The 49,206-nt window shown below is 58.8% G+C and carries 55 protein-coding genes; 17 read left to right on the forward strand and 38 right to left on the reverse strand.

Annotated features, from left to right (window positions below; all coding sequences use genetic code 11):
- Positions 1-115: 115 nt before the first annotated feature.
- Entirely contained in the window at positions 116-1,495 is a 1,380-nt protein-coding gene (gene ffh / locus PG887_RS12255) for a signal recognition particle protein (RefSeq protein WP_104455239.1), read from the reverse strand.
- 285 nt (positions 1,496-1,780) lie between these two features.
- Here ffh and PG887_RS12260 point away from each other — a divergent pair, with 285 nt between their 5' ends.
- Entirely contained in the window at positions 1,781-2,572 is a 792-nt protein-coding gene (locus PG887_RS12260; RefSeq protein ID WP_104456054.1) for a cytochrome C assembly family protein, read from the forward strand.
- A gap of 39 nt (positions 2,573-2,611) precedes the next feature.
- On the forward strand, positions 2,612-3,892 hold the full coding sequence (locus PG887_RS12265; RefSeq protein ID WP_010673081.1) for an HlyC/CorC family transporter: 1,281 nt from the start codon (positions 2,612-2,614) through the stop codon (positions 3,890-3,892).
- A gap of 30 nt (positions 3,893-3,922) precedes the next feature.
- On the opposite strand, the gene PG887_RS12270 is transcribed toward PG887_RS12265, so the two are convergent.
- Positions 3,923-4,390 (reverse strand): Rrf2 family transcriptional regulator, encoded by a 468-nt coding sequence (locus tag PG887_RS12270; RefSeq protein WP_039039978.1) that lies wholly within the window; start codon positions 4,388-4,390, stop codon positions 3,923-3,925.
- 111 nt (positions 4,391-4,501) lie between these two features.
- Here PG887_RS12270 and hmpA point away from each other — a divergent pair, with 111 nt between their 5' ends.
- On the forward strand, positions 4,502-5,695 hold the full coding sequence (hmpA, locus tag PG887_RS12275) for an NO-inducible flavohemoprotein (RefSeq protein ID WP_270821819.1): 1,194 nt from the start codon (positions 4,502-4,504) through the stop codon (positions 5,693-5,695).
- A gap of 82 nt (positions 5,696-5,777) precedes the next feature.
- On the opposite strand, the gene PG887_RS12280 is transcribed toward hmpA, so the two are convergent.
- The 6 genes from PG887_RS12280 to PG887_RS12305 all read right to left on the reverse strand — a co-directional run bounded on the left by PG887_RS12280 (position 5,778) and on the right by PG887_RS12305 (position 10,764).
- Positions 5,778-6,368 (reverse strand): tetratricopeptide repeat protein, encoded by a 591-nt coding sequence (locus PG887_RS12280; RefSeq protein WP_041215826.1) that lies wholly within the window; start codon positions 6,366-6,368, stop codon positions 5,778-5,780.
- A 396-nt stretch (positions 6,369-6,764) separates the two neighbouring features.
- Entirely contained in the window at positions 6,765-7,700 is a 936-nt protein-coding gene (gene mdh, locus PG887_RS12285) for a malate dehydrogenase (protein ID WP_010673076.1), read from the reverse strand.
- A gap of 242 nt (positions 7,701-7,942) precedes the next feature.
- Positions 7,943-8,605, reverse strand: a complete 663-nt coding sequence (gene artM, locus PG887_RS12290; protein WP_270821821.1) for an arginine ABC transporter permease ArtM — start codon at positions 8,603-8,605, stop codon at positions 7,943-7,945.
- Between the two features lie 2 nt (positions 8,606-8,607).
- The gene (gene artQ / locus PG887_RS12295; RefSeq protein WP_270821823.1) at positions 8,608-9,258 is read right to left on the reverse strand and encodes an arginine ABC transporter permease ArtQ; all 651 of its coding nucleotides are present in this window, start codon (positions 9,256-9,258) and stop codon (positions 8,608-8,610) included.
- 3 nt (positions 9,259-9,261) lie between these two features.
- A complete protein-coding gene (locus PG887_RS12300) occupies positions 9,262-9,999 on the reverse strand; it encodes an arginine ABC transporter substrate-binding protein (protein WP_042882134.1) in 738 nt (245 codons plus the stop codon).
- A gap of 24 nt (positions 10,000-10,023) precedes the next feature.
- Positions 10,024-10,764 (reverse strand): ATP-binding cassette domain-containing protein, encoded by a 741-nt coding sequence (locus PG887_RS12305; protein ID WP_041214472.1) that lies wholly within the window; start codon positions 10,762-10,764, stop codon positions 10,024-10,026.
- Between the two features lie 200 nt (positions 10,765-10,964).
- Between PG887_RS12305 and argR the strand changes: the two genes are divergently transcribed.
- A complete protein-coding gene (argR, locus tag PG887_RS12310) occupies positions 10,965-11,435 on the forward strand; it encodes a transcriptional regulator ArgR (protein WP_005308670.1) in 471 nt (156 codons plus the stop codon).
- A 79-nt stretch (positions 11,436-11,514) separates the two neighbouring features.
- Here the strand turns inward: argR and PG887_RS12315 are convergent, their stop codons facing one another.
- The 5 genes from PG887_RS12315 to glnK form a co-directional block, all read right to left on the reverse strand.
- A complete protein-coding gene (locus PG887_RS12315) occupies positions 11,515-12,420 on the reverse strand; it encodes a Dyp-type peroxidase (protein WP_042864452.1) in 906 nt (301 codons plus the stop codon).
- Between the two features lie 89 nt (positions 12,421-12,509).
- Positions 12,510-13,544, reverse strand: coding sequence for an ABC transporter ATP-binding protein (locus tag PG887_RS12320; RefSeq protein WP_041214470.1), 1,035 nt, complete (start codon positions 13,542-13,544; stop codon positions 12,510-12,512).
- A 40-nt stretch (positions 13,545-13,584) separates the two neighbouring features.
- Positions 13,585-15,210 (reverse strand): ABC transporter permease, encoded by a 1,626-nt coding sequence (locus PG887_RS12325; RefSeq protein WP_203764139.1) that lies wholly within the window; start codon positions 15,208-15,210, stop codon positions 13,585-13,587.
- Positions 15,211-15,249: 39 nt separating this feature from the next.
- Complete coding sequence (locus tag PG887_RS12330) at positions 15,250-16,257, reverse strand: Fe(3+) ABC transporter substrate-binding protein (protein ID WP_270821826.1); 1,008 nt, start codon at positions 16,255-16,257, stop codon at positions 15,250-15,252.
- 228 nt (positions 16,258-16,485) lie between these two features.
- Positions 16,486-16,824, reverse strand: a complete 339-nt coding sequence (gene glnK / locus PG887_RS12335; protein ID WP_005332325.1) for a P-II family nitrogen regulator — start codon at positions 16,822-16,824, stop codon at positions 16,486-16,488.
- 201 nt (positions 16,825-17,025) lie between these two features.
- Between glnK and arfB the strand changes: the two genes are divergently transcribed.
- The gene (gene arfB / locus PG887_RS12340) at positions 17,026-17,442 is read left to right on the forward strand and encodes an alternative ribosome rescue aminoacyl-tRNA hydrolase ArfB (protein ID WP_010673067.1); all 417 of its coding nucleotides are present in this window, start codon (positions 17,026-17,028) and stop codon (positions 17,440-17,442) included.
- Positions 17,443-17,468: 26 nt separating this feature from the next.
- Positions 17,469-17,963: a methylated-DNA--[protein]-cysteine S-methyltransferase gene (locus tag PG887_RS12345; RefSeq protein WP_103857996.1), complete on the forward strand. Its 495-nt coding sequence runs from the start codon at positions 17,469-17,471 to the stop codon at positions 17,961-17,963.
- Between the two features lie 599 nt (positions 17,964-18,562).
- Here the strand turns inward: PG887_RS12345 and PG887_RS12350 are convergent.
- From PG887_RS12350 to PG887_RS12380, 7 genes are all read right to left on the reverse strand, one after another.
- Positions 18,563-19,759 carry a NupC/NupG family nucleoside CNT transporter gene (locus tag PG887_RS12350; protein ID WP_103857975.1) on the reverse strand — a complete coding sequence of 399 codons (1,197 nt, stop codon included), beginning with the start codon at positions 19,757-19,759 and terminating at the stop codon, positions 18,563-18,565.
- 182 nt (positions 19,760-19,941) lie between these two features.
- Entirely contained in the window at positions 19,942-20,877 is a 936-nt protein-coding gene (locus PG887_RS12355; protein WP_010673064.1) for a LysR family transcriptional regulator, read from the reverse strand.
- A gap of 82 nt (positions 20,878-20,959) precedes the next feature.
- Positions 20,960-21,496, reverse strand: a complete 537-nt coding sequence (locus PG887_RS12360) for a glutathione peroxidase (protein WP_103857976.1) — start codon at positions 21,494-21,496, stop codon at positions 20,960-20,962.
- Positions 21,497-21,555: 59 nt separating this feature from the next.
- Positions 21,556-22,119, reverse strand: coding sequence for an NnrU family protein (locus PG887_RS12365; RefSeq protein WP_270821827.1), 564 nt, complete (start codon positions 22,117-22,119; stop codon positions 21,556-21,558).
- Between the two features lie 261 nt (positions 22,120-22,380).
- Positions 22,381-23,514 (reverse strand): glycerate kinase, encoded by a 1,134-nt coding sequence (locus tag PG887_RS12370; protein WP_270821828.1) that lies wholly within the window; start codon positions 23,512-23,514, stop codon positions 22,381-22,383.
- A gap of 9 nt (positions 23,515-23,523) precedes the next feature.
- Entirely contained in the window at positions 23,524-24,786 is a 1,263-nt protein-coding gene (locus PG887_RS12375) for a GntP family permease (protein ID WP_104455231.1), read from the reverse strand.
- A 119-nt stretch (positions 24,787-24,905) separates the two neighbouring features.
- On the reverse strand, positions 24,906-26,021 hold the full coding sequence (locus PG887_RS12380) for a sugar diacid recognition domain-containing protein (protein WP_039039965.1): 1,116 nt from the start codon (positions 26,019-26,021) through the stop codon (positions 24,906-24,908).
- Positions 26,022-26,227: 206 nt separating this feature from the next.
- Between PG887_RS12380 and PG887_RS12385 the strand changes: the two genes are divergently transcribed.
- The 3 genes from PG887_RS12385 (at position 26,228) to PG887_RS12395 (ending at position 27,934) form a co-directional block, all read left to right on the forward strand.
- Positions 26,228-26,602 (forward strand): YacL family protein, encoded by a 375-nt coding sequence (locus tag PG887_RS12385; protein ID WP_039039964.1) that lies wholly within the window; start codon positions 26,228-26,230, stop codon positions 26,600-26,602.
- A gap of 49 nt (positions 26,603-26,651) precedes the next feature.
- A complete protein-coding gene (locus PG887_RS12390; RefSeq protein ID WP_039039963.1) occupies positions 26,652-26,942 on the forward strand; it encodes a hypothetical protein in 291 nt (96 codons plus the stop codon).
- 161 nt (positions 26,943-27,103) lie between these two features.
- Positions 27,104-27,934 (forward strand): CPBP family intramembrane glutamic endopeptidase, encoded by an 831-nt coding sequence (locus PG887_RS12395; RefSeq protein ID WP_270821829.1) that lies wholly within the window; start codon positions 27,104-27,106, stop codon positions 27,932-27,934.
- A gap of 75 nt (positions 27,935-28,009) precedes the next feature.
- Here PG887_RS12395 and PG887_RS12400 read toward each other — a convergent pair whose 3' ends face one another.
- The 5 genes from PG887_RS12400 to PG887_RS12420 all read right to left on the reverse strand — a co-directional run bounded on the left by PG887_RS12400 (position 28,010) and on the right by PG887_RS12420 (position 30,971).
- On the reverse strand, positions 28,010-28,429 hold the full coding sequence (locus tag PG887_RS12400) for a DUF4426 domain-containing protein (RefSeq protein ID WP_202043103.1): 420 nt from the start codon (positions 28,427-28,429) through the stop codon (positions 28,010-28,012).
- An 18-nt stretch (positions 28,430-28,447) separates the two neighbouring features.
- Complete coding sequence (gene yggU, locus PG887_RS12405) at positions 28,448-28,747, reverse strand: DUF167 family protein YggU (protein ID WP_010673054.1); 300 nt, start codon at positions 28,745-28,747, stop codon at positions 28,448-28,450.
- Positions 28,747-29,298: a YggT family protein gene (locus PG887_RS12410; protein ID WP_042014922.1), complete on the reverse strand. Its 552-nt coding sequence runs from the start codon at positions 29,296-29,298 to the stop codon at positions 28,747-28,749. The genes yggU and PG887_RS12410 overlap by 1 nt, the downstream gene beginning before the upstream one ends.
- A gap of 23 nt (positions 29,299-29,321) precedes the next feature.
- Positions 29,322-30,146, reverse strand: a complete 825-nt coding sequence (proC, locus tag PG887_RS12415; RefSeq protein ID WP_202043101.1) for a pyrroline-5-carboxylate reductase — start codon at positions 30,144-30,146, stop codon at positions 29,322-29,324.
- A 123-nt stretch (positions 30,147-30,269) separates the two neighbouring features.
- Positions 30,270-30,971: a YggS family pyridoxal phosphate-dependent enzyme gene (locus PG887_RS12420; RefSeq protein ID WP_042014924.1), complete on the reverse strand. Its 702-nt coding sequence runs from the start codon at positions 30,969-30,971 to the stop codon at positions 30,270-30,272.
- Positions 30,972-31,010: 39 nt separating this feature from the next.
- Between PG887_RS12420 and tapT the strand changes: the two genes are divergently transcribed.
- From tapT to yaaA, 3 genes are read left to right on the forward strand one after another with little or no spacing between them, the layout of a single operon-like run.
- Entirely contained in the window at positions 31,011-32,045 is a 1,035-nt protein-coding gene (gene tapT, locus PG887_RS12425) for a type IVa pilus ATPase TapT (RefSeq protein WP_010673050.1), read from the forward strand.
- Positions 32,046-32,068: 23 nt separating this feature from the next.
- Entirely contained in the window at positions 32,069-33,178 is a 1,110-nt protein-coding gene (locus PG887_RS12430; RefSeq protein ID WP_042882153.1) for a PilT/PilU family type 4a pilus ATPase, read from the forward strand.
- 32 nt (positions 33,179-33,210) lie between these two features.
- The gene (gene yaaA, locus PG887_RS12435) at positions 33,211-33,984 is read left to right on the forward strand and encodes a peroxide stress protein YaaA (RefSeq protein WP_262512584.1); all 774 of its coding nucleotides are present in this window, start codon (positions 33,211-33,213) and stop codon (positions 33,982-33,984) included.
- A 188-nt stretch (positions 33,985-34,172) separates the two neighbouring features.
- Here the strand turns inward: yaaA and srmB are convergent, their stop codons facing one another.
- The gene (gene srmB, locus PG887_RS12440) at positions 34,173-35,393 is read right to left on the reverse strand and encodes an ATP-dependent RNA helicase SrmB (protein WP_041210934.1); all 1,221 of its coding nucleotides are present in this window, start codon (positions 35,391-35,393) and stop codon (positions 34,173-34,175) included.
- A gap of 127 nt (positions 35,394-35,520) precedes the next feature.
- Between srmB and PG887_RS12445 the strand changes: the two genes are divergently transcribed.
- Together PG887_RS12445 and brnQ are read left to right on the forward strand one after the other, a co-directional pair.
- Positions 35,521-36,231 (forward strand): tRNA1(Val) (adenine(37)-N6)-methyltransferase, encoded by a 711-nt coding sequence (locus PG887_RS12445; RefSeq protein WP_270821833.1) that lies wholly within the window; start codon positions 35,521-35,523, stop codon positions 36,229-36,231.
- 190 nt (positions 36,232-36,421) lie between these two features.
- On the forward strand, positions 36,422-37,729 hold the full coding sequence (gene brnQ, locus PG887_RS12450) for a branched-chain amino acid transport system II carrier protein (protein WP_041211055.1): 1,308 nt from the start codon (positions 36,422-36,424) through the stop codon (positions 37,727-37,729).
- Positions 37,730-37,818: 89 nt separating this feature from the next.
- On the opposite strand, the gene PG887_RS12455 is transcribed toward brnQ, so the two are convergent.
- From PG887_RS12455 to mobI, 12 genes are all read right to left on the reverse strand, one after another.
- The gene (locus PG887_RS12455) at positions 37,819-38,046 is read right to left on the reverse strand and encodes a hypothetical protein (RefSeq protein WP_270821834.1); all 228 of its coding nucleotides are present in this window, start codon (positions 38,044-38,046) and stop codon (positions 37,819-37,821) included.
- A gap of 5 nt (positions 38,047-38,051) precedes the next feature.
- Positions 38,052-38,513, reverse strand: coding sequence for a chemotaxis protein CheX (locus tag PG887_RS12460; RefSeq protein ID WP_010673043.1), 462 nt, complete (start codon positions 38,511-38,513; stop codon positions 38,052-38,054).
- Entirely contained in the window at positions 38,503-38,961 is a 459-nt protein-coding gene (gene zur / locus PG887_RS12465) for a zinc uptake transcriptional repressor Zur (RefSeq protein ID WP_010673042.1), read from the reverse strand. The genes PG887_RS12460 and zur overlap by 11 nt, the downstream gene beginning before the upstream one ends.
- Positions 38,962-39,545: 584 nt before the next feature.
- Entirely contained in the window at positions 39,546-39,809 is a 264-nt protein-coding gene (locus tag PG887_RS12470; RefSeq protein ID WP_270821836.1) for a pyocin activator PrtN family protein, read from the reverse strand.
- Positions 39,810-39,860: 51 nt separating this feature from the next.
- Positions 39,861-41,543, reverse strand: coding sequence for a DUF927 domain-containing protein (locus PG887_RS12475; protein ID WP_270821837.1), 1,683 nt, complete (start codon positions 41,541-41,543; stop codon positions 39,861-39,863).
- An 11-nt stretch (positions 41,544-41,554) separates the two neighbouring features.
- Positions 41,555-41,779, reverse strand: coding sequence for a helix-turn-helix transcriptional regulator (locus tag PG887_RS22725; protein WP_442866337.1), 225 nt, complete (start codon positions 41,777-41,779; stop codon positions 41,555-41,557).
- A 351-nt stretch (positions 41,780-42,130) separates the two neighbouring features.
- A complete protein-coding gene (locus tag PG887_RS12480; protein ID WP_270821838.1) occupies positions 42,131-42,478 on the reverse strand; it encodes a hypothetical protein in 348 nt (115 codons plus the stop codon).
- A 176-nt stretch (positions 42,479-42,654) separates the two neighbouring features.
- Positions 42,655-42,948, reverse strand: a complete 294-nt coding sequence (locus PG887_RS12485; RefSeq protein ID WP_270821839.1) for a hypothetical protein — start codon at positions 42,946-42,948, stop codon at positions 42,655-42,657.
- Positions 42,949-43,039: 91 nt separating this feature from the next.
- Positions 43,040-44,167 carry an ISAs1-like element ISKpn9 family transposase gene (locus PG887_RS12490; protein ID WP_041204928.1) on the reverse strand — a complete coding sequence of 376 codons (1,128 nt, stop codon included), beginning with the start codon at positions 44,165-44,167 and terminating at the stop codon, positions 43,040-43,042.
- Positions 44,168-44,286: 119 nt separating this feature from the next.
- A complete protein-coding gene (locus PG887_RS12495) occupies positions 44,287-44,829 on the reverse strand; it encodes a hypothetical protein (protein ID WP_270821841.1) in 543 nt (180 codons plus the stop codon).
- 238 nt (positions 44,830-45,067) lie between these two features.
- Positions 45,068-45,196: a hypothetical protein gene (locus tag PG887_RS12500; protein ID WP_270821843.1), complete on the reverse strand. Its 129-nt coding sequence runs from the start codon at positions 45,194-45,196 to the stop codon at positions 45,068-45,070.
- A 330-nt stretch (positions 45,197-45,526) separates the two neighbouring features.
- Positions 45,527-46,102 carry a conjugative transfer protein MobI(A/C) gene (gene mobI, locus PG887_RS12505; protein ID WP_270821844.1) on the reverse strand — a complete coding sequence of 192 codons (576 nt, stop codon included), beginning with the start codon at positions 46,100-46,102 and terminating at the stop codon, positions 45,527-45,529.
- A gap of 599 nt (positions 46,103-46,701) precedes the next feature.
- Between mobI and PG887_RS12510 the strand changes: the two genes are divergently transcribed.
- From PG887_RS12510 to PG887_RS12520, 3 genes are all read left to right on the forward strand, one after another.
- Positions 46,702-46,920: a helix-turn-helix domain-containing protein gene (locus tag PG887_RS12510; protein WP_270821845.1), complete on the forward strand. Its 219-nt coding sequence runs from the start codon at positions 46,702-46,704 to the stop codon at positions 46,918-46,920.
- 131 nt (positions 46,921-47,051) lie between these two features.
- A complete protein-coding gene (locus tag PG887_RS12515; RefSeq protein ID WP_270821846.1) occupies positions 47,052-48,623 on the forward strand; it encodes a type I restriction-modification system subunit M in 1,572 nt (523 codons plus the stop codon).
- Positions 48,620-49,150, forward strand: coding sequence for a restriction endonuclease subunit S (locus PG887_RS12520; protein WP_270821847.1), 531 nt, complete (start codon positions 48,620-48,622; stop codon positions 49,148-49,150). Before PG887_RS12515 ends, PG887_RS12520 begins: the two co-directional genes overlap by 4 nt.
- Positions 49,151-49,206 lie beyond the last annotated feature (56 nt).

The following is a 49,206-nucleotide window of genomic DNA, read 5'->3' on the forward strand; positions in this document are numbered from 1 at the left end:
ATCCGGAACTAGTGATTGGTTCCGGATTGTCCTACAGCAGAAGGATCGGTCAATGGATCCTTAACTGATCAGCATTGTCACCAGGGTGAGCCTTTCTACCTGACCAGCAGGAAAATCAGAACGGACCGCGACTGCCACCACCGAATCCGGGGGGCAGCATGTTCTTCATCTGGCCCATCATCTTGCGCATGCCGCCCTTGCCGGACATTTTCTTCATCATGCGCTGCATCTCGGTGAACTGCTTGAGCAGCTTGTTCACATCCTGGACCTGCATGCCGGAGCCCGCAGCGATGCGGCGCTTGCGGGAGCCCTTGATGAGATCGGGATGGGCACGCTCTTTCGGCGTCATGGAGCTGATAATGGCCTCCATCCGCACGGTGAGCTTGTCATCCATCTGATCCTTGATGTTGTCCGGCAGGCCGGACATGCCAGGCAGCTTGTCGAGCATCCCCATCATGCCACCCATGTTGCGCATCTGGGCCAGCTGCTCACGGAAGTCTTCCAGGTCGAAGCCCTTGCCACTCTTGACCTTGCTGGCCAGCTTGGCCGCCTTCTCTTTATCGACGTTGCGCTCCACCTCTTCGATGAGAGAGAGCACATCCCCCATACCGAGGATGCGGGAGGCGAGACGATCCGGGTGGAACGGCTCCAGCGCGTCGGTCTTCTCGCCCATACCGATGAACTTGACCGGTTTGCCGGTGATGTGGCGCACCGACAGTGCGGCACCACCGCGGGCATCACCGTCTGCCTTGGTAAGGATCACACCGGTGAGCGGCAGCGCCTCGTTGAAGGCCTTGGCGGTATTGGCAGCATCCTGGCCTGTCATGGCATCCACCACGAACAGGGTTTCGACCGGCTTGATGGTGGCGTGCAGATCCTGGATCTCCGCCATCATTTCACCATCGACGTGCAGACGACCGGCAGTATCGACGATCACCACGTCATAGAACTTCTTGCGCGCCTGATCGATGGCAGCAGTGGCAATGGCGATCGGTTTCTGGCTGGCATCACTCGGGAAGAAGTCGACACCGATGTCGCCCGCAAGGGTCTCAAGCTGCTTGATCGCCGCCGGACGGTAGACGTCCGCACTGACCACCAGCACCTTCTTCTTGCTGCGCTCCTTGAGCAGTTTGGCCAGTTTGCCGACCGTAGTGGTCTTACCGGCCCCCTGAAGACCTGCCATCAGGATGATGGCCGGCGGCTGGGCAGCCAGGTTGAGCTGTTCGTTGGCCTCCCCCATCACGGTGACCAGTTCGCCATGGACGATCTTGATGAAGGCCTGGCCCGGGCTAAGGGATTTGGCCACTTCCTGGCCCACGGCTCGTTCCTTGACGCGCGCCACGAAATCGCGCACCACCGGCAAGGCGACGTCCGCCTCGAGCAACGCCATGCGGACTTCGCGCAGGGTATCCTTGATATTCTCTTCGGTCAGACGGCCGCGGCCGCTGACGTTGCGCAGGGTGCGCGAGAGTCGTTCAGTCAAATTCTCAAACATGACGCTTTCCGGTTCTTGGCGTGACACTGGGGGCATTATACCCCGGTCAGCACTCTAGGGACGATTACTCGCCGCTTGCCGCGGCGGCCTGCCATCGAACGGGCAGGTCAACAAATGGAGGGCAGTATACCCCAGTCAACGCCGGAGGACGATTATTCGCCGCACGGTGACCATCAACGCCTACTTATATGTGGGCAGTTAGCCTCTGGCACAACTGGCGAGCATATCTTGTGCAAGGTATACTGCCCCTCTTATCCATAAAGCTTGTTTGACAACGACCTGGTTATGATCGTGATCTCTGTTCTGGCCCTGGCGTTTTACCTGCTGGCCATCATCGCCTCACTGCACATGCTGCTCAGCGCCAAGCCCGTCGGGCAAGTATCGCTGTTCGCCTGTGTCGGCCTGGCCCTGACCGCCCATGGCATGGCGGTGGGCAGCGAAGTGCTGGTCACCCATTCCGGCCAGAATCTCAGCATGTTGAACGTGGCGTCCCTGGTCAGCCTTATCATCAGCTGCTTCATGACCTGCGTCACCCGACGCTTCAACGGCTGGATCCTGCTGCCCGTCGTCTACAGTTTTTCAGCCCTGCTGCTGGCGGCCAGCGCGCTCATTCCCGGGCGCTACATCACCCATCTGGAAGCGCACCCCCAGTTGCTGCTGCACATAGGCCTCGCGCTGATGGCCTATTCGGTACTGATGATCGCCTGCTTGTTTGCCCTCCAGCTTGCCTGCCTGGACAGGCAACTGAAATCCAGAAAGATCAGTCACCTGCCAGCCATGCCACCCCTGATGACGGTGGAGAAGCGCCTGTTTCAGCTCATTTCCGCAGGTCTGCTGCTGCTGACTCTCTCCATCGCATCCGGCCTGTTCTTCCTGGAAGACATGTTTGCCCAGGGCAAGTCCCACAAGGCCATCCTCTCTATCCTGGCCTGGTGCGTCTACGCTCTGCTGCTCTGGGGTCACCATACCCGTGGCTGGCGCGGCCGCAAGGTCATCATGCTGAGCCTCATCGGCAGCTTCATCCTGACACTGGCCTATTTTGGCAGCCGCTTCGTCAAGGAAGTGCTGCTTAGCTGACACACGCACATTCCCCAACCACCCTTACAGGAGCCCTTCTTGGACAGTATCTCAACGAGTACATTGCTGATTGTTCTCGTTATCTTGATCCTTTTGTCAGCCTTCTTCTCCAGTTCCGAAACCGGTCTGATGTCGCTCAACCGCTACAAGCTGCGGCATCTGGCCCAGACCAAGCACAAAGCTGCCCGCCGGGTCGAGAAGCTGCTGGCCAGGCCGGACCGCCTGCTTGGCCTCATTCTCATCGGCAACAATCTGGTCAACATCCTGGCCTCCGCCATCGCGACCATCGTCTGCATCCGGCTGTTCGGGGATCTCGGCGTCGCCATTGCCACCTTCGGGCTGACCCTGGTGGTGCTGGTATTCGGGGAAGTCACCCCCAAGACACTGGCGGCCATGTTCCCCGAGCGGATAGCCTATCCTGCCTCCTGGATCCTCAAGGGGCTGATGGTGCCGTTCGCTCCCCTTGTCTGGCTCATCAACAGCATCACGAACCTGCTGCTGAAACTCTTGCGTCTAGAGCACAACAAGGATGACTCCCTCAATTCCGAAGAGCTGCGCACCATCGTCAACGAGGCGGGCAATCTCATTCCCAAGCACCACCAGGAGATGCTGATAAGCATCCTGGATCTCGACAAGATGACGGTGGAGAACATCATGGTCCCGCGCAGCGAGATCTCCGCCATCGACATCAATGACGACTGGAAGATCATACTGCGCCAGCTGGCCCACTGCGCCCACACCAAAATCCTGCTCTATCGCGACAACATCGATGACGTCGTCGGCTTCCTGCACTCACGGGATGCCCTGAGACTGGTCGCCCGGGATCAGTTCAGCAAGTCCAGCCTGCTGCGGGAAGTCGACCCCATCTATTTCATCCCCCAGGGGACCCCCCTCAACGTGCAGTTGGCCAAGTTCCAGCGCAACAAGGAGCGAATTGGCCTTATCGTCGACGAATATGGCGATATTCAGGGGCTGATCACCCTGGACGACATCCTGGAAGAGATTGTCGGTGACTTCACCACCTCCATGACACCGACCCCGAGTGACGAGATCCATCCCCAGCCGGACGGCTCCTTCCTGGTCGAAGGCTCCGCCAGCATCCGCGAGCTGAACAAGGAGATGGACTGGCACCTGCCCATGGACGGCCCACGGACCCTCAATGGCGCCATCCTGGAGTACCTTGAGGAGATCCCCCAACCCAACATCAGTGTCAGGCTGGCGGGCTACCCTATCGAGATTCTCGAAGTGGAGAACAACATGGTGAAGATGGCGAGGATCATGCCGCACCTGTACCGGGACGATTCAGGGTACGAGGATTGAAAAAAGGCTGCCAATGGCAGCCTTTTTGTTTCACTCGCTCTCGTCATCCGGCTCCAGCACCAGAGTGGGGATGAGCTCACCGAACACCTGCTGCAACTCGTCACGGTTTGCCAGCAAATCCTGCAGCGTATAGCCATCCATCACCGCGAGGAAGGCGTTCATCGCCTCCTTCAAGGCACTTTTGAGCAGACAGACGGAGACGATATGGCAGACCGGGGAGCTGCAGTCGATCCCGTCCAGATTGCCTTCCAACGCCCGGATCACTTGCCCGATATTGATCTCGTCGGGGGAGCGCGCCATGCGGATGCCACCATTCTTGCCACGCTGGGACTGCAGATAGCCCAGTTTTACCAACTGGTTCACCACCTTCACCATGTGGTTGCGGGATACGTCGTACAAGGCGGATACCTTGGCCACGCTCGACAGTTCCCCCTCCGGCAGGGTGGCCAGATAGAGCAGGGCTCTCAATCCAAAATCGGTATAGCTCGTTAGTCTCATAGTGCCTGTAGCGCCTAGCGCGAAGAATTGATGATTGATCCAGATCAATTAAACATTTAGGATGCAACTTAATAAGTGACATTCCAGATGTTCAATTAGAAAGGACCTCCTATGTTAGACCAAGCCACCATCGCCGTCATCAAGAGCACCATTCCTTTGCTCGAATCGGCGGGCCCTGACCTCACACGGCACTTTTATCAGCGCATGTTCAGCCACAATCCCGAGTTGAAGGATGTCTTCAACCTGGCTCACCAGCGTAGCGGGGGACAGCCCTTGGCACTGTTCAGTGCGGTGGCGGCCTATGCCAGGAACATCGACAATCTGGGCGCACTGGCCGGAGCCGTTGAACGCATCGCCCACAAACACACGGGTTTCCTGATCCAGCCGGAACAATATCACATTGTGGGTAGTCATCTCTTGGCCACGCTCAAAGAAATGGGTGGCAACGCTGTCACGGAGGAGGTACTTACCGCCTGGGGCAAGGCTTACGGTGTGCTGGCCGACATCTTTATCGGCCGGGAGAGCGAGCTCTATCGGGAGAAGGCAAGCCAGGACGGTGGTTGGCAGGGAACCCGCCCTTTCATCATCAAGGAGAAGCGTCAGGAGAGTGAACTCATCACCTCTTTCGCCCTGGCCCCCCTCGATGGCAACCCTGTCTTGCGTTTCAAACCGGGGCAATATCTCAGTATCAAGCTGGTTCATCCCGCCCTCGAGCATCAGGAGATCCGCCAGTACTCCCTCTCGGACGCCCCCAATGGCCGCGACTACCGCATCAGCGTCAAGCGCGAACCCAGGGGTCAGGCCTCCAACCTGTTGCATGATCATCTTCACATAGGTGACACGGTCGACATCATGCCGCCGGCCGGCGACTTCTTCCTGCAAGAGGAGCCAGACACGCCCGTGGTGCTGATCTCCGCCGGGGTCGGCCTCACCCCCATGCTGAGCATGCTCAACCACTTGCTGGCCGAGGGCCCGGATGTGGATATTCGCTGGCTTCACGCCTGCGAACACGGCGCCCACCACGCGTTCAGGGACGAGATCCGGGCAAAGAGCAGGCAACACGGGAAACTGGAGAGCCGGATCTGGTATCGGGAGCCGGGGGAGCAGGATGTCAAAGGAGAGGATTACGACTTCAGCGGCACTCTGGCACTGGAGCAGGTCACCGACCTCATTCCGGCCGACGCCCACTACTATTTCTGCGGCCCTGTCCCGTTCATGAAGGCAGTCAAAGCTCAGTTGGAGAATGTGGGCGTGCCTGCCGAGCGGATGCACTACGAGGTCTTCGGCCCCCATCAGGGCCTCTGATCCCTCCCCTGACCGGGAGAATGCACAAGGCCCACAAGCACAGCTTCGTGGGCCTTGTCATATCAAAGCGGACTATCAGGACTCAGTGCATCGCCTTGGCACGGGCGATGGCATTGGCGGGCATCCGGTTGCCGAGCCGGCTGAGCAGGCTCGCCGCCTTCTGGTGCATGGCCTTGTCGCCGATGACGGCGCCGTGCAGCCAGTGATACGCCTCCTCGTAATCCAGTGGACTCCCCATGCCCTGCAGCAACATCTCCACCCACTCCATCTGTGCCCGTAAGAAGCCGAGGCTCGCGGCTTCCCGCATCAGGGTCTCGGCCCGCACCAGATCCTTCTGAACCAGGATCCCCTTCCAGTAATAGCGGCCAAGCTGTTCCAGCGCCGGCGCCAGCCCCTGGTTGGCGGCCTCCCACATGTACTGCACCCCGATCTGGGCATCCGGCTTGGTGCAAATTCCCCAGGCCAGCATGTCTCCCCAGAGGAACTGATAGGCAGGGATCTTCATCACCGAGGCCCGCGCCTCGATATCCTGGGTGAGCTGGCACCTGTCCTGCTTCACCCGGGCCAGATGGCGCCCCTGCTCTATCCAGTTGAGCAGTTCGTCCTGGCGATAAAGCGGCACGGCCTGCAACTCTCCCGCAGCAGCGGATGCCTGCGTCGTCGCCCTGGGCAGCGGCGCAGCTGCCGGTGCGGACGGTACAGGTGCGGATGCGGATGGCGCCTGGGCTGAAGCTGCTGACACAGGGAGGGATGGCGTGGCGACAGAAGAGGCTGGCGTCAGGGCTGGCTGGGCCGATGATGAGGCCGGTGACAAGGGTGCAGACGCCGCGGATGGCGGCGCGGCTGCAGCCGCCACCGCCTGGGTGGACGCGGCGGCCGAGGTGGACTCCGCCCCCTGCAAGGGGAAGCTGCACACACCGATAATGGCGATGAGGGTTCTTGGTTTCATCATAGGGATCTCCTGCTGCCTTCTGTTATCGGCAGCCAGGGCCATCTCCTTAGCCCGCTACACCCAACCCCGAAAATGACAAAGGGGAGCCTGGGCTCCCCTTGCGATCGACGCAGAGACTTACTTGACGAAGTCGACGCCCAGCTGGATGTCAGCCTTCAGGGTGGCCAGCATGCTGTCCATCGCTTCCTGCTCGAAGGCGCTCAGCTTGCCGTAGTCCAGCACGGTTTCGACACCGTTCTTGCCGAGCAGCACCGGCTGCGCGAAGAAGGTGGCGTGCTCACCGTTGCCTTCCACATAGGCACACTCGATGACGTTGGCTTCCCCTTGCAGACCCTTGATGAGCGACAGACCGAAACGGCAGGCTGCCTGACCCATGGAGAGAGTGGCGGAACCGCCACCGGCCTTGGCTTCCACCACTTCGGTACCGGCATTCTGAATGCGCTTGGTCATGGCAGCCACTTCCTCAGCGGTGAAGCTGGCGCCTTCAACCTGGGAGAGCAGCGGCAGAATGGTCACGCCACTGTGACCGCCGATCACGTTGACGCGTACCTTGTCAACGTTCAGGCCCTTGGCTTCGGCCACGAAGGTCTCGCCACGGATCACATCCAGGGTGGTCACGCCGAACAGACGACGCTTGTCATAGACACCGGCTTTCTTCAGCACTTCGGCGGCGATGGCGACCGTGGTGTTGACCGGGTTGGTGATGATGCCGATCAGTGCTTTCGGGCAGGAAGCAGCACACTTTTCCACCAGATTCTTGACGATACCGGCGTTGATGTTGAACAGGTCGGAACGGTCCATGCCGGGCTTGCGCGCCACGCCGGCAGAGATCAGCACGACATCGGCGCCGACCAGAGCCGGGCTCGGATCTTCACCGCAGAAACCTTTTACTTTCACGTCAGTCGGGATATGGCTCAGGTCCGCCGCCACGCCCGGAGTGACCGGGGCAATGTCATACAGGCTCAGTTCGGAACCGGCAGGCAGGCGGTTTTTCAACAGCAGAGCGAGGGCTTGGCCGATGCCACCGGCGGCACCCAGAACGGCAACTTTCATGATCAACTCCATGTCTAAGCGTAGGTTTAAGGTTGTTTCTAGTTGGGTTAATGCTGATTCTTATTGTGCGCCTCACCTTAAAGGATCCCCTCCTAAAAAACAATCTGATAACAGTTGTAATCACGGGTTCTGTGAGCCAGGGAACAAGCGGCGATGAAATCGGAGAGGAATATGCGATAAATGAGAGGAAAGACACAGATTTCCTGTGTCCTCCTCACCATTAAGAGGTAAATGTGACTGCTTCAGGACTGGAAAGCCAGTGCCCGACGCTCACACCAGCGGAAACCAATTGTTAACAATCCATTCATGGTCAGATAGAGCGCTCCGGCCACGGTGAACACAGCCAGGGTGTCATAGGTCTGGGCATTGAGACGCTGGGCCAGCCCCATGATGTCCATGATGGTAATGGTGCTCGCGAGCGAACTCCCCTTGAGCACCAGGATCACCTCGTTGGAATAGGCGGGGACCAGCCGACGGGCGGCATGGCGGGTCTTCATCCACAGGGTCTGTCCGGCCGAGAAGCCGAGCGCACGGCAGGCCTCCACTTCACCGGCGGGGATGGCGTCGAGCGCCCCCTTGAATAGCCGGGTGGAGTAGGCTGCGGTATTGAAACCGAGCGCCAGCACGGCGCAGAACCAGGGTTGCTTGAGCAGCGGCCAGAGCAGCCCCGCCTTGAGCCATTCAAACTGGCCAGGCCCGTAGTAGATGAGGAAGATCTGGATGAGCAGCGGCGTACCGGTAAAGACCAGTACCCAGAGCTGCACCAGCTGGGTCGCCACCGGAATGCGACGCTCCAGCACCCAGGTCATGCCGGCCGCCATCAGCACGCCCAGCAACAAGCTGAACGCGGTGAGCTGCAGGGTGATCGCCAGCCCTCCCAGCAGGGTCATCAGGTAATCCTGCATGGTCAGCCTCCGTAACGGCGGGTATAGCGGGACGCCTGCTTCAATCCGAATTCACTCACCAGACTGATGGCCAGATAGATGAGGGCGGCAGCGGCGTACCAGGTGAAGGGTTGATAGGTGCTGGCCGACGCCATCTGTGCCTGACGCATCATCTCGTTCACCCCGATGAGGGAGACCAGGGCGGTGTCTTTCAGCAGCACCAGCCACTGGTTGCCGAGCCCGGGCAGGGCGTGACGCCAGGCCTGGGGCAGCACGATGCGAAAGAAGGTGTGCCCCTTGCCCAGGCCGAGCGCCTGCGCCGCCAGCCGCTGCCCAGGGGGCACCGCATTGAGGGCGGCACGCAGGGTCTGGGTGGCGTAGCTCGCAAACAGCAGGGAGAGCGCCAGCACACCGCAGGCGAACGGGCTGAACTCCACATACTCCCCGGTGATGAGGAACAGCACCTGGGTCGAGCCGAAGTAGATGAAGAGCACCACCAGCAACTCGGGCAGACCACGGATCAAGGTGGTCAGGGTGGCCACGGGCCACACCAACGCACGCTGCTTGCTCAACTCAGCCGCACTGAATGCCAGTGCCAGCACCATGCCACCGGCCAGGGATGCCAGGGCCAGCCCGAGGGTCATCCAGGCTGCATCCAACAACAGGCTCAACATGGCTTACTGCGCGAAGTACTTGTCATAGATCTTCTGATAGGTGCCGTTGGCCCTGATCTCGGCCAGCCCCTTGTTCAGCTGGGTCAGCAGTTCCTGGTTGCCCTTGGCCACCGCGATGCCAAAACCGGTACCGAAGTACTTGGCGTCGGTCACCGGGGTACCAACCACGGCGTATTCCTTGTGCTGCTTGAGCCAGTCGGCGGCCACCGCCGTATCGGCAAACACGCCGTCAGTGCGGCCATTCATCATGTCGAGGAAGGCGCTCTGGTAGCTGGCGTAGGGCACGGTCAGCAGACCCTTGCTCACCCAGTTGTCCACCAGATAGGACTGGTGGGAGGTGCCGTTCTGCACGCCGACTGTCTTGTCCACCAGATCGTCCGGCCCCTTGAAGGTCTCTTTCTTGGCGACGAACACCGCGGAGTTCTCGTAATAGATATCGGAGAAGTCGACCTGGGCGGCCCGCTCCGGCGTCACGTCCATGGCGGCGATGACGGCATCATAGCGACGGAACTTGAGGCTGGGGATCAGGCTGTCGAAGGCCTGGTTGTGGAAGCTGCACTCCAGCTTGGCCTGCTCGCAGACCGCGCGGGCCAGATCGATGTCAAACCCCTGGAACTCGTTCTTGTCATCCAGGTATTCGAACGGCGCATAGGTTGCCTCGGTGGCGAACTTGATCTCTTTGGCCAGCACAGAAGTGCTCAGCAGACCCATGGCGGCGATCAGCAACAGACTCTTTTTCATGACAGCTTCCTTATCGACTCAATATCAATGCATCAAGAATTCGGCAAACCGGCTGGTTTGCGGGGACTGGAAGATGGCGGCGGTGCCGGATTCGATGATCCGCCCCTTCTCCAGATAGATCACCTGACTGGCCACCTTGCGGGCGAACTCCACCTCGTGGGTCACCACCACCTGGGTGATGCCTGTCTGGCTCAGGGTGCGGATGATCTCCGCCACCTCTTTGGTAATTTCGGGATCCAGGGCAGCCGTCGGTTCGTCAAACAGCAGCACCTGGGGATCCATCATCAGGGTCCGGGCAATGGCGACCCGCTGCTGCTGGCCACCGGAAAGCCGTGCGGGCCAGGCGTCCCGTTTGTCGGCCAGTTGCAGCTGGGCCAGCAGATAGGCCCCTTTCTCGATGGCCGCCTCGCGGCTCATGCCGAGCACCTTGACGGGCGCTTCAATCAGATTCTCCATCACGGTGAGGTGCGGCCACAGATTGTACTGCTGGAACACCATGCCCACCTTGCGGCGCAGCGCCTGTGCCTGACGGTTGAATTCGGCAGTAGAGAGGCTGGACGGGAAAGAAAATTCACTGTCTGCGATGCGCAACACACCGGCATCCGGCGTGTCCAGCAAGTTCATCATGCGCAGCAGAGAGCTCTTGCCTGCCCCGCTCGGGCCCAGCAATACCAAGGTCTCGCCGGGAGCAGTCCGAAAGCTCACCTGCTGCAGTACCGGCACCTTGTGCCAGGATTTTTCGATGCCGATTAATTCGATACCCATACAGCCCAATTGAATAAGTTTTCAAAATTTCGTCCTGATTCTAGCGCCAGCATAAGTTGATGCAAGCTATATTTGAATCAATATGCAGAACAAGCGCCGCTTCCTTGCCAAAACAGGCATATGAATGCAAAATAGCAGCGCTGTTCGTATCTGCCGCCTGAGCGTGACAGGCGGTCACTCCCCTCATTCGTGAGTCCAAGATGAAACATAACGACAAGCAAGAAAAACTGGCCAAGGCCTTTAAAGCCTTGCTGAAAGAGGAGCGTTTCGGCTCCCAGGCAGAGATAGTGACTGCCCTGCAAGAGATGGGCTTCGAGAACATCAACCAGTCCAAGGTCTCGCGCATGCTGAGCCGCTTCGGCGCCGTTCGCACCCGCAATGCCAAGATGGAGATGGTCTACTGTCTGCCGGTGGAACTGGGCGTACCCACCACCTCCAGCCCCCTCAAGAACCTGGTGCTGGATGTCGACCACAACGGCGCTCTGGTGGTGATCCACACCAGCCCCGGCGCAGCTCAGCTGATCGCCCGTCTGCTTGACTCCCTCGGCAAGGCCGAAGGGATCCTCGGCACCATCGCCGGTGATGACACCATCTTCATCACCCCGACCAGCGATACCGACATCGAGGAGCTCTACCTCTCCGCCCTCGAGCTGTTCGAGCAGACGCCCTGATCCGGTCGCCTTGGGCGATCCGCACAAAAATCCCGGCCTTGGCCGGGATTTTTTGTTTTGAACGGTCGGCAGGCCGGGTTTATTTGCCCTCTGCCACCAGAAAATCGACGGAAGGGGCGAAGAAGGCCGCGCCGGTCACCGCCCGGGTGAAGCGCAGCAGGTGGTCGAAGTGGCTGCCTTCCCCTTTGTACATACTGGCCAGCATGGCGTTGAAGTGCAGCGGCGTGCGGCAGCAGGAGATGAAGTAGAGCCCCTGCTCGCTCATGGTGCCCCAGGGCATGCTCTGGCGCAGGATCTCCATGGACTCCCCCTTCGGGGTCTTGAGGTTGACCCGCTTGATGTGGGAGGTGAGCGGCTTGTCGGCGGACTCGTATTCGATGTTGTCGACCTTGGTGCGGCCTATGATGTCTTCCTGCTCCTTCAGGGCCAGCTTCTCCCAGTCGCTCATGGCGTGGACCCAGCGCTGCACGTGGATATAGGAGCCACCGGCGAACTCGCCGCCGTCCAGCAACGCCACCTCGGCGCGGTGCTCATCCTGCGGGTTCTCGGTGCCGTCGACGAAACCGGTCAGATCCCGGCAATCCTGGTTGCGAAAACCGCGGACTTCCTCGGCCAATTCAACAAGCCCGGCCAGCAGGGCCATGACGCGATGACCGGCATGATGCAGCACGTCCACCCGATCGGCACGCAATTGTACGAAGAGATCGAACGGGGTATTGGGGGCCTCCTGACCGTTGGCGGATTGCGCCATGAAACCGCGGAACTGGGGCGGCCGGGCGGCAGGATAGAGATCATCCCAGGCGTCGGCCCCGACGGCGACCAGACCGCTGAAGGCCGCATCGGGGAAGTCGGCGCTCACCGCCTCCCAGAGTGCTGGCAGGCTGGCCAGGCGGGAGGTCAGGGCAGCGGCGTCACCGGTGCGATTGAACATCAGATAGAGGGCGTGCAGATTCGGCTCTGCGCAGATCCCGGCTTGGGCTTTCATGTCTCTCTCCAAGTGCGTTGACTATGGGCGTGGCGCGATTATAAACCAGCGCGCTTCCAGTTCATTGATTTCACGACAATACCACGCACTCATGGCAAGGGGTCAAACAACACCAGGGCATGAGGCGCCACGGTCACCCGCGCGCGCTCCCCTTCCAGGGGCTCACCGATGCTGGCTTCCAGTTGCTGGCCGCCACACTCCACCAGTACCCGGCAGTGATGGCCCAGGAACTGTTGCTCACGCACCCGGAGCTCACCGTCATCCGCCGCCGTCAGCGCCAACTGCTGGGGTCTGAGCATGAGCTGCAACCGCTCCCCCACCGCGCGGCCATGGGGCTCCTGACCGCAGATGGTTCCAAGGAGGGTCTGCACGCAGTGACTGTCCACCACCTCTGCCGCCAGATAATTGACCCCGCCGAGAAACTCCGCCACGAAGCGGTTCCCGGGGCGGCGATAGAGCTGCTCCGGCTCCCCCACCTGCTCGATGCGACCGGCACGAAACAGGGCCAGCCGGTCGGCGAAGGCGAAGGCCTCTTCCTTGCTGTGGCTGACGAAGATGGCACCAATGCCCTGCTGTTTGAGCAGGGCGCGGATCTCGAGGATCAGCTTCATCCGCACCTGGGTGTCGATGTTGGAGAAGGGCTCGTCCAGCAGCATCAGGCGCGGCTTGCACACCAGGGCGCGGGCGATGGCCACCCGCTGCTGCTGGCCGCCGGAGAGCTGGTGGGGATAGCGCTCCCCCAACCCCTGCAGGTTGACCAGCGCCAGCGCCTCTTCCACCTGCTGCTGACGGCTGCCGCGATCTTGCCCGGTCAGGCCGAAGCCGACGTTCTCGGCCACCGTCAGGTGAGGAAAGAGAGCGTAATCCTGGAAGATCATGCCGATATGGCGGGCCTCCGGCGGCACACTCACGCCGGGGGCATCGAGCAGGGTCTCTCCCAGCCGGATCTCCCCCTGGGCCAGGGGCAGCAGACCGGCCACCGCCTTGAGCAGCGTGGTCTTGCCACAGCCGCTGGCCCCCAGCAGACAGACTATCTCGTTGTCGGCCACCTGCAGGGAGAGCTGCTCCAGCACGGGGCGGCCATTGTAGTGACAGCTGACCTTCTCGATATTCAGGCAGGACAAGGTTCTTTTCCTCTCGCGTAGTGATGCCGGACGGGGCCGCTCAATGGCCTGGACCATCCAGGGTACGGTTGATCCACAGCAGGGGAATCAGCCCCACCAGCACGATGACGATGGCACCGAGCGCCCCCCGCTCCAGCATCTCGTCCGAGACGAACTGATAGACGTGGGTCGCCAGGGTTTCGAAGTTGAACGGCCGCAGCAGCAGGGCGGCGGGCAGCTCCTTCATGGATTCGATGAACACCAGCATGGCGCCGGCAAAGAGGCCGCGCCGTACCAGCGGCAGGTGAATGCGACGCAGCATGCCGCCCGCCCCCTGCCCCAGAGAGCGGGCCGCCATGTCGAGGCTGGGGGAGATCTTGCTCATGCTGCTCTCCACCGACCCGATGGCGATGGCCACGAAGCGCACCAGATAGCCGAACACGATGGCGGTGAGGGTGCCGGTCAGGAGCAGACCGGGGCCCGGCATCCCGAGCCACTCGGCCAGATCGTTGATGCCAAAATCAAGGGCCGTGAGCGGCACCAGCACGCCGATGGCCAGCACGGTCCCCGGCATGGCATAGCCCATGGCGGCGAGGCGCAGGGGCAGCAGGCTGCGAGTCCCCCCATCGAGGCGACGGAAGAAGCCGAGCAGCAGGGCAATGGCCATGGCCAGCAGGGCGGTCAGGGCCGAGATGGCGAGGCTGTTGCCCGCAAAGCGCACGAATTCGGGCGTCCACGACAGCGCGAAGTAACGCACCCCGTAATCGAGCAGGATGACGAACGGCAGGGCGAACCCCGCCAGCACCAGGCCCCAGCACCAGAGCCCGGCCAGCACGCCCCTCAGGCCCCCGAGGGGGTAACGCAGGGGCTGCTCGAAGCCCATGGACTTCTGGAACACCTGCTGGCGCTGGCGGGAGCGGCGTTCCAGCGCGATGAGCAGCACCACCGCCAGCAGCATCAGACAGGAGAGCTTGGCGGCGGTCGCCAGGCTGCCGTAGCCGAGCCAGGTGTCGTAGATGGCGGTGGTCAGGGTGTTGATGGCAAAGAAGTGGACGGTGGCAAAGTCCGCCAGAGTTTCCATCGCGACCAGAGATGCCCCCACCATGATGGCCGGGCGGGCCAGGGGGAGGCTCAGGCGGCGAAAGCTCTGCCAGGGGGTGCAGCCGAGCAGACGGCTGGATTGAATGAGGCTGACCGACTGCTCCAGGAAGGAGGCCCGTGCCAGCAGATAGACATAGGGGAAGAGCACCAGCGCCAGCACCCAGGCGGCGCCCCCGAGGGAGCGAATGGCCGGGAACCAGTAGTCGGCCGGTCCCTGCCAGTCAAACAGGGCACGCAGCCCCGCCTGCAGCGGGCCCGAGTAGTCGAGCAGGTCGGTATAGACGTAGGCAACGATATAGGAGGGCATCGCCATGGGCAGCATCAGCGCCCATTGCAGGGCGCGGCGCCCCGGCACCTCGCACATGGCCACCAGCCAGGCGGTGGGCACCCCGAACAGCAGGCTGAGGCAGACCACCCCCAGCACCAGACCGGACGTGTTTCGCAGATAGTCGGGCAGTACGGTATCGGCGAGGTGGGCAAACAGTTCCCCATCAGCCGAGAAGGCGGAGAAGACCAGGGCGAGTACCGGCAAACCCAGCAGCAGGGCGGTGGCCCAGCTGCCGGCAATCCATCCAAAATGTTTCATGAGTCCACAGAAGTTGATGGGGCCGTTGGCCCCATCTGATTACAAGTCGAATTTCACTTCATCCAGCAGTTGCAAGGCGTCCTTGCGGTGCTTGGCATAATCGCTGACCGGCATGGGGTCAGACTTGAACGTGCCCCAGGACTTGACCATGGCAGAAGGCTCGACCCCCGCCTTGACCGGGTACTCGGCATTCACATCAGCATACATGTGCTGGGCGGTATCCCCGGAGAGGAACTCCATCAGCTTCTGTGCTGCTTCCTTGTTCTTGGCATACTTGGTCATGGCCACGCCGCTCACGTTGACGTGGGCACCGCGATCACCCTGGTTCGGGAAGTTGATTTCCACCGCGTCGGCCCAGGACTTCTGCGCCGGGTCCTTCAACATGGCACCCAGGTAGTAGCTGTTGCCCAGGGAGACATCACAGATGCCGTCCTTGATCGCCTTGACCTGATCACGGTCGTTGCCCTGGGGCTTGCGCGCCAGGTTGGCCTTGACCCCTTCCAGCCAGGTCTTGGTATCCGCCATGCCGTGATGGGCAATCATGGACGAAACCAGCGCCACATTGTACTCGTGCTTGCCGCTACGGGTACAAATTTTTCCTTTGAATTCAGGCTTGACCAGATCTTCGTAGCGGATGGTGTCGAGCTTGCCGAGACGCTCCTTGCTGGAGTAGATGGCACGCCCCCGGGTGGTCAGGGCGAACCAGCGGTTGTCCGGATCGCGATAGATGGAGGGGATGTTCTCCTGCAGCGTCTTGCTGTCCACCGGCTGCACCAGGTCCTTGTCCACCAGCTCGGTCAGACGGCTGATGTCCACGGTCAGCATCAGATCGGCCGGAGAGAGCTTGCCTTCCCGTTCCAGACGCTCGTTCAGCCCCTCTTTGGCAAACACCACATTGACCTTGATCCCGGTCTCCTTCTCGAACTGCTGGATGATGGGCTTGATCAGCTCATCCTGACGGTTCGAATAGACGTTTACCTCCTGGGCGGCGAACGCCGACTGGGCGACAAGCGTGGAGAAAGCCAGTGCCAACATCTTCATTTTCATCATCCGTTCCTTGTCTGCGTAAAGAGTGATAACCATTTTCGTTTGCATTCTGCATGAATCGGGAGGAGAGGATCAAGGCGGTTTGCTAGGTTGGAACGATCTATTTAATCAGCGGCCAAACAAAAAGACCGGATGGAATCCCATCCGGTCTTTCGACGACCACCCATTCACACTGTCGGCAGAACCTGCCCGGACCTTTGCCCGACCCGGCCGGGCAAAGGGGCGTACTCAGAGCGCCTCGTCGTCGCTCTCACCAGTACGAATACGCACCGCTTGCAGCAGGTCATAGACGAAAATCTTGCCGTCACCGATTTTTCCGGTATAGGCCGCCTTGCAGATGGCCTCGATCACCCCTTCGACGTTCTCGTCTGCGGTGGCAATCTCCAGCTTCACCTTCGGCAGAAAATCGACCTGGTACTCGGCCCCCCGGTATAATTCGGTGTGCCCCTTCTGGCGACCAAAACCCTTCACTTCGGAGACGGTCAGGCCTTCCACCCCCAGGTTGGCGATGGCCTCGCGCACGTCGTCCAACTTGAAAGGTTTGATAATCGCAGTAATCAGCTTCATCTGGTTGCTCCCAATCCATGGTATGTCACGAATGAGTCATCAATTCTTGTGCCAAGTATTTTTATCGTTTATTTTCATATAGATAGATATGACACTCTGAGCCAGAAAGGCTCAGGATCACCAAGGAAGCGCATCTCGCCCCATAATGAGGCACCAAGCTGCACCAGACTCCCTTGATGCACCAAATGAGAGCATCACCCCATGTTAGTCATCTCCAACAGCGTGATCATCCCCTGGCATGAACTGCAATTCCAGACCATGCGGGCCCAGGGCAATGGCGGGCAGCACGTCAACAAGACCGACTCCGCCGTCTGGCTGCGCTTCGATTATCGCGACTCCCCCAGCCTGCCGCCGCTCTACAAGGAGGGACTGGAGCGGCTCAGCGACAGCCGGGTTCACGACGGCTTCATCCAGATCAGGGTCGAGACCCATCGCAGCCAGGACATGAATCGCAAGGAGGCCATGAGCCGCCTGACCGAGCTGCTGAAAAAAGCCGCGTGGCGCCCCAAGGCCCGCCACGCCACCAAGCCGACCCGCAGCTCCCAACGCAAGCGGGTCGATGCCAAGAAACGCAAGGGAGAGATCAAATCCACCCGCGGCAAGCCCGTACTGGAGTGACCTGCCACATGCCCGAGGACAAGAGAATGCAGTACAGCTTTTGTGAATGCGCCAAGGGGCCCCTGCTCATCGCCATCGATGGGGCCGGGCTGCGCCACGTGGAATTCATGCAAGGGGAGCGCCCCGTCCTGCCGCAACCGGAGTGGCAGCGGGATGATGCCGCCCTGGCCCCCTTCGTCGAGCAGTTTTCCGCCTACTTTGCCGGCCGCCTGCGGCGCTTCGATCTCCCCCTGGCCGCCACGGGCACACCATTCCAGCAGGCCGTGTGGCAGGCGTTGTGCGACATCCCCTACGGCGAGACCGTCAGCTACCTCCAGATTGCAGAGGCCATCGGCAACCCCAGGGCCGTGCGGGCGGTGGGCGCCGCCAACGGCCGCAATCCCCTCAGCATCATAGTGCCCTGCCACAGGGTCATAGGGCGCAGCGGTGAACTGACCGGCTACGGGGGAGGCATCCCCATCAAGCGCTGGTTGCTGGCACTGGAGCAGGAGACCGCAGACCACTTCGCGCTGACCCCATGAGAGGGTGCGCCTCCTGTCAAATGCGGGTTGCGGGTGCTGGCACCACAGACCACAGGCCACTCGCGCGGATCCTCTGACGAGCGGCATCTCCATCACATACGAGTTGCTGGTCCCAATAGCAGACCGCGTTGCACTGCTCATGACGGGCAACACCCCAATCACATGCTGGTTGCTTGCCATCTTGCAGCATAGTTACGTGATGCGTTGAGCAGGCATCGGGATAATATTCCGACGGAACCGCCCCATGGCAGGAGCATGCCCACCACCCCGATTCATCTTTCCTTTGAGCCGCACAACAAAATAAATCACTGATTATTTATTTCATTTCAGCATCAATCATTTAAAAATCACATTGCAGCAGCATTTTGAAAATGAACACAGTATGAAGAATCGCCTCAGAAGCGCTTCAGAGAGCATCAGGCATCATGGCTTCACACTTGGATGGGACGGCTCATCCCTCATTCAGGTGGCACCCATGTGACGCTTCCAATCTGTCTTTTCCCCGCGCCTCCCCAGAGGCGCTTTTTTTGCCTGCAACCGGGTGCAAAAAAGCCCGCCGAAGCGGGCAATGACCGGAAGGTGCTGACTTCCAGGGTCTATCAGAGGGCGAGGAACAAGCCTGCCAGGGAGGCGCTCATCAGGTTTGCCAACACCCCCGCCAGGATGGCGCGCATGCCGTAGCGGGCAATGAAGGACTTGCGCTCCGGCACCATGGCCCCCAGGCCGCCGATGAGGATCGCCATGGAAGAGATATTGGCGAAACCGCACAGGGCGAAGGTGACGATGGCCTTGCTCGACTCGTTCAGGGTCTGATCCTGCACCAGGGCGATGAAGGCGACGAACTCGTTGATGACGATCTTGGTGCCGATCAGGGCACCAGCCGCCTGGGCCTGATCCCAGGGAACGCCAATAAGCCAGGAAACGGGGGCAAACAGCCAGCCCAGGATGATCTGGAAGCTCAGCTCCAGCCCCACCAGGTCGCCGGCCCAGCCCAGCAGGCCGTTGAGCAGGGCGATCACGCCGACGAAGGCCAGCAGGGTCGCCCCCACGGCGACGGCGATGTTGAGACCCGCCATGGCACCATCGGCGGCCGCTTCAATGACGTTGGTAGCGCGGGGGATCTCCACGTCTTCATGGTGATCTTCCTCTTGCGCGGCGGGCGGCACCAGGATCTTGGCCATGGCAAGCCCGGCAGGGGCGGACATGAAGGCCGCCGCAATCAGGTATTTCAACTCGACCCCGATGCTGGCGTAGCCCACCAGGGTGCCGCCGGCTACCGAGGCCAGCCCGCAGCTCATCACCGCAAAGAACTGGGAATCGGACATCCTGGAGAGATAGGGTTTGACCACCAGCGGCGCTTCCACCATGCCGACGAAGATGTTGGCGGTGGCAGAGAGGCTCTCGGCGCGGCCGGTGCCCAGCAATTTCTGCAGGCCGCCGCCGAGCAGGGCGATCACTTTGGGCATCAGGCCGATGTGATAGAGGATGGCGATCAGCGCGGAGAAGAAGATGATCACCGGCAGCACGTTGAAGGCGAAGATGAAGCCCAGCTTGAACTTGGCCAGCTCCCCGAACAGGAAGGCAATCCCCTCCTGGCCGTAGCCGATGACGCTGCTGACGCTCTCGCTGACACCGTTCAAGACCTGCTGACCGGCGGGCAGCCAGAGCACCAGGGCGGCGAAGAGCACTTGCAGGCAGAGGGCAAAGCCCACTGTTCGCAACGGGATACGACGACGATTATCAGAGCAGAGTGCGGCCAGGGCCAGGATGCTCAGGATACCAAGCAGGGCAATCATGGGGATTCCATCCAGTGAGGCTGAAGATGGGCGCGGATTCTGCTCCCCTCCCCTCACCGCCGCAACCCTGCCGGGTTACAACCCTGTTAGCAAAAACGTTTGCACGATATCGGTTGCGCCAACTGACTGATTTGAAACAACTTTGAAACCGCACTCACGCCAGTGTTCTTGTATGGAAACGATTATTCCTCGGTGCCGGACAATTTCCCCCCGAGCCAGGGTGCGAGTCGCTGCGCCCAGTAGGGCCCGGGTCCGAAGCTCTCCTTGAGGAAGTCGATGAACAGCCGGATCTTGGGATCCAGATGCTCTCGCCTGGCATAGACGGCGTGCACCGCCATCTTCTGGTTCGGTTGCCACTGGGGCAGCAGAGGGATGAGCTGACCAGATTGCAGCTCCTTGTCCAGCAGGTAGTTGGCCACATAGGCGATGCCGAGCCCGGCCAGGGCGGCGTCCCGCACCGCTTCCGCCAGATCCACCCGATAGTTGCCCGCCACCTGCACCGTCTGGCGCTCCTTGCCCTGGCGAAATGACCACTCGTGGTAGCGCCGCTCCCGGCTCTGGTAGGTGATGCAATTGTGATGGGCCAGATCCCTGGGGTGCAGTGGCGTGCCGTGACTCAGCAGATAATCCGGCGAGGCCACCAGCACGAAACCGATGTCTGCGAGTCGCTGCCCTACCAGGGACTCGGGTTTGTCCTCGTAGGTGGTGATCCAGAGATCCAGCCCCTCATCCACCAGATTGGTGCGGTGATCGAACAGGGACACCTCCAGCTCCAGATCCGGATAACGTGCCTGAAACGCCTTGAGGCGCGGGATCACGTGCAACCGCCCGAAGGATTGACCAACCCCCAGATGGAGCACACCGCTCACCTTGCCACGGCGCTCCGCCACCATGGATTCCGCCTCCAGCGCCACCGCCACCAGAGCGCGGCAGTGGCGGGCATACTCCTGACCCAGTTCGGTGAGCCCGAAACGGCGGGTAGTGCGCTGTACCAGCTGGGCGCCGAGCGCGGTTTCCAGCAGGGCGAGCTGCTTGCTGATGTGGGATTTGGAAACCCCGAGGCGGCGCGCAGCCGCCGAGATGCCCTGTTCACGAACCAGGGCATCGAAGATCACCATTTGGGGAAGACGTTGCAGCACGGTGTCACCGGAGTGGATGGCGGGGCCGCATTATTCCAGAGCGGCCCGCCATGGGGTAGGGTCAGTGCCCCAGGGCATCGATGATCTGCTGTTTGAGAGGATCATCCGACGGATTCTGGTTGGCGCCATAGCTCGCAATCAGCTTGCCGTCCCGCCCGACCAGGTACTTGTGGAAGTTCCAGTTGGGCGCATCACCGTCGGCAGCAGCGGTCAGCCCCTTGAACAGCGGCACCGCATCCGAACCCCGCACCGCCACCCGGTTGAACATGGGGAAGGTCACCCCGTAGTCCCGGCGGCACACCTCGGCGGTTTTGTTCTCGTTGCCCGCCTCCTGCCAGAAATCGTTGGAAGGGAAGCCCAGCACCATCAGTCCCTTCTCCTTGTAGCCCTGATAGAGGGCTTCCAGATCCCGGAACTGACCGCTGTAACCGCAGTAGGAGGCGGTGTTGACCACCAGCACCACCTTGCCCTCGGTCAACTGGCAGAGGTTGTGACGCTGGGTGCTGTTGAGCTCCCGCATCTCCACGTTGAAGTAATCGGGGCAGGCGGCAGAGACCGCACCCGAGCCGAGCATCAGCAGCAGGGTGAACCATTTCATCGACGTGACTCCCATTGTTTTGTCCATCATACGCAAGACCCCGGAATCTGTTTCAGGGATCAGTGCAGGGGGATCCCGGTCAGCCAGCCGTGTCCCCAGAAGATAAGCAGAGCCGTGAGGGCCAGCCCCGCACCCAGACTGATCCCCGTCCCCTGCCAGGTGGCGGCGGCACGGGGGTGACGACCCCACTCCCGCATCGAAATCCAGACGATGCTGATGAGAGCCCAGAGACCGAGCCCGCCAAACAGCACCAGGGAACGCGCCTCACTGTTCACCGCCAGATGGGCCCCCGACCAGAGCAGCACCCCGAGCAGCTGGGGGTGCACCAGCCAACGACGGAAATGGTTCGCCCCCTGCCCCGCACACAGCAGGACAAGGGCGATCGGCATGATCCCCATCACCAGGGTGGGGCCCCAGACAGGCAGAAAATAGAGGGGCATGGGACTGGCACTGCGCCAGCCTGCGAGGATGCAACCGATGGTGACGAACACCAGCAGCGAGAAGAGCCCCTTGTAGCGGTTCTCCCCCAGCCGCTCCCGCAGACGGGCGCGGTGCTGTGCCGCGAAACAGGGGTAAAGATGAGTCAGGGTGAACAACACCACCCCCAGGGTCAGCAGGATCATGGCTCGCACCTCGCATATTGCCCCCCGGAATGGGAAGCCCTCCCTCAGGCGGGCCTTGTTTCTCGTGGCTCCCTCACTGTCGGGAGATCACTATGCCGCAAAGCCCCTTCTCAGAATACAAAAACCATATGAAAGACAGCAGGATAATAAAAAAAGCCGACCCAAGGATCGGCAAGTGCGTCAGAGGTGCCACGCCGGGCCGCTCACTCTGCTGCACGGGGCAGGGTCAGGCCGATGCACCGCATCGGCCAGGAGAGAGGGTCATTTGCGCAGCAGGTAGAGAGCCGCCACGTTGCGGGCCGTGAGCTGCAGGTTGGTGGTGGCGGTGGCCAGCGCCTCCGGCAGGGACATGGCCCGATTGACCACGGCGAACACCGCATCCAGCCCATGCTCGTGCACCACGCCGCAGTCATCGGTGAGGCATCCGGCGATGCCGATCACCGGCTTGCCGAACTGCTTGGCACAGCGAGCTACCCCGATGGGCGTCTTGCCATGGATGGTCTGGCTGTCGATGCGGCCCTCGCCGGTGATGACCAGATCCGCATCGGCCACCGCCTCGGCCAAGTTCAGCGCCTCGATGACGATCCGGATGCCGGGTTTGAGCTCGGCGCCGAGCAGCCCCACCAGGGCTGCCCCCATGCCGCCTGCGGCCCCCGTTCCCGGGATCTCCTTCACCTGCTTGCCAAGCGCCTGCTCGATGCAGTCCGCGTAACGGGCCAGATTGGCATCCAGTTCGGCCACCATCTCGGGAGTTGCCCCCTTCTGCGGACCGAACACGGCGGACGCCCCTTTCGGGCCGCACAGCGGATTGTCCACGTCGCAGGCCACCTCGATGGTGAGTCCGGTCAGACGGGGATCCAGCCCGCTCAGGTCGATGATGGCCAGCTCGGCCAGACCGGCACCGCCCGGCGCGATGGGGGTACCATCTGCTTTCAGGAGCTTGCCGCCGAGTGCCTGGATCATGCCGGCACCGCCGTCATTGGTGGCGCTGCCGCCGATGCCGAGGATGAGGTGGTTCACCCCCATCTCCAGCGCGGCCAGGATCAACTCCCCGGTGCCGACACTGGAGGTGAGCCGCGGATTGCGCAGCTCGGGCGCCACCAGATGGAGGCCGGAGGCCGCCGCCATCTCGATGACGGCCCGCTTGCCATCCCCCAGCAGGCCCACGAAGCCCTGCACCCTGTTGCCGAGGGGGGCGGTCACCTCGACCGGCAGGATGCGACCACCGGTGGCATCCACCAGAGACTGCACCGTCCCCTCGCCGCCATCGGCCATGGGCAGCTTGACGTAGGTGGCATCCGGCAGCACCTGCTTGAAACCGGCCTCGATGGCATCGGCCACCGCCATGGCGCTCAGACTCTCCTTGAATGAATCGGGGGCGATCACAATTTTCATATCAGTTCCTTAGGCGAGGCCAAACACGCCAAACATCAGGGTGGAGACAACGGCGATGGTCAGACCGACCGCGGTTTCGTAGGGGATGAGCTTGAGTCGCTCGCCGACGCCCATGTGGACGCTGCCGCCGGTGGCATGGAAGAAGGAGCCGTGGGGCATATGGTCAAACACGGTGGCGCCGGCGTGGATCATGGCGGCCCCTGCCAGGCTGCTGATCCCCAGTTCAATCAGAGTGGCGCTGAACACGTTGGAGGCCACCACGGTCCCGGCCGTGGTCGAGGCGGTCGCCAGCGACATCAGGGCACCGGAGATGGGGGCCAGCAGATAGGAGGGCAGACCGGAGGCGGTCAGGCCGCTGATGAGCACATCTTTCAGGCCGGAGTTGGCGATGATGCCCGCCAGGGTCCCCGTCCCCAGCAGCATGATGGCCACCGGCGCCATGCGGGCCAGGCCTGAGACGGCAAACTGGTTCACCTTGGTGAACTTGCCCATCATCAGGGCCCCCACCAGGCCGCCGAGGGGCAGCGCAATGAGCGGGTCCACCACGATGCCGGCGATGGGACGCAGGGCCAGCAGCAGGATGGCGACCAGGGGCGCACTGATGGCGGCGGCAAAGCCGGGCAACTTGGCACCGTCAAAGCTCACCACCTCGTCGGCGGCCACCTTGCTGCCCTTGTTGTTGAGGCGCTTGGCGAGCCAGTAGGCCATCACCAGACCAAACAGGCCGGGAATAATGCCCGCCGCCATCACCGAGGTGAGAGGCAGGTGGAAGGCATCGGCTGCCGCAATGGCGTTGGGGTTGGGAGACATGACGTTGCCCGCCTTGCCACCGCCTATCATCGCCAACAGGATGGCCGCCTTGGAGAGATCGGCACGGCGGGCGATGGCCAGCGCAATGGGGGCGACCGTGATGACGGCCACGTCCACGAAGACGCCGACCGCGGTCAGGATCAGGGTGGCCAGCGCCAGGGCCAGCAGGGCGCGGGTTTCGCCGAGTTTCTTGACGATGGTCTCGGCGATGGTGGTGGCGGCGCCCGATTCGATGAGCACTCCGGCCAGCACACCCGCCGCCAGGATCCGCATCACCGCCGTGGTGATCCCCTGGGCGCCGCCGATCATCAAGGCAACGGTCTGGGTCAGGTCGGCGCCACCGATCAGGCCACCGGCCAGGGCACCGACAATCATGCCGTAAGCGGGCGGCACCTTCTTCAGGATGAGGAAGATGGCGATGGAAAGCGCGGCGAGCGCGCCGAGCGCGGAGACTGGGATCATGACGGGCACCTTGTTGTTGTAATGAGTGGCGCCATTATGGGGATCCCCGCCTGGAATGCTTTGGCCATAAAACCAAAAAAAGCATTTGCCGGCCTTGTATTTTTGTTGGAAAAGACAAATCAGCTATCGAGACTGAGCCCGAGATAGAGCAAAAACTTGTCATCTAACTTGTTGAAATTCAAGCCGGTTATCTGCTCTATCCGGGTCAGTCGATAACGCAGGGTGTTGGGGTGAATGAACAGGGCTTCGGCACAGGGATGCAGATCACAATCCTGCAAGAAATATTGGCGCAGCGTCTTTTGCAGCGTTCCCTTTGTGTCCTCCTGCGCCAGCTTTTGCAGCGGAGCCCGCAGCTGATCCGCCTGCCAAGAGTCCGCCAGGGTGCCGAGCAGCACTGAAAGCCGGTAATCCTCGAAGAAATAGACCTGCTTGCGGGGCGACTGGCGCATGCCACGGCGCAAGGTGTCTCGCGCCGTCTGGTAGGAGAGCGCCAGCCCGGGGATGCCGGCGAAGTAATCACCCACCCCGATGCGAACCTTGAAATGGGGAATACGAGAGAGCAGCTGCCGGATCCGGCTGCGCTCCTGCGCCGACTGCCAGACGCCGTCGCTGAGCTGGGCGGGTTTGAGCACCACTATCTCGTCCAGGCCGTTGATGGCCACCAGGTTGTCCCGCTCCGGGTTTTCCAGCAGGTGAACCAGCTCCCTCACCTGGGCGGGCTCGGCCTCCTCCAGCGCCAGCACGGCCACCACCCGGGGCTGGGCGAGATCCAGCTCGAGGAAACGGGCCACCTGTTGCAGTTGATCGGCCCGCCCTTCGCCGCGAATGAGCTGCAACACCAGCTCCTCCTTGTGGCGCTTGTCCCACTGCAACTGCTCGGTGAGTGCCGCCTGTTCCAGGATGAGCTCGGCGGTCATGCGCACCAGCTCGGCGTAAGCACGCACGATGTCCGGATCCCCCGAGATGCCGATGACGCCGAGCAGCTCCCCCTGATAGGCGATGGGCAGGTTGATGCCGGGCCTCACCCCCTTGAGCTCCCGGGCGGTGGCCTCGCTTATCTCCACCACCCGGTTCTCGGTCAGGGCCAGCACAGCCCCCTCGTGGCGCTGGTGCAGCCGCTCCGGATTGCCGGACGCAATGATGAGTCCCCGCTCATCCATGACGTTGACCGAGAACGAGAGGATCTTCATCGCCCGGCTGACTATCTGATGCGCGAGCGCGTCGTTGAGCTGCATTACCTCTCCATACCATTCGTTGACAGGGTCCCCGGCGTGCGCCATCACCGGGATCACCCGTTAAAGATCCCACATCATCAAGACAAGCGCGGGGGGGATCGCTAGAATAGGCCACTTTACGCTATCAGTGCCCCACCATGGATCAAGGATCCGGCATCATGCCGCTTTGCGCCGTGGTGGTTTCACCCTCCGATATGGACTCCGCTATGGATTATGAATTTCGCCGCGACCCGTTCGGTGGCTATCGCGCCCGGTTCTCCATGGGCCATGAAGCCATCGGCCAGTGGTTGATCGACGAGGTGGGCAAGGACGAGGAGAAGCTCGACGAGCTGTTCGCCATCATCGACCAGCTCTCCAGCCGGGCCCGCACCGAATACCGGCTGCTGGGGGGCGACTACTCCCTGCTGCTGACCCACGAGGAAGCCGAGGTGAAGGCCAATGTACTCAATATCGAGCAGGACGAGGATCTCGACGATCTCGCCTACTACGATGATGAACAGCTGGCCATGTGCGGGCTGGAAGATTTTGCCCAGGTACTCGGCTCCTGGCGCGCCTTTATCCGCAACGAGGATATGGGCTGATTACCCCCATTCGGGCGAGCATGCCCCTTGCAACCCAACAGGATTGACTATGTCCATTTACGATTTTGATGACGAACTGCCGGAAGACGAGCTGGATCAACCGAAGAAACCCGCCCAGCCCAAGAAGAAGGGCAAGCAGGTGCTGAACACCCAGGTCAACCTGAGCCCGCGCGATGCCAGCCGCCTGAACGGCATGCACGTCGAGGCCATCACCACCCTGGATGACGTCAGTCTGCCGAAGAACGTCATCTTCAAGGCCGGTCTCATCGCCCTGGGCGAGCTGGAAGCCAGCAAACGCGCCGACATCATCGCCCGGGTCATCGCCGAGTCAGGTCGCTGATACGGGAAGGCCATCGCCTCTCTCGGTGACATCTTGCCGCCGCCCAAGCCGGAGCCCAGCTCCGGCTTTTCATTGCGCGTCTTCTGCCGGCCAGTCCCTTTTCCTTGAACCAGACCATGGGGATCGTTAAGGTGCGCCCTTCATTCATACAAGGAGACTCGATGTTACCACTCCCCGATATCCTCATCTGGCTCGTCCTGGGGCTCGCCGTACTCTGCTGCCTCGCCCACCGAACCAGGCCCGGCATGCTTCTGTTGGGACTAGCCCTGCTCACCGCCCTCTGGCTTGAGCGACTCGCGCCCCTCGCCGCTCTTGTCAGCCTCGCCGGTCTGCTGCTGGCCTGGCGTACCCCCACCCTGCCCCCACCCTGGCGTGGCGTCGCACTGACGCTGATCCTGCTGTGGTCCCTCGCCCTGACGCTGCATCTGGTGCCCGGCTTTGACAATCTCAGGGTGCTCGACAAGGTACAGGCGGGCCCGGCCAGCGTACCCTTCACCCTCTACCTCAATCTGGACAAGCCGCTCATTTTCTTCGCCCTGCTGCTGGCCATCCCCGGCCTGCTCGGCCCGGGTGGAACGATGCGCTGGCGGCCGCTGGCCCTGCTCATCCTGCCGCTCGCGGCCCTGCTCATCACCGCCTGGCAACTTGGCGCCCTCAAACCCGAAGCGGGACTGCCCCACTGGTGGTGGCGGTTCGCGTTCAACAACCTGCTGTTCACCTGTGTGACGGAAGAAGCGCTGTTCCGGGGATGCATCCAGCAAGGGGTGGCAAGCCGAAGCACGCCCTGGGCAGGTCTCCTGGTCGCCAGCCTGCTGTTCGGCGCAGCCCATCTTGCCGGTGGCCCGTTGCTGGTGTTGTTCGCCGCGCTGGCGGGGGCCTGCTATGGCCTGGCGTTCCAGCTGAGCGGGCGCCTCAGTGTCGCCATCCTGCTCCACTTCCTGTTCAACTTCGCCCACTTGGCCCTGTTTACCTATCCCCTGGCCAGCCACTGACGTCGAGCACAGGTTCACCGGGCAAAAAAATGCCCCGCCCCCGTGGGGGCAGGGCATCTGCATTCACCCTGCAATCTAGTCGACGTAGAAGGTCTGCTGGAAGGTCAGCGTCTGCTGCTGCCCCTCCCCCATGATCTTCAGGGTGAACTGGTAGGTGTCCTCATTGCGATAGGGCAGCACTGCCAAGTAATAGATGGCATTCCCCTCTTTCACCTCCTGAAAATTCAGGGGGCGAAGGGTGCCGGTCAGATTGCGGGCTTCGCCGCGGATCCCCACCGCCTGTGCCACCCCCTGCTTGTTCTGCACCGCGATATTGACGATGCCGTTATAGCGGCTGCGCTCCAGGCCATAGGTCCTGGCTACCTCGGGGGTGAGGAAGCTGGAGTTGAACGCGCTGTAGTGCACTTTCCAGGGGCCCAGCTCCTGCATCTGCTCAGCCCGCAGCGGCAGCGTCATCAGGAGTGCCAGCAGGCAACTCATCCAGGCTGTTTTCATGATGTCATCCCTCTCGTATCAACCCTGATTATCGAGCAGAGCGGCAATCTCGGCGGGGATCTGTTTTGGCGCGTCGATGGCAACCGTCTTGTGCCGACCCAGCTCCCCCCGCAGGATGCGAACCTGCCCCTTGGCCACCTTGCACTGCTTGGCCAGGTACTTGATCAGGTGACTGTTGGCCTGACCATCCACCGGCGGTGCCGTGATGGCCACTTTCAACTCGTCACCGTGCAATCCGATGATCTGATCCCGGCTCGCCTTGGGCTGGATCATCAGATGCAACACCAGCTCGTCCCCTTCCAGCAGGACAGCGGGCATCAGATCATCCACCACAACTGGCCGAACAGATCCCCCATCAGGTAGTTGATGGCCTGCAGCGCGATGAAGGCGACCAGCACGGAGAGATCCAGCCCGCCCAGTGCAGGCAGGATGCGGCGAATGGGGGCCAGGAAGGGTTCAGTGAGCTGGTGCATCACGTATTCAATGGGGTTGCGACCCTGGCTGACCCAGCTCAGGATGGCGCGGATCAGCAGGATCCAGAAGATCATGGAACCCGCTTTCTTCAACACGGTGAGCGTCGCAAACAGGCAGAGAGTGAGCCAGTCCGCCTGCAGCACATTCATGCTCTTGAGCAGGACCAATTTGCCAACGGCGATCAGCAGCGCCAGCAGCACAGAGGCCATGTCCAGCCCGCCAAAACCCGGGATGACGCGGCGCAGGGGCACCACCAGCGGGTTGGTCAGCTTGACCACCATCTGGCTCATGGGGTTGTAGAAGTCGGCCCGCGCCCACTGCAGCCAGACCCGCAGCAGCACCACCATGAGGTAGAGATCAAAGACAGTGTTAATCAAAAAGTAAGCCGTGTTCATCCGGGCTCCTTGCTAAAAGGGATTCAGAAAAGGGTTTCCATTTCGCCGGCCCGGGTAACGGCCGCCTGCATGGCTCTTGCGGTCAGCGGCATCAGCCCCTGCTCCTGGAATGTCTTGACGGCCTCGGCCGTGGTCCCGCCCTTGCTGGTCACCTGCTCGCGCAGGGTCTGCAGCGACAGCTCGGGATTCTGCTCCACCATGGCGGCCGCCCCCAGGGCGGTTTGCTGCACCAGCAGGCGGGCCTGCTCCGGCGTAAAGCCCATGGCCTCGGCCTCCTCGGCAATCGCTTGCATGAACAGGAAGAAGTAGGCCGGGGCACTGCCCGCCGCCGCGATAACGCCGTTGATGCCGGCCTCCTCATCCACCCAGAGGGTCTTGCCCACGGATTGCATCATCTGTTCGGCCACCGCCCGATCGGCCTGCCCGATGGCGGGCGGTGCATAGAGCCCGGTCATCCCCAGCCCCAGCAAGGAGGGGGTGTTGGGCATGGTGCGAATGATGCGCTCGTGACCGCCTGCCATCTCCTGCAAGCGCGCGACGCGAATGCCGGCGGCGATGGAGATGAGCAACTTGCCATCCAGCGAGCCAAGCTCGGCCACCAGCGTCGTCAGCATGCCCGCCATCAGCTGGGGCTTGACCGCCAGCACGATCACCTCGGCCTCGCGGGCCGCCTCGGTGTTGTCCTGGGTGATACGGATGCCGAACTGGCTGGCCAGTTCGTCCAGCTTGGGGCGGCTGGGATTGGCGGCGATGATACGCTCTGCCGGGTAACCCGCCTGGATGAGGCCGGCAATGATACTGCGGCTCATGTTGCCTGCCCCGATGAAGGCGAGGGTTCTCTGCTGCATCAAACACTCCTGTTACTGACATCGCAGCGGATGCCTACCCAGCCTGTGTGGGCTGACAGCATCACACGCGCCTGTTTACCTGAAAAAAAGCACGACCGGGGTGTTTTTCGCCCCGGCTCTTGCTCATGAATAGTCACGGGCCCCGAAGATGGCGGTCCCGACCCGCACCATGGTGCTGCCGTGGGCAATGGCCGGCTCGAGATCCTCGGTCATCCCCATCGAAAGGGTGTCGACGCTCGGGTATTGTTGCGCAAGTTCGGTGAACAGAGCCTGCATGCGCGCCATCTGGGCCGCCAGCACCCCCTCGTCGCAGGTATGCTCGGGGATGGCCATCAGGCCGCGCAACCGCAGCCGCTCGCTTTGGGCCACCAGGGAGGCCAGGCGGAAAATCTCTTGCTCCGACGTACCGGATTTGCTGCTCTCTCCGCTAATATTGATTTGCAGACAGATATTTAGCGGCGCGAGCCCACTCGGTCTCTGGTTGTTGAGGCGTTCGATGAGCTTGTCGCGATCGACACTTTGAACCCAGTCGAACCGCTCCGCCACCAGCTTGGACTTGTTCGATTGCAGCGGGCCGATAAAGTGCCACTCTATGTCTGTACAGGCGTTCTGCTCGCGCAAGGCATCAATCTTGAGCGCGGCCTCCTGGGCGTAGGATTCGCCAAAGCGCCGCTGACCGGCGGCATAGGCAGCCTGAATGTCCCCCAGCGGCTTGGTTTTGCTGACAGCAAGCAACTGGATGTGATCTGGGCTGCGGCCAACACGCCGGGCAGCCTCTACAATACGTTCCTTTACCTGAAGCAGGTGCTGGGCAATCTGGCTCATATTTCGTTCGTAATCTTGTGATGGGAGAATAACAAATCTATGGATATCACAGAGTTATTGGCATTCAGTGTAAAGCATAAGGCCTCGGATCTACACCTCTCGGCCGGGGTCCCCCCGATGATCAGGGTTGATGGGGAGGTTCGCAAGATCAATTTGCCCGCCCTGGATCACCGGGAAGTCCATGCTCTCATTTACGACATCATGAATGACCACCAGCGCAAGGAGCTGGAGGAAAACTTCGAGGTGGACTTCTCCTTCGAAGTACCCGGCATGGCACGCTTTCGGGTCAACGCCTTCCAGCAGGCGCGCGGCTCGGGCGCCGTGTTTCGTACCATCCCGAGCACCGTTCTGACCCTGGACGATCTGGGGGCGCCGGAGATATTTCGCAAGATAGCGGAGTACCCTCGCGGCCTGGTGCTGGTGACTGGACCCACCGGCTCGGGCAAATCCACCACCCTGGCCGCCATGGTCGATTACATCAATGACAACTTCCACCACCACATCCTCACCATCGAGGATCCCATCGAATTCGTGCACGAGAACAAGCGCTGCCTGGTGAACCAGCGGGAAGTACACCGCGACACCAAGAGCTTCAGCAACGCCCTGCGCTCGGCCCTGCGGGAAGACCCGGATATCATCCTGGTAGGTGAAATGCGGGACCTCGAAACCATCCGCCTCGCCATGACCGCCGCCGAAACCGGTCACCTGGTGTTTGGCACCCTGCACACCTCCTCGGCTGCCAAGACCATCGACCGCATCATCGACGTCTTCCCCGGCTCGGAGAAGGACATGGTGCGATCCATGCTCTCCGAATCCCTGCGAGCGGTCATCTCCCAGACCCTGCTCAAGCGTATCGGTGGCGGCCGGGTGGCGGCCCACGAGATCATGCTGGGGATCCCGGCGGTGCGAAACCTCATCCGGGAAGACAAGGTGGCCCAGCTCTATTCCGTCATCCAGACCGGGATGACCCACGGCATGCAGACCATGGACCAGAGCCTCAAGCAGCTGGTCAACCGGGGGGTCGTCGCCTCCCTCGATGCCAAGGCCAAGGCGGTCGATCCCAATACCATTTAAGCTCGCACACCCAAGGAGTCGCCATGAACATGGATGTTCTGCTCGCCGCACTGGTTGAACAAAAGGGCTCGGATCTCTTCATCACGGTCGATGCTCCCCCGACCCTCAAGGTCAACGGGCGTCTGGTGTCGCTCGGGCCGGCTCCCCTCGACAAGACGACGGCGCTGGCGTTGATCAGAGAAAGCCTGGACGAGACCCACTTCGAGCGCTTCCTGCACACCCGCGAGGCCAACTACGCCATCCAGCGAGGCTCGCTGGGGCGCTTTCGGGTCAGCGCCTTCTGGCAACAGGATATGCCGGGCATGGTACTGCGCCGCATCGAGACCCGCATCCCCACCTTTGACGAGCTGGTGCTGCCTCCCATCCTGCAGGAGGTCGCCATGGCCAAACGCGGGCTGGTGCTCTTCGTCGGCGCCACTGGCGCCGGCAAGTCCACCACCCAGGCGGCCATGATAGGCTTTCGCAACCAGCACGGTGACGGCCACATCCTGACGGTGGAGGATCCGGTGGAGTTCGTCCATCAGCACGATCGCTGTCTGGTGACCCAGCGGGAGGTGGGGATCGACACCGCATCCTTCGATGTCGCCCTCAAAAACTCCCTGCGCCAGGCCCCGGATGTCATCCTCATCGGTGAAATCCGCTCCCAGGAGACCATGGAGTTCGCCATCCAGTTCGCCGAGACGGGGCACCTCTGCCTCGCCACCTTGCACGCCAACAATGCCAACCAGGCGCTGGATCGCATCCTGCATCTGGTCCCCCAGGAGAAGCACCGCCAGTTCCTGTTCGATCTCTCCTTCAACCTGCGCGCCATCGTCGCCCAGCAGCTGCTCCCCTCCGCTCACGGGCAGCGCCGGGTCGCCGCCTTCGAGATCCTGCTCAACACCCCGCTCGTCACCGACATCATTCGCAAGGGAGAGATGCACAGACTCAAGGAGGTGATGACCAAATCCGGCGAGCTTGGCATGCAGACCTTCGATCAGGCGCTGTTCACCCTGTTCTGCGCCGGCCAAATTGGCTACAGTGAGGCCCTTGCCCATGCCGACTCCGCCAACGACCTGCGACTGCTCATCAAGCTGTCGGGTCGCGAGCAGCTGGGCGCAGGCACTCTCGACAACGTGACCCTGGATGAATGAGGGGCGTGCGTCATCGCTAGTAAAGGACAGTTATGCTGATTGTGGTTTCCCCGGCCAAGACGCTGGATTACGAGTCACCCCTGGTGACCCCCCGTTTCACCCAACCCGAACTGCTGGACCACTCCGCAGCACTGATCACCCGGGCTCGTCAACTGAGCCCGGACCAGATCGCCAGCCTGATGAAGATCAGCGACAAGCTCGCCGGCCTCAACGCCGCCCGCTTTGCCGAGTGGCAGCCTGACTTCACGCCGGCCAACGCCCGCCAGGCGCTGCTGGCCTTCAAGGGGGACGTCTACACCGGTCTGGCCGTAGAAGATTTCAGCGAGGACGACCTCGACTTCGCCCAGACCCACCTGCGCATGCTCTCCGGCCTTTATGGCGTGCTGCGGCCGCTTGACCTCATGATGCCCTACCGCCTGGAGATGGGGATCCGCCTCGACAACCCGCGCGGCAAGGACCTCTACCAGTTCTGGGGCGACATCATCACTGAGCACCTGAACAAGGCGCTGGCGGCCCAGGGGGACGACGCACTGATCAACCTCGCCTCCGACGAGTATTTCAAGTCGGTGCGCCCGAAAGCCCTGCAGGGGCGCATCATCACCCCGATCTTCAAGGACGAGAAGAACGGCCAGTTCAAGATCATCAGCTTCTACGCCAAGAAGGCCCGCGGCATGATGGCACGCCACATCATCAAGCATCGGCTCACCCGGGTGGAACAGCTGACCGGTTTCAATGCCGACGGCTACTACTTTGTACCGGAAGAGTCCGACGCCAATACCCTGATGTTCAAGCGCGCTGAAAATTAATTACACATTCAAGGGAACCAAGTCGGAGATCCTCGGGTCTGACTCTGTGAATCCTCTGTTGTAAGCACTTTTTGTTGGCCGACGTCCTTGCGTCGGCTTTTTTCTGCGCCTCTCTCAGGCCACTCCCCCAGGCAGCAGACAGCAAAACGGCCATCCTGGGATGGCCGTTTCAACTGTGCTCGGGGGCATTACTTCTTTTTCTTCTTTGCCGACTTCTTGGCATCCTTCGGCTTTTTCTTCTTCACCGGCACCCGCGCTTCCTTGTGTCTGGGGCGCAGCTCATCGATCACCCGACGCTTGAGGCGCTCCTCTGTGTAGCGTTCGATCTTGGCGACCATGGCCATGTCGTGAGCTTCCACCAGGCTGATGGCGCAGCCACGGTTGCCGGCACGACCGGTACGACCGATGCGGTGCACATAGACATCCGCGCCGTAGGGCATGTCGTAGTTGATGACATGGCTGACGTTCGGCAGGTCGATGCCGCGGGCGGCCACGTCGGTGGCGATGAGGAAGGGCACCTCCCCTTCATGGAACTTGCGGATAGACTCGATGCGCTTGGCCTGCTCCATCTCGCCACGGATCCAGGCGCAGGGCACGCCTGCCGCTTGCAACTGGCCGGAAAGCTCCGCCAGTCGCTCACGGGTCTTGACGAAGATGATGGCCTTCTGGGTCTCCGGGTTTTTCAGGATGTGCACCAGCAGAGCCAACTTGTGGGCGGCATCATCGGCCAGGTGGATCCACTGGGTGATGGGGCGGCGCTCGCTGCGGGGCGGCTCGGCGTGCAGCTCAACCGGGTCTTTGAGGATCTCGCTCGCAAACTTCTCGAGGCCGGCCCCTTCCAGGGTGGCGGAGAAGAGCATGGTGTGCTTGCGGTAGCGCGCCTCTTCCACGATGCGGTTCACGTCCTTGATGAAGCCCATGTCCAGCATCCGGTCCGCTTCATCCAGCACCAGCACCTCGATGTCGTGGCTCTCGAACTCCTCTTTCTCGATGTACTCGAGCAGACGGCCCGGGGTGGCCACCACGATGTCGGTGGTCTTGGTCAGGGCAGGCAGCTGCTCTTCATGGCTGACGCCACCGATGATGGTCTCGATGCTGAGATGGGTGTGCACCGCCAGGGCCTTGGCGTGAGCACTCACCTGCAGCGCGAGCTCGCGGGTCGGAGTCAGGATCAGCATGCGGCACGGACCCGGCTTGCGACGCGGGAAGTCCAGCAGGTGCTGCATCGCGGGCAGCAGGAAGGCGGCGGTCTTGCCGGTTCCGGTCGGCGCAGAAGCCAGAATATCGCGGCCGTCCAGGGCTGGCTCCAGCACCATCTGCTGGATGGTGGTGGGGCGGGTGAATCCCATCTCGGCCAAGGCCCGACTGAGGGCTGGATTCAGGTCGAAATCATCAAAGGACTGGCTCATGGCAATACTCGGTCATTAAGGAAGCGGCAGATTATAGGCGATTATGCCGCCGGCTCCTATGGTGACTGTGGCTTAGCCGCTATAATCGCCGGCCATTTTCCGCGGGCAGGCACAGGAGGAGGGCCGAATGGGGCGCAACAACGGTTTCACGTTCAAGCAATTTCACATCGATCACGACCGCTGCGCCATGAAGGTCGGTACGAACGGCATTCTGCTGGGAGCCTGGGCGCCGGTCGACAGCGCCCGCCGGGTGCTGGACATCGGCACCGGCAGCGGCCTCATCGCCCTGATGCTGGCCCAGCGCAGCACGAACGACTGCCACATAGACGGGGTGGAGCTGGATAAGGATGCAGCCATGCAGGCCAAGGAGAATGTGGCGGCCTCCCCCTGGCGTGAGCGGGTCACCATCATAGAGAGCGCCATTCAGGATCACCTCGCACCCCCTTACGATCTCATCGTCTCCAACCCGCCCTATTTCCCGGCAGGCCAGACACTTCGCGATCCGGCCAGGGCTCTGGCCCGTCATACCGGGGGGCTCGACCCCAGGGGATTGCTGGCCGCCAGTGATCGCCTGCTGAGCCGTGCCGGGCAACTGGCCCTGGTGCTGCCCACGGCGATGGCGGATGAAATTTTATGCATTTCGTCGAGTTATGATCTGTATGAGCGTTGTTATCTGGCTGTTACTACCAGAGAGGGGAAAGAGGCAAATCGTGTTTTATTGCTGCTTGGCAGAGGATTAAACAAGTGTGAGAGGGGTGAAATTGTGATCCATTCTGCCACAGGAGGCTATTCCGACAGATATATCCAACTAACCAGCCCCTTCTATTTGAAGATGTAAATTTTGCCTTGAACTATTTTTTCACATCATTATGCTGACTGCTAAATGAGCGCCCGCTCAAGACCAGTTCAAACCACTGGTCGCGATGAAAAAACCAGCGGGGCTCTTTTTTTTACCCCCGGAAAGTGCCGGTCACTGACAAATAAAAAACTATAACAAGCAATAGTTTACAAGACAGACGAGGTTGAACTTGACGAAATCACTCACATTGTCCGATGTACTCGGATTGGGCTTCATGACCTTTGCGTTCTATCTGGGCGCAGGCAACATCATCTTCCCGCCCCTGGCCGGCTTCATGGCGGGTGAGCACCTCTCCCTGGCCATGCTGGGCTTCCTGGTCACCGCCGTGGGCCTGCCCCTCATCACCATCATCGCCGTCGCCAAGGCTGGCAACGGCTGGGCCGGCATGACCAAGCTGCTGCCGGTCGGCGTAGCCACCGCACTGGCCGTCGCCATCTACATCATCATCGGCCCGGCCTTCGCCGCCCCCCGTACCGGCCTGGTGGCCTACGAGATGGGCCTCAAGCCCTTCCTTGGCGACATGGGACCATCCGGTCTGGCTGCCTACACAGTACTGTTCTTCGGCGTGGCCATCCTGGTCTCCCTGAACCAGGGCAAGCTGATGGATGCCATCGGCAAGTACCTGACCCCGCTGCTGATGCTGCTGCTGCTGACCCTGGCCATCGGTGTCTTCGTCGCACCGCAAGGAAGCATGCCTGCCGCATCCGGTGACTACCAGAGCACCCCCTTCGTGAAGGGCATTCTGGAAGGCTACAACACCATGGACACCCTGGCGTCCCTGATGTTCGGCGCCCTGATCGTCGACCTGCTGCGCCAGAAAGGCATCCATGACTACCAGAGCCAGTTCAAGTACCTGGCCATCGCGGGCATCATCTCCGCCATCGGTCTCTCCGTGGTCTATGTCTCCCTGTTCCAGCTGGGCAACACCGCTGCCGGCGTCGCCACAGACGTGAGCAACGGCGGTGCCATCGTCAACGCCTACGTGCTGAGCCTGTTCGGCCAACCGGGTCAGTTCATCCTGGCTGCCATCATCACCCTGGCCTGCTTCACCACGGCCGTCGGCCTCATCTCCGCCTGCTCCGACTTCTTCCACAACCTGACCGGCATGAGCTACAAGAAGCTGGTCGTGCTGCTGGGTGTCATCTGCGGCGTCGTGGCCAACGTGGGCCTGAGCCAGCTCATCAGCCTCTCCATTCCGGTGCTGGTCGCCATCTACCCGGTTGCCGTGGCGCTGGTGCTGGTCACCTTCCTGAAAGGTTACTTCGGTCGCCCCCGCCTGGTGTTCCGCTCCGTGCTGCTGGTCGCCTTCCTGTTCGGCTGCCTGGACGGCCTGGGCGCCGCCGGCATGAAGATGGATGCGTTCGCCTTCCTGCCGCTGTTTGACAAGGGCCTGGCCTGGTTGCTGCCGACCCTGCTGGCCTGTGGCCTCGGTGTCATGGTGCGTGGCAATGGCAAGCTGGCAGCAGAAGCAGCCTGATAACAGATCTTGACCAAATAAAGAGGCCAGCATTCGCTGGCCTCTTTTTTGTTGGTGCAATCTGATCCATCCGTTGTGGAGAGCGCTCCTCAGAGTACGGTTGCTGGCTTGGGTTTGCCTGCAAGACCGTACCAGTGATGCTCAAACCGGCCCGCATGCCAACTCAGGGTGCCCCAGGGCTGGTCAGCCTGCCAGCGCGGGAAGTTGATCTCCACGCGGTTGTCTTCGTACTTGTAGAGAGAGGTGCTGATCTTGATATCCGACAGGATAAGCAGCACCACCCCACCGATGACACTCCATTTCAGCATCTTCCACATGGCGATTACTCGAAGCAGATCTCGATGGTGGCACGGCCATACTCCGATTCGAACGGCATCATGATCTTGGCGCCGTCGGCCCGGTGAGTAATGGTGTGATTGGGACCGGAGACGATGACCGGGGTCGCCATGTCGAACTCATAGCCCTTCTCCCCCAGCATGCGTTTGGCGCCGCCCGTCACCATGTTGGTGATCTCGCCCACCATATCGGTCACTTCCTCGTTGATGGTGGCCGGCGCCTCCCCCAGCATGCGACGCATGATCTCCAATGCCAGCCCCTTCTCGAAGCTGATGGAGAGGGAACCCCGGGTCTGCGGACCCACCATGCCAATCAGGCCGGAGACATCTCCCCGAGCCAGCTCGTCCGTCTTGCGCTTGGGCGCGCCCGGTTTGAGTTCCAGCTGTGCCATGGTGGAGAGCACGTTGAGCAGGGAGAGCAGGAACGGGTTTACAAAATCAGCCTTCATCTTGACTTCCTACGGTAGCGGAACAGCGGGCACATTGACCATGGGCTTCTATGGTCTTGTTGGTAATAGTAAAACCATGCTGATGAGCCTGCTCGGAAAAGGCGCCGTCGATGGCGGGATCGTGCAGCTCCACTACCTCACCGCAACGATCGCAGATCAGCAGTTGCATCGGGTGGGCATGGTCGAAGTGGCAGCAGAAGATGAAGGCGTTGAGCGACTCCACCTTGTGGGCAAAGCCCTGTTCGAGCAGGAAGTCGAGCGCCCGATAGACGGTAGGCGGTTTGGCATGAGCCTCGGTCTGCTGCAACTGGGCCAGCAAATCATAGGCACTGATGGCATTGCCGTGGGCGGCAAGCAGCCGGAGCACCTGGCGCCGTGTCGGGGTGAAACGGATCCCGCGCTGCTCGCAGAGGCGTTCCGCTCGTTGTAGAAGTTGGTCTTGATTCATGTTCACGCAGATACCCTGTCAATTAGCCGGATACTATCACAGGGCCCCCAGTGCGCGGCGACAAAATTCATTTTCTGGGGCTGTCTCACGTTGTGATAGAATCCCGCCCCTTGTTTGGCCAACCCGGATGATTTTTATGCAGGCGCAGCGCTTTTCCATCGCCCCCATGCTGGATTGGTGAGATTTTTTCTCTAGCCCTTATCTGGCGTGGCCTTCATTTTCCATGGGGCAGATATGGGGCAGGTTGTTGCCAAAATGGTTCTGCTCAGGGGTTCTCTCAAGTCTTTCAGCACTTCTTGCCTATTCTGCGAATGTGTCCCAACAACTTTGTTCGTTAAATACAAAATTCAACATCATCAATATGTTATGTTGATGTTGGTGACCGTTTGATTATACTCACTCCAGATCTTAAGAGCGAATGGGAGGTGGCATGAGTAGCAGCATCGTCATACTGTTCTGCCTATGTGCGTTCCTTGTTCTGTTTGCAGTGCTGGCTGGGTGCCTCTACCACCTGAACCGGAACACTGACCGAGGCCAAAAATGATAAAAGCCCGCGATTATCGCGGGCTTGCCTTTCCAGAAGCTTATCTTTGAGTCTCCATCCTTGTGATCGCCGTTAGCCTGCGCACCTCCTTTTCTCTCTGCTGGTCTATATAGCTGGCCAGATCCGTCAGGTGCACCAGATAATCACTTTTTTGGCTGGTTCTGAACGTTGGGATGGGTAACATCCCGGTGTTAGCCCTCTGTCTGGCGGTTTGATACGACAGACCAAAATACTCACTACAGATCTCTTTCAGAGGCACGACAGGTTTTTCGTATTGTGCCAGGAGCATAAAAACGGTTTGCATACTGTCACCTCAACACAGTGCCCGAAAAACTGGGAAAAATGGGAAATCCATTCAATCAACCTCCAGCTCAGCCAAACCTTTTCTGATACGTTCTGGCCAGATTGCAAAATACCGAGCAGATTTTTTTTCTTGCACAATCTTTAGTGTAAGTCGCTCTAACTCATTGAATTGCAACCAATCACGCTTGACTAATCGCTGCATCTGCGAGCGATATTGTGGACGTAAATTCAGCGCTTGTTTCAATACATCCGTTTTGACTAACCATTGCAGCTCTCCCTGATACGTTCGGCTGTAACCAACGCTAGAGCTCAGCCGACCTTCCAGTGGCCTTATATGTGGCCCCCAGCCCTGTATGGCGACTTTCAGCATACAGAACAGCCGGTAATCCTCGGTATCCAGACCATGGCCGCGGTTTTTTAGCCAGAGGCTGAAACAATGGTCAACTGCATTCACTGAATGATGCTCGAGCCAGGGCAACAGGTTGAAATTGTTGGCCATAATCAGCGCGACCTGAACCAGGGCAAACCGCCGGATTACCCGCATAACCTGTGGGCTGACACCGTAGCCAAGAATGATCTCCGCATCCTCTCTCATGAGCTCGCTACGGTAATAGAGTAGGTCTGACACTTTTCGTGCTAACTCCGTCTCCTCATAGCTGACCAACCGATTTGCCCATGCTGGAAATAGGGTGCCGTAGTACCGTTGGCAGCGTCGCTGCAACTCATCTGCCAGCAGGTCTGGCCGTTTGAAACCATGGAGTGCATCAAACAGACCGAACTGGCCGGCTACAGGGATCTCAACCACCCGGCTCAGCTGTCCGGCCAGTGGCTCTTTACCTAGCTGCACCATATGCTCGGCCAGTGTCACCTCCCCAGTTGACAGAGCTACGGTTCGCCAGGGCTCGCCTATGGCCAATTGACCTGCCTCATTCGCTCGCAATTTGGGTCGGCCATTGCTGATTGAATAAACGGCGGTATCTACATCCTCGGCTTTGGCCTGCGATATTTCATCAAGGAGTAGCGGAATGTCGTGGTGTAGCGCTGCGGCCGCAGTCAAGCCATTGGCTGTACTCAACCAGGTACGCATGAGTGACTCATCGCCCAAGACCGATGTTGCCACCTTTAGTGCTGTCGTTTTACCCGATCCTGAATCGCCATTTAAATGAAAGATCACGTTTTCAACACCTGAGCTGCAAAGGAGCGGTGCACTCAAAGCTACTCCACAGCAAAAAATCAGCATTGGATTTGCAATGCACAGTTTGCCGATCTCCTCCTGCCACTGTTCCAGCGTGCCAGACGAACTCAGTTCCAAGTCTTGGCTTTTGCGCAGAAGATACAATTTGGCATTATGTCTGGGGGCGCTCCAGCCAAGACTGACGAAGCCTTCAGAGTGCCAGCCTGTTCGTTCCACACAGATTGCTGGTTCAGCACGCTGTAGCTCATTGAGCAGATAACGTTGAAGACGTTGCCAGGCTTGGGGGCTTGGCTCTAGTTGATAGCCGGAATCGATAAGCATATCCCGTACTTGTCTATAGTTATCCCCTTGTAAAACCTTAATTAAAATAAGGCCTTGAATTAAAACTCCGTCTAGGTTTTTCCACTCAAGCAAAACGCCGTAGCTGTGCTTCTGATCGGCCGCGCGGGTACGGGCTAGCACCTTGATGTGCCCTCCGATCTTTACCCAGCGTTCGGATTCCCTGCATTCCAGTGCATCCGGCAGTAATCGAAATTCCATAACCACCTCCCTCAAATGTTATTTAGATACTGCTGAATGTCAGACAGCTTGAATCTAATTGAACGTCCGGTGGGGCCTAATCTGATGGGAACTGGTAAGATTCCTGATTTTACAAAGCGCCGTACTGTCGACTGTGAAAGGGAAATCAGTTCAGCGACCTCAGCCATCGTTAGCAATGTTCTATTTTTTGTTTCAGCCATACATCCTCCTGGTTTTTCATGTGTTGGCAGGAGCATTCTGAATGTTGTATGCAGAAAACATCGTCGCTGAAAGTGCCCTTTTGGGGCAAAACACAAAAAATTAATTTACATTAAAAACAATCACTTATGGTGGCATCTTGCTTGGCGCAGACTGTTTCACTATTTCTTGGCTATTACCGTATTATTTTTTGATACGCTAATCTGGCGGAAATTTCACATGTGAAATTTTTTGCGTCACCGGTCATCTTGGCCCGTAACCCAGAGTGAGTTCACGGATGGGAGCAATAGTTCAAAAAAATCCCCGAGCGATGCCCGGGGACTTGTGTATAAGAGATAGCCCTAAAGGGGAATCTAGTCAGACTGCTACCGTTTCAACTGACCGAAGTATTACCAAAAAGATGAGCCAACGTGCTCCCCTGTTTGAACGTCACAGCCGTCTAAAACGAGCCGTATAGTGCTTTTTTTTCTGCCTGCATTGCTTGCATAAGCATCTTTGGGGGTAATGAGCACACCATAGAATAGCCAGCCAACAAGAGCACCTTGCCAAGAAAAAACAGCAACCAAAAACCAGAAAGTAAGATTTAGTCGCGAGTATTTTCGCAACAGATCCAGCATGGGTTTGAGCCAGTAAACAACTGGGATGGCTAAAACGGCATAACCCCAGCCAGTGACCTCAAGCATTGCCCAGCCAAGGACGACAACAGCCATAAAAAATATATTAATTAAATCTTTCACGGTGACCTCCCTTAATATTTCATATCCATATTATCGCGATTTCATAAAATGCAACCATAAGAACACTATGATTTAATCATTAATGAGTAAAGGCATAGGGAAATGTTCATTAGTAGAGTCGGCAACAATAATAGTCCCTTCAGCCATTGTGGTGAGGTGAAAAGATGATGGATTACTTAACCTTTTTGCGGTGTGATAAATAATTCAGGTTTCCCGGCGGCCAAGATAACCGGTGCTGTGTAGCCACCAGAATCCATCTTTTGTGATGCAACGAATATGAAGGCCCATGATGGAAGTTCCCGGCTAATTCTTGCAAGCAACTGGTTTTTATTCAGATTAGCTCCCTTGGGGATGTTTACCTCGATGCGGGAGTAATCTGTCACATCATCTGCATAGAACGTGTAACTTTTTTGCCCAGATGCTATAAAATCAGGAGTTTTTTGTGCATTTTCGGTGGGGGCGTGAACCACAGTACTGATATTGCAGGTTTTATCATATTTACCTCCTGCGGTCTCCCAATCTGGGCAACCATGTTCGGGTGCAGGGCTGACGCATCAGTGTTTATACTTTGAACAACCCCATACATTCGAACAAATATTGTTCATTCAGACAGCAGAGCCTGCGCTTGTTGGCCATGCTTAGATTACGTGATTTGTTTTGCTTCAGCATGTTCAGTATCCACTGCCTGATGACCGCTAAGTTTTCCCCAGCGAAGCCCGCTCTGGCCTGAAGTTGATCCTCTCCGAACGCAATATCTAAAGTCCAGTGCAGCAGATTTTCTACCGACCAGTGCGCTCGGGTTGCCTTCAGCGCTGAGGTGGCATCCAACGCTCGGCTACTTATATAAAATCTCACGAAATCATAGCCTTTGCCATTTTCAATTCGCTCAGCCTGCACGGCTATGATCGTCTTCGCTTTCCACTGCTGGCAAACTGGCATGCTTTCATCAACCATCAGAACCCAACAACGTCGATGCTCTTTTCGCCCATGTTCTGAGTCAAATTGTTCAGTAAAGCCGTGCCCCGAAACATCGGTTTCATTCTTATCCCAATACGCTTGGAACTGTTCTTTTACTTCAGTATTGAGGCTAGGTTGGTTGTCTTTCACTGCAAGCAGGTAATCACCCGACTTTTTGAGGATGGTGTCGGCGATTTTTACCTGTGTACCCATCGCATCAATACTGACTAAACACCCTTTTAATTCAAGAAGTTGGAGTAGCTCAGGTATTGCCGTGATCTCGTTAGATTTGTCAGCGACTTTTTGCTGGCCAACACACATCCCCAGCTCAGTTGACCAGACATTGACCATATGAACAGCGTTGGCACCTCGCCCTTTAGCGGTAGCACGAAGAGCTTTACCATCAACCGCTAGTTGGCCAACCAGCTTATCATCGCCCATGATGTCGCCGATCCACGCTTGAAAAATGGATTTCAGACTGGCGGGAGGCAGAGTGGCAAAAATGCGGTTGAATGTGTCGTGTGATGGAATGCCGCCAGGCAAGCTCAACCAGCGCCGGAACCATGGCTCTCGCTCTTGAGCAAACAAGGTAATCTCGCTCCAAGTATCAAAACCGCACATCATGGCGCAGATGGCCATGAAAACAACCTCTGACAAGATATGCGAGCACTTGGCCTGATTGCGTGGGTCTGGAATTGATTCAAGGTAGTCGAGCAAAGACTTCTGGGCCATAAAAATAAACAGTTAGTTAAGATCTCGACTATTTACAGCTTGGCAACGCAAGGTACAATTAAAATCGTACTTGGCGCCGCTCAACTGATCGATACTTGATCAACTAGCGCAAAGAATGATCATGCGTCGGCCCTGTGTTCGGGTGCAACAATTCGAACTGATGAATGAATGAACTCTGACACCAAGGGGAATTTCTGATACTTATTTTTGCTATCTACAATAAATTTTATATTTGCTTGCTGTAAGGACTTCTCAATACCATCGAATAGGGTGCTCGACATCATTTCCCAAGCTTTTCGTTTATCACTAGCTTGCGACTCAGAGATCCATCCAAATACGCTATCGCGTTCCATACCCCCTTTCGGTGCAAAGGCGCTGGTCAATAGGCCTAATCCCAGTGACTGGCCCCAATCCAACCCGAATCCGCTCCCAGAGTTGAACAACACTGCATTGCTTGTGGCGTCCAATCCCTTGCTGGTAAAGCTGTCTTTCTGGTCGTTGGGGGCGTCGTAATCCTTGGCTTCCTGGAGTCCTCCAGCCTGAGCCAGGTTATAGGCGCGGCTATGATCGGCCTTGTATTGATAGCTATTCGGTGACATGGCACAACCTGAGGCCAACCCCAGCCCGGTTGCAACGATTATTACTGTTAGCTTCTTCATCATTGAAGTGTCTCCTATGGCACTGTCGTCAGGTTGCCATAGACCCTGAAAAAAACAATGTGATGCAACTATCATATTGAAAATATTCAAAATATCTTCTGAATGAACAATTTTACAGTAGCGGATAGAACGCCCAAGCTGAACAGAAACAGGGTTGTTGTGAAGGGACTCAGAGATGAGAACACTCTCTGTCGTGGCTCACTCAGAGCATCAGGAGAGTCACTTCGCCTATCTGGATGTTTTACTGATTTTTTCTATCCGCATCTTTCACATGTGAAAGTTTTTGCTTCTCTTTGAAGAGATATGCGGCAATCGCTGCTATGCCGATAAGAGAGAGGAAGAGAGTGACCAAGATGACAGTGCTGCTCATAATATATCCTCCAAATAATAAAGGAAACTATGCAGAAAGCAGCCAAAAATGTCAATAAAACATTGATTTTAAAGTGATTTTGTTCTTTACGTACAAAGTTCACTTTCAGGCTTATACACAAGATCGATTTAGCATTGATACTAGGCGTTGTCGTAGCCAGCCAGATGACAAGCTTTATCTTGGTTTTCAGATAGATAGCCCCAGGATGAGTTCCGATACCATCATAGCCAATGGCTCAGAAATGCGCCCTGAGGCTTTACGGGCACTACCTAAGTAGCGTGGTGAGCAACAGCTGTGGTTTTTTGTAACCGGTTTGTACCGAGATCAGTGTCATGTCAGAACCTCCATCTCATCAAGGTGCTGGATCAGAGCTCCCAGCAAGCGTTGGCTGCTTCGAGACAGCCGACGCATCTGCATCAACTGATCATTGAGTTGGCGTATCAGCGCAAAGCCCTCCTCTGTGGCCAAAATGACTGGTTTTTCCCAGTCATGTGCAGGGGTAAATGTCGATTTGTAATACGAAAACTGACCATTGCGCGGCAGGTAATGGCTAAGAACCTTGTGCTTCCCCGATCCTTTTGGCTGCTCAATGAATTGGTTGTAGTACCAGTGGCACTCGAGCTTGAATTGACGAACCCGCGCCCTGCAACCGAAATGCCCCGGATAACCGGGAGTCTGCGTGGTTCTGTGAGCACGATTGTGTTGCCAAAAATAGTCACAGAGGCGATTGGCCAAAAACTCATAGCGTCTCTGCTCTACCTCGGCCATGTCATGTATGGCGATCAGGTACTCCCCGCACTGTTGCAGAGCCATACGGGTTGCTTTATCCCGATCAGCTTGAATTGCCTGTGTGCGACTGATTGTTCGCCATGCATCTGCCATGCGGGAAATGTTCTGCTGTGTCATGTGTCCTCCAGTTCTTGGTTATGACACAACAGATGCTAAACAAGGGGATGCAAAAACCTGCGCTCTGTATCTGCCCTTTTTGGGCACTTTGAGCGATTTCAGGTCCCAACGTAATCATCAGACAACCCATGGACCTGTCCAATCCCTTTCCAATAGCTTATCTGATGTGGGACCCATCAATGACGAGCAATCAAGCGCTACAACTTGGAGCAGGGGCCTTGGGAAATTCGTTCCACCAATTATGTGGGACCTGCCTGTAATGCGGTGAATTCATATCAGTGGAAGGGCTGGGCCAAGCTTTGCGTTGAAGCAGTGTTGGAATCAGCACCTGCCGATTCCTATCTATCTGGAATCTGGCCACTTATTCCCAATGAGTACTCAATGGCGCTCAGATAGGGGATGGATCAAGCCTTGTAGAACGCACTAACACAGGGTTGGCGCATCTAAAGAACTGGGTTCGTAAGGGACCGAAAGCTGATGTGATGCGGTGAGTATTTCAGAAAAGCATAATGTCATTCCAGCTAGCAAAATGTTATTTACGCTCACATATGTGATATGCTCCCTCCCTATTATCGTGACAATCCATAAGAGGCACCGCCATGATCCGTTGCCATCTCGCCCGCATGATGGGCGAACGCAAGATGCGTATTGCCGATGTTGCCAGAGAAACGAGCTTAAGCCGTGCCACGCTGACCTTGCTCTACAAAGAGACGGCACAGAAAGTGGATCTGGAGGCTATTGAGAAACTCTGCCTGCTGTTTGAGTGCCAAGTAGGGGACCTGCTCGAGCTAAAACAAGGGTCCACAGGGCGCGAATGAGAGGGCTCTCATCAAGCTCAATGAGGATGGTTGCGCAAAGCCCGGAAAGGCTTACAGAGCGCTAAAGGCTAACCGCCCTTCAGCAAGACACTACAAGCATCAATCGAACGAATTTCAACAGGAACAACAGCATGACAAGTATCCAACAACGTGCCGCACTACAACGCCAGATTTGGGCTATTGCCAACGAGGTACGCGGCGCAGTCGATGGTTGGGATTTTAAGCAGTATGTCTTGGGCGCCCTGTTTTATCGCTTTATCAGCGAAAACTTTACCAGCTACATAGAAGCGGGGGATGACAGCATCAACTACGCAGAACTGCCGGATAGCGTCATTACTCAGGAGATCAAAGAGGACGCCATCAAGACCAAGGGCTACTTTATCCGCCCCAGCGATCTCTTCGTCAACGTGGCCAAAAATGCCAATAGTAACGACAGTCTCAATACCGACCTTGCCCACATTTTTGCCGACATTGAAGCGTCGGCTAGCGGTTACCCGTCAGAGCGAGATATCAAAGGGTTGTTCGCTGATTTCGATACAACCAGCAACCGTTTGGGTCATACGGTAAAAGATAAAAACGCCCGTTTGGCAGCAGTGCTTAATGGCGTGGCCAAGCTGGATTTCGGCGATTTTGAAGATAGCCATATCGATCTCTTCGGCGATGCCTACGAGTTCCTGATTTCCAACTATGCCGCCAACGCTGGTAAATCCGGTGGCGAGTTCTTCACCCCCCAGCATGTATCCAAGCTGATCGCCCAGCTTGCCATGCATGGCCAAAGTAGCGTCAACAAAATTTACGACCCGGCTTGCGGCTCCGGCTCGCTGCTCTTGCAAGCCAAGAAGCATTTCGACGCCCACATCATCGAAGACGGCTTCTTCGGGCAAGAGCTCAACCACACCACCTACAACCTGGCGCGGATGAACATGTTCTTGCACAACATAAACTACGACAAGTTCAATATCCAACTCGGCGATACGCTGCGCGAACCCCACTTTGGCGATGACAAACCCTTTGATGCCATCGTCTCCAATCCGCCCTATTCGGTGAAGTGGATAGGATCGGACGACCCAACCCTGATCAACGATGACCGCTTTGCCCCCGCTGGTGTGCTCGCCCCCAAATCCAAAGCCGACTTTGCCTTCGTGCTGCACGCGCTCAGCTACCTCTCCGCCAAAGGCCGCGCTGCCATCGTCTGCTTCCCCGGCATCTTCTACCGTGGCGGGGCCGAGCAAAAGATCCGGAAATATCTGGTGGACAACAACTATGTGGAGACCGTGATCTCGCTGGCGCCTAATCTGTTTTACGGCACTACCATCGCAGTGAATATTCTGGTGCTCTCCAAACACAAAACCGATACCCGCACCCAATTCATCGACGCCAGCAGCCTGTTCAAAAAGGATACCAACAACAACGTGCTACTGGACACGCACATCGAGCAGATCATGGCGGTGTTCGATAGCAAAGCCAATATTGCTCACTTCGCCAAGTCAGTGCCTTTCGAGCAAGTCGCTGCCAATGATTACAACCTGTCGGTCAGTAGCTATGTGGAAGCGAAAGACAACCGCGAGGTGGTGGATATTGCCCAACTCAATGCCGAGCTGAAAACCACCGCGTCTAAAATCGACCAACTACGCAAAGATATTGATGCCATCGTCGCCCAGATTGAGGGTTACGGCAGCGAAGGCGAGGAACTGAAGGCATGAGCCGCATGAATTTTTTGGACAAGCTGCTGGATGGAGTTACGGTGGAGTGGCTTCCGTTGGGGGATATTACTCAATATGAGCAACCAACCAAATATTTGGTCGCAGCGAAGAACTACAGCGATAACTTTGAAACCCCTGTTCTGACGGCGGGAAAAACCTTCATCCTTGGCTATACGGATGAAACCGATGGAATCTATAGAGCATCTCAAAACCCCGTAATAATTTTTGACGACTTCACAACCGCCAACAAATGGGTTGACTTTGACTTCAAGGTCAAGTCTTCCGCCATGAAAATGATTACATCAAGTGATGAAAGCAAGGCGCTAATTAAATATATCTACTATTGGCTAAACACTCTTCCAAGCGAGTTGGTCGATGGTGATCACAAGCGACAGTGGATTGGAAATTATTCCAACAAACGAATCCCCATCCCCTGCCCGGACAACCCTAAAAAATCGCTGGAAATCCAGGCTGAAATCGTCCGCATTCTAGATACTTTTACCGAGTGCGTATTCCGGCGAAGTTGAACAGCCATTCCGGCCAACGTGAACACCCTGATCCTTAACGCGCTCACGTCACCCCG

This window comes from Aeromonas sp. QDB14 (assembly GCF_027707845.1).
Lineage (GTDB): Bacteria > Pseudomonadota > Gammaproteobacteria > Enterobacterales > Aeromonadaceae > Aeromonas > Aeromonas caviae.

What these genes read in the sequence shown, in the direction of transcription:
- PG887_RS12410 (WP_042014922.1), bottom strand. Translation starts at nt 29,298, where the DNA reads ATGAACACGGCTTACTTTTTGATTAACACTGTCTTTGATCTCTACCTC.
- mobI (WP_270821844.1), bottom strand. Translation starts at nt 46,102, where the DNA reads ATGACACAGCAGAACATTTCCCGCATGGCAGATGCATGGCGAACAATC.
- PG887_RS12330 (WP_270821826.1), bottom strand. Translation starts at nt 16,257, where the DNA reads ATGAAAATGAAGATGTTGGCACTGGCTTTCTCCACGCTTGTCGCCCAG.
- PG887_RS12325 (WP_203764139.1), bottom strand. Translation starts at nt 15,210, where the DNA reads ATGAAACATTTTGGATGGATTGCCGGCAGCTGGGCCACCGCCCTGCTG.
- PG887_RS12400 (WP_202043103.1), bottom strand. Translation starts at nt 28,429, where the DNA reads ATGAAAACAGCCTGGATGAGTTGCCTGCTGGCACTCCTGATGACGCTG.
- PG887_RS22725 (WP_442866337.1), bottom strand. Translation starts at nt 41,779, where the DNA reads ATGCTCCTGCCAACACATGAAAAACCAGGAGGATGTATGGCTGAAACA.
- PG887_RS12455 (WP_270821834.1), bottom strand. Translation starts at nt 38,046, where the DNA reads ATGTGGAAGATGCTGAAATGGAGTGTCATCGGTGGGGTGGTGCTGCTT.
- glnK (WP_005332325.1), bottom strand. Translation starts at nt 16,824, where the DNA reads ATGAAGCTGATTACTGCGATTATCAAACCTTTCAAGTTGGACGACGTG.
- PG887_RS12370 (WP_270821828.1), bottom strand. Translation starts at nt 23,514, where the DNA reads ATGAAAATTGTGATCGCCCCCGATTCATTCAAGGAGAGTCTGAGCGCC.
- PG887_RS12350 (WP_103857975.1), bottom strand. Translation starts at nt 19,759, where the DNA reads ATGATTGCCCTGCTTGGTATCCTGAGCATCCTGGCCCTGGCCGCACTC.
- PG887_RS12430 (WP_042882153.1), top strand. Translation starts at nt 32,069, where the DNA reads ATGAACATGGATGTTCTGCTCGCCGCACTGGTTGAACAAAAGGGCTCG.
- arfB (WP_010673067.1), top strand. Translation starts at nt 17,026, where the DNA reads ATGTTAGTCATCTCCAACAGCGTGATCATCCCCTGGCATGAACTGCAA.
- PG887_RS12475 (WP_270821837.1), bottom strand. Translation starts at nt 41,543, where the DNA reads ATGGAATTTCGATTACTGCCGGATGCACTGGAATGCAGGGAATCCGAA.
- hmpA (WP_270821819.1), top strand. Translation starts at nt 4,502, where the DNA reads ATGTTAGACCAAGCCACCATCGCCGTCATCAAGAGCACCATTCCTTTG.
- yaaA (WP_262512584.1), top strand. Translation starts at nt 33,211, where the DNA reads ATGCTGATTGTGGTTTCCCCGGCCAAGACGCTGGATTACGAGTCACCC.
- PG887_RS12360 (WP_103857976.1), bottom strand. Translation starts at nt 21,496, where the DNA reads ATGAAATGGTTCACCCTGCTGCTGATGCTCGGCTCGGGTGCGGTCTCT.
- zur (WP_010673042.1), bottom strand. Translation starts at nt 38,961, where the DNA reads ATGAATCAAGACCAACTTCTACAACGAGCGGAACGCCTCTGCGAGCAG.
- yggU (WP_010673054.1), bottom strand. Translation starts at nt 28,747, where the DNA reads ATGCCCGCTGTCCTGCTGGAAGGGGACGAGCTGGTGTTGCATCTGATG.
- PG887_RS12420 (WP_042014924.1), bottom strand. Translation starts at nt 30,971, where the DNA reads ATGAGCCAGATTGCCCAGCACCTGCTTCAGGTAAAGGAACGTATTGTA.
- PG887_RS12305 (WP_041214472.1), bottom strand. Translation starts at nt 10,764, where the DNA reads ATGGGTATCGAATTAATCGGCATCGAAAAATCCTGGCACAAGGTGCCG.
- PG887_RS12365 (WP_270821827.1), bottom strand. Translation starts at nt 22,119, where the DNA reads ATGATCCTGCTGACCCTGGGGGTGGTGTTGTTCACCCTGACTCATCTT.
- PG887_RS12495 (WP_270821841.1), bottom strand. Translation starts at nt 44,829, where the DNA reads ATGATGAAGAAGCTAACAGTAATAATCGTTGCAACCGGGCTGGGGTTG.
- PG887_RS12315 (WP_042864452.1), bottom strand. Translation starts at nt 12,420, where the DNA reads ATGAAAGCCCAAGCCGGGATCTGCGCAGAGCCGAATCTGCACGCCCTC.
- tapT (WP_010673050.1), top strand. Translation starts at nt 31,011, where the DNA reads ATGGATATCACAGAGTTATTGGCATTCAGTGTAAAGCATAAGGCCTCG.
- artQ (WP_270821823.1), bottom strand. Translation starts at nt 9,258, where the DNA reads ATGTTGAGCCTGTTGTTGGATGCAGCCTGGATGACCCTCGGGCTGGCC.
- mdh (WP_010673076.1), bottom strand. Translation starts at nt 7,700, where the DNA reads ATGAAAGTTGCCGTTCTGGGTGCCGCCGGTGGCATCGGCCAAGCCCTC.
- PG887_RS12460 (WP_010673043.1), bottom strand. Translation starts at nt 38,513, where the DNA reads ATGAAGGCTGATTTTGTAAACCCGTTCCTGCTCTCCCTGCTCAACGTG.
- proC (WP_202043101.1), bottom strand. Translation starts at nt 30,146, where the DNA reads ATGCAGCAGAGAACCCTCGCCTTCATCGGGGCAGGCAACATGAGCCGC.
- PG887_RS12385 (WP_039039964.1), top strand. Translation starts at nt 26,228, where the DNA reads ATGGATTATGAATTTCGCCGCGACCCGTTCGGTGGCTATCGCGCCCGG.
- PG887_RS12515 (WP_270821846.1), top strand. Translation starts at nt 47,052, where the DNA reads ATGACAAGTATCCAACAACGTGCCGCACTACAACGCCAGATTTGGGCT.
- PG887_RS12395 (WP_270821829.1), top strand. Translation starts at nt 27,104, where the DNA reads ATGTTACCACTCCCCGATATCCTCATCTGGCTCGTCCTGGGGCTCGCC.
- PG887_RS12270 (WP_039039978.1), bottom strand. Translation starts at nt 4,390, where the DNA reads ATGAGACTAACGAGCTATACCGATTTTGGATTGAGAGCCCTGCTCTAT.
- srmB (WP_041210934.1), bottom strand. Translation starts at nt 35,393, where the DNA reads ATGAGCCAGTCCTTTGATGATTTCGACCTGAATCCAGCCCTCAGTCGG.
- ffh (WP_104455239.1), bottom strand. Translation starts at nt 1,495, where the DNA reads ATGTTTGAGAATTTGACTGAACGACTCTCGCGCACCCTGCGCAACGTC.
- PG887_RS12445 (WP_270821833.1), top strand. Translation starts at nt 35,521, where the DNA reads ATGGGGCGCAACAACGGTTTCACGTTCAAGCAATTTCACATCGATCAC.
- PG887_RS12500 (WP_270821843.1), bottom strand. Translation starts at nt 45,196, where the DNA reads ATGAGCAGCACTGTCATCTTGGTCACTCTCTTCCTCTCTCTTATCGGC.
- PG887_RS12345 (WP_103857996.1), top strand. Translation starts at nt 17,469, where the DNA reads ATGCAGTACAGCTTTTGTGAATGCGCCAAGGGGCCCCTGCTCATCGCC.
- PG887_RS12510 (WP_270821845.1), top strand. Translation starts at nt 46,702, where the DNA reads ATGATCCGTTGCCATCTCGCCCGCATGATGGGCGAACGCAAGATGCGT.
- PG887_RS12490 (WP_041204928.1), bottom strand. Translation starts at nt 44,167, where the DNA reads ATGGCCCAGAAGTCTTTGCTCGACTACCTTGAATCAATTCCAGACCCA.
- PG887_RS12390 (WP_039039963.1), top strand. Translation starts at nt 26,652, where the DNA reads ATGTCCATTTACGATTTTGATGACGAACTGCCGGAAGACGAGCTGGAT.
- PG887_RS12520 (WP_270821847.1), top strand. Translation starts at nt 48,620, where the DNA reads ATGAGCCGCATGAATTTTTTGGACAAGCTGCTGGATGGAGTTACGGTG.
- PG887_RS12380 (WP_039039965.1), bottom strand. Translation starts at nt 26,021, where the DNA reads ATGCAGCTCAACGACGCGCTCGCGCATCAGATAGTCAGCCGGGCGATG.
- PG887_RS12300 (WP_042882134.1), bottom strand. Translation starts at nt 9,999, where the DNA reads ATGAAAAAGAGTCTGTTGCTGATCGCCGCCATGGGTCTGCTGAGCACT.
- PG887_RS12355 (WP_010673064.1), bottom strand. Translation starts at nt 20,877, where the DNA reads ATGGTGATCTTCGATGCCCTGGTTCGTGAACAGGGCATCTCGGCGGCT.
- argR (WP_005308670.1), top strand. Translation starts at nt 10,965, where the DNA reads ATGAAACATAACGACAAGCAAGAAAAACTGGCCAAGGCCTTTAAAGCC.
- artM (WP_270821821.1), bottom strand. Translation starts at nt 8,605, where the DNA reads ATGCAGGATTACCTGATGACCCTGCTGGGAGGGCTGGCGATCACCCTG.
- PG887_RS12260 (WP_104456054.1), top strand. Translation starts at nt 1,781, where the DNA reads ATGATCGTGATCTCTGTTCTGGCCCTGGCGTTTTACCTGCTGGCCATC.
- PG887_RS12470 (WP_270821836.1), bottom strand. Translation starts at nt 39,809, where the DNA reads ATGCAAACCGTTTTTATGCTCCTGGCACAATACGAAAAACCTGTCGTG.
- PG887_RS12375 (WP_104455231.1), bottom strand. Translation starts at nt 24,786, where the DNA reads ATGATCCCAGTCTCCGCGCTCGGCGCGCTCGCCGCGCTTTCCATCGCC.